We start from the raw sequence: 57,671 nt of genomic DNA, 5'->3' as shown, positions 1-57,671 counted from the left end.
CACATTACCCGATTTCTTTTACTGAATATATGTTTAATCCTAAATATAAAAAAGAACTAAATAATATTCATATTAGTTCGGTTGCTTTATTTATTTTAGAATATGCAACTACACAGTTATATAAAACTTTGGGAGTAACTCCACATATAGTGCTTGGACATAGTTTAGGAGAATATACTGCGGCATGTATTGCTGGTAATTTCGAAGTAAAAGATGCCTTAAATTTACTAGTTTTTAGAGGGAAATTAATGGAAGGTAACCCTCTAAAAGGGGCATTACTTGCATTCAATGGAAACAAAGAACAAATAAATAAATTAGCAGAGAAATTCCCTGGTTACTTTGAAGTAGCAACTATTAATAGCCCTAATCAATATGTCTTATGCGGTCTAGAAAATAAAATATATGAGTTGAAAGGTTATTTGGAAAGCAAGAACATCTTGCATAGGGTGTTACCTTTAACAAGTGGATCGCATTCATCATTGATGAACAACATAGAGTATGAATTTTTCGATTTTTTAAATGAAAACATTAATTTTAATAAGTTAGATATCCCTCTAATTTCAAATTTAAGTGGAAAAGTAGTAAGTAAAGGGGATACCTTAGATTCGACTTACTGGTGCAATCATTTAAAAAGTACTGTCAACTTCTATGAAAGCACTCTTGAACTTATCAAAGAAAATGTAGATATTGCAATCGAAATTGGACCAACTAATACGTTAACTACATTAATAGAAAGTTATATTGATAAAACACAACTTAATATTTTACCCTCTATAATAAAAAATGAATCTAACGTAAAAGTTTTTTATAAAGCGATTAGTTCCCTATGGGAAATTGGCATAGATATAGACTGGAAAGCGTTAAACAACAATAACTTAAAAAGAAGAATTCACATTCCAACCTATGCATTTGATTTATCTTATTTTTGGATCAATGACCAAGTTAAGAAGAGAAAGAGCAGCATGAAAAAAAGTGAACTAAATAATAATAGGAATATATCACTGAAAAGATCAATACCTCCAACAAGGGAGCTGGTGAGTAAATTATGGTCGGAAGTTCTAGGTGTAAATACCATCAAGGATAGTGATAACTTCTTTGAGTTAGGAGGAGAGTCTTTACATCTTATACAAGTACAGTCATCCTTGAGAAGAAACTTAAATTTTACTGTAGACCTACAAGAATTATACAGACATCCGACATTTAAAGATTTAGTACATTACTTAACATCAAGGAATAAACCAGGAAATGAAAAATCAAATTTTAATAAAGACTATGAATCAGCTAACCAGATATCTCATATACAAAAAATGATTTTTAATTTACCGAACTTCTCTTCTAAAGAGTTTTTTTTAGGAGTCTCCTTAGAATGTAATAGGAAAGTTTCTATTGAAACATTAAAGAAAACTTATAAATTATTATTGGAAAAGCATAAGATGATTAGAGCCACATACAATTATGCTAATAATGGCAAGGTTTTTCGGTCATTTATACCAATGGAATATATCGACCTAGATATTATGGAGTATGATTTATCTCTGTCGGACGATATAGGCTATGATATAAATCAAGTTGAAAAAGCACTAGTAGAAAAAATAGTTTCAGAAAATCATCTTCTAAGTGGAATAGCACTAGTTAAATTAAACGATTATAACTATAGGGTGATTTGGGTAATTTCACATTTAAATTCTGATAGTTATAGTAGATTAATAATAGAAAGAGACTTTATAGAAACATATACCAATTTAAATGATAATGAATTTATTGAGAATAATAATTCTATAAATACAAATTCATATGACCATTGGATAGAAAAATGTAAAATTTATGCCAATAGTGATTTTGGTGAAAACGACCTCAATTATTGGAAAGAAATAAAAAGTAATATTAAAGATTGTAAAAGCTTAGTAGAAGATTTAGATGAACCGTATTCATTTAACAACCAGAGGATAGTAAAACTAAGATTAACTAAAGAACAAACCTATATATTAAAAACTGAACCAACTCGTTTTTATAAAGTAGGATTTAAAGAAGTTTTATATACACTAGTATCTAGGGCTTTATGTAGGTGGGGAAATAGTTCAAATATCGTATTTAGTGTTAATGGACATGGGAGAGAAACATCTATTTTCAATACTCCATTAGATTTAAGCGATACAGTAGGGTTTTTTGTGAATAATTATCCTTTTTTGCTTAAAAACATTAATTTGAATAAATTTGAAAAGACTTTGGAAGGGATCATTAAAGCGCAAAGTAATATTCCGTTATATGGTAATTCGTTTAATATCCTAAAATATATGAGGGAAAAACCAGATGCTTACGACACTTTCAAAGACTTCAATTTACCAGATGTTTTAGTAAATTACCAAGGTGATTCACAAAGCACAGATTCTGTAGACATTGAGTGGAAAAGGATTACAAACAATGTTTTAGAACAGCCATTAGATAGTACACCTCCTTATAAATTATCTATTTTAGGTAATATTGTAAACAATCAGTTAAATATTGAGTTTGTATATGTAAATAATTTTATTAAGGAGAAAACAATAAATAGACTTAAAGATATTCTAGAACAAGAAATCAACCAACTTATAACTCATAAAATAACTATAAATAACCATTAATAGGTGGGGTAGATTGGAAAACAATGTGTTTAAAGTCATTAAAAGCCCAACTAATAATCAAGAATTAATTTTCTTTCCTTTTGCCGGTGGATTTGCATATTCTTATAACCCTTTGTTTAAAGAAATTAAATCAGATTGGGGTATTGTTGCTGTTGAGCCACCAGGACATGGATCTAGCACATTACCAATAGAGGCTGATATAAATAATCTCATAAACTTTTACTATAAAGAGTTATCTGATTATATGCAAAAAAGCAATAATTCAATCTCTCTTTTCGGTCATAGTATGGGAGGAGCAGTGGTCATTGAACTAGCACGTAAATTGGTAGAAGCGGAATTTAATTTAGAAAATATAATAGTTTCTGGCTTACTGCCACCCCATGTAAAAAGAAGAAATTGTGAATTCCTAAAGTATACTGACGAAGAGTTTATAGAATATATGCTACTAACAGAAGGTTTATCGAAGGAATTAATGATGGAGGAAAAATTAATAGAATATATACTACCGATTTTTAAAAACGATATGTTATCAATGCAAAATTTTAAATTAAAAAACCATTATAACTTCAAATCACCTATTTATTTTTTAGGTGGATTAACAGATAAGATTGCTCCCTTTAATCACATGCATTATTGGAAAGGATATTTTGATAATGTGAATTTCTTCGAATTTCCAGGTGGGCATATGTTCCCCTTAAAAGAGAAGGCGCTTTTAAAAGATTTACTTAATATTCTAATGAACTAAAAGGAGGACTTATGAAAAAAGTAACCGGTCGTATTGACTCTCTACCTGATTCAGTTTTGATTGATGAAGTACTTTTACCACAATTCAATTTCGAATCTAATGAATTCCTTCCTTATTATATTAGAATCGAGGAAGCAATGCTAGAAGAATCACTAAAATTAAGCTTAATAAATAAGGATAGCTATTTAAAGATTAAGGAAGTACTTCAAACAATTACACCATCATTATTGTATGAAGAACTTACTCCAAGTATGTATGATATGTTATTCTCGATCGAAAGTTATGTTTACTCTCGAATTCCTTCAAAACAAATAGCGAAGTGGCATGTTGATAGAAGTAGAAACGACATTCAAGCAACAGCTCAAGTAATGTATGCTAAAGACCAACTTATTTCAGTTATTGAAAATTTATTGTTGTTAATAAAAAAAATACTTTTTTTAGCAAGAAATAATTTCTCCTTACCTATGCCAGGATATACCCAGTATCAAACAGCTCAGATTATTACTCCAGGATATTATCTATCGGGTATATTAGAAAGTTTACTAAGGGGTTCCAAGAAATTATTTCATGTATTTGACGAAATAAATAAGTGCCCAATGGGGGCCGGGGCTCTTTCAGGACTGGAAGTTGCTTGGGATAGAATAGAAATAGCTAAAAATTTAAGGTTTAGTAGACCCTACAGTATAGGTATAACAGGTATTGCTTCAAAAGAATGGCTCCTGAATATAACTAGTGAGTTTACTACTATTTCATTAGTTATAAGTAGGTTTATGACAGATTTATTGCATTGGGGAAGCAGTCAATACAATTTTATAACCCTCCCTGATAATATTTCTGGAATCTCTTCGGCAATGCCGCATAAGAAAAACTACCCTATTATAGAACGTGTCAGAGGGAAAACCGGTCATATTCTGTCTTACTTTAATGATTTTGCAATGTTACAAAGAAACAATCCCTTTACAAACCTCGTTGAAACAGGAAAAGAGGGGACTAAAAATATGCATCAAATGTTTATTGAAATGAAATCCATATTTAAGCTAAGCAATATAATTGTTGAAAACTTAAGTTTTAATAGTTCAGTAATGAAGAATATTTGTGAGAAGGATTTTTTAGGCGGATTCTCTTTGGCAAATTATTTGACTTTGAATAAAGAAATACCAACTAGAATGGCTCATGTAATTACAGGAAAGTATATTTTAACAATGATAAAACAAAAAAGAACACCATCTGATTTGTGTGAGAGAACACTGCAGAACATTTGTGAAGATAATGGTTTTTCAGTCTCCTTTGAAAAAGATATTCTAATGAAATTATTTTCTGTGGAATATAATTTAAATAAAAAAACTGATGGCTCGACTAATCCAGATGAAGTACGATCCAACTTGGATAAGCAATTAATTATATTAGATTCTCTCAAGGAAGAGCTATATTTGAGGAAGAAACATTCATTTCAAGATTAGAGGGAAGTGATCAGATGCAAGTAAAAACTGGAAATATTGTTGAGAATTTAGTTGGAGTTGGTAAATCTAGCGGAACTTTTGGAGAATTGTTACAAGGGGTGACCACCAATAATAAGAACTTTTTGGTTACACTCCCAATTACTCTAAACTCTGAAACAACTTTTACATCTATTAGAGATTATTCGGATATAATCACTTTTCCTAGTTCCAAAATAAAAGCAAAGACACTTGCTTCTAGGATACTGAAAAAACACAATTTACCCATCGGAGGCGTTTTGGATATAAAAAGTAATATTCCTATTGGTAAAGGGTTAGCAAGTTCCTCAGCTGACTTAGTTGCCACTGCAAGAGCAATTAGTAACACTTTTAATCTAAATCTATCAAATATAGAATTACAAAGTTTATTGAAGGATATAGAGCCAAGTGATGGTGTAATGTATGATGGGATAGTTTCTTTTCAGCAAAGGGAATGTCAACTACTTGATCAAATTGGGTCAATAACTAGATTAACTATAGTAGCTATCGACGAAGGCGGCCAAATAGATACGGTTAGATATAATAAATACAAATCACCTTTCTATAGTAGAGCAGAAAAATTAGAATATGAGTTTTTACTAGAGAGTTTATCTAAAGGTATACGGAAAAGGGATTTACAATTAATTGGGAAGATAGCTACTAAAAGTGCAATTTTGAATCAAAAGCATAATCATAAAGCTTATCTTGAAGAAGTTATTTTTATTTGTAATCAAGTTGGAGGATTAGGTGTTGTAAATACGCATAGTGGTACTTATTTAGGGATTTTATTATCTCAGGAATGTGAATATTATAACGAAAAATTAGAAATCGTTTACAACCATTTAAGAAAAATAAAAGAAGATGTATATATTTTCCATACAATGTAAGTAATTATTTTTACCAATATAAAGGGGGGAATTTTATTGGTAAGTATTTTAGATACAATAGGAAACACACCTCTGGTGAAATTAAAAATAAGCGAACATTCTAATTCTAATGTATTTGGAAAACTAGAACTTCAAAATCCTTTTGGCATGAAAGACCGCGTTGCTAAACATTCTTTATTAAAAGCAAAAAGGGAAGGTATCTTAAAGTGTGGGGTTCCTATAATAGAAAGTTCCTCAGGAACAATGGCTTGCGGTTTATCCCTAGTTGGAACTTATCTAGGACATGATGTCCATGTAGTGACAGATCCAAGAATTGATTCAATTACTCTATCTAAATTATACTCATTAGGTAGTATAATACATATAGTAGAGAATATGGGAGATAAAGGATGGCAAGGTTCAAGGCTTGAACATCTAAGTAAACTTCTTAATGATATGCCTAATGCTTATTGGCCTAAACAATATGATAATTCAGATAATCCAAATTCCTATAAAGAATTAGCTCAAGAGTTAATACAAGAAGTAGGAAAGGTAGATATACTAGTTGCTCCTGTTGGTAGTGGAGGTTGTATTTCGGGAACAGCTAGAGAACTTAAAAAATATAATCAAAATCTAAAAGTGGTTGCTGTCGATTCAACAGGTAGCGTAATTTTTGGCCAACCGGATAACCCTAAGCGGATACAGGGGGGATTAGGAAATTCTATAGTTGCTAAGAATGTAGATTATCAAATCATTGATCAGGTACATTGGTTAAATGATTTTGAGGCATTTTCTGCTACACAGAAACTAGCAAACGTAGAAAAAATCTATGCTGGAAATTCATCGGGATCGTCTTATAAGGTCGCTGAGTGGCTAAGCAAAACAAGTAAAAGAGGTACTAATATTGTTGTAATCTTCCCTGATAGAGGGGACAGATATCATAACACAGTATATAATAATGATCTTTTAAACAAAATAGGAAAACAGGAAAAGCAAAATGCTCCTAAATTTGTAAACCCCAATACGGTGGTAGATAGTTGGTCATATTCAGATAACAATAAAAGGGGTGTTTTATATGAATGATAAAATTTTTTTTATAGAATCAAATACTACTGGATCTGGGATGCAAGCTATAGAGATAGCTAAACAATTAAATTTGGATCCTGTTCTATTCACTAATAATCCACAAAGATATTCAGGACTTGAAAACACAAATTGTCATCGGTGTGATACTAATAATTTAGAGGAAATTAAATCTTTAATTCATAAAGACGTTAATTCACATAATATTAAAGGTATAACTACTACTAGCGAATTTTATATAGGAGTTGTATCAGAATTATGTAAGCATTTCGGTTTCATTGGTAATAATCCCATAGCAGTAGACATAGCACGAAATAAGATAAAAACCAGAAAGATATTGGTTGAAAATGGTTTATTACAGCCGGAGTTTTACTATTCCGATAATTTGTGCGATATAGAATCCTTATTAGTAAAATTAGGTGTCCCATGTATAGTTAAGCCGATAGATGACAGTGGTTCCAATGATGTTTTATATTGTGATAATATCGAAGGAGCATTACGCCATTGTGAGAAAATAATGAAGAAAACTTATAATAGTAGAGGGCAGAAGTATTCAAATTTTGTCTTGATTGAAGAATTTATTAATGCTCCTGAATTTAGTGTAGAAATGTTTGTAATAAATAAAGAAATAATTACGGTTGGGATTACACAAAAATATTTAACCGGGTTTCCGTATTTTGTAGAAGAGAAACATATTTTTCCTGCTGACTTAAATAAGATAGAAGAAGCAAAAATTATTAGTACAGTTAAAAAAGCTATAGAAGTAATTGGACTGGATAATGGACCGGTTCATACTGAAGTAAAACTTACTCCCGAAGGCTGTTTAATTATTGAGATAAACGCACGTCTAGCGGGAGGTATGATACCCGAATTGATTTTACATTCCACGGGAGTAAATCTAATAGAACAACAAATTCTTAACTGCATTAATCAGGATATTACTAAATATTATCCAAAGACATTAACATCTGGTATTCATTTTTTTACGTATGATATTGAAAATAATCCTTATTCAGTAGATTATTACAATTCCTTGAGTGGCAATCCATTAGTAAAAAGTATTGAGATGTATAATTATAAAACAAGTAACAAGCCTAAAAATGCTTATGATCGATTGGGTTACGTAATAACTGCAGACCAAGACAGAAATGCAATTATTAGTTTTTTGGATAATATGAAAAAGAATAAAATAACTATTAATGAGGAGGCAGGACATTGATAGAACTAAGAAGTGATACTTTTACACTACCTTCAAGAGAAATGCTCGAATCTATATTAGAAACAAAGTTGGGTGATAATGTTTACAATGAAGATCCAGCAGTGTTAGAACTTGAAGAGTTAGCTGCTAATTTGTTAAATAAAGAAGCATCGTTACTTTTTCCTAGTGGAACAATGGCTAACCTTGCATCTATAATGGGACATTCTAATAGAGGTACCTCGGTTATAGTTGGGGAAGAAAGTGATATTTTCATATATGAAGCTGGCGGGGCGTCTGTAAGTGGTGGTGTTATTTATGAACCAATTACAACAAATGAAAAAGGTGAAATGGATTTAGCAAAAATAGAAGCAAAATTAAACCTTGATTTTTCCGATCCACAATATGCTAAACCATCTTTAATATGTGTAGAAACCCCTCACAATAGAATGGGAGGAATTACACTTTCTTTAGAATATCTAAAGGAATTGTATAGTATCTCAAGGAGATTTGGTGTACCTATACATATGGATGGGGCTAGAATTTTTAATGCAGCAATTTCTTTAGATGTTGAAGCTTCAGAAATAAGTCAGTATGCTGATTCAATACAATTTTGTTTGTCAAAAGGGCTTGGTGCACCTATAGGGTCCCTTGTAGTGGGAAAAAAGAAGTTCATTAATAAAATATATTATCATAGAAAAATGTTGGGAGGGGGAATGAGGCAATCTGGTATTATTGCTGCTCCAGGAATCTATGCATTAAATAATAGAATTGATAGACTGAAAGAAGATCATGAGAATGCATTTTATTTTGCAAAAAAAATAAGTAATATAAAAGGCATAAGATGTGATATTAAAAAAGTAAAGACAAATACTGTTATATTTAATCTGAAAAATGAATATATTAATGTTAACGATTTTATCAAAAAAGCATGGGAAAAGGGCTTAAATATCAGTGAGATTGGAAATCATAATCTAAGAGTTGTAACCTATTATAGTATTACTAAAAAGATACTTGATGATGCGGTTGAAAAAATTAAAGAAGTACTTAAAGAATATGAATAAAATCTTTGGTTGAATTTACAAAAGTCACCTACAAATAATGGTAGCTACACATATTTGTAGGTTTTATTTTTTAAATTTTTATTATCTTATAAATATGGTAGTATTATTATACAATTATCTTAGGAACGGAGGGAATTTATGGGTAATTCAAGCATTCTTACGCCACTAAAGGACAAAAGATTTAGACGATTTTATTCAATGCAATTGCTTTCAGACTTGGGAAATTGGTTGGATTTTACTCTTTTGATTCTTCTAATCAGCTATCAATGGGGACTAGGTGAAATTGCGGTTGCATCATATATTATTGTATATGGTCTTCCTTGGATTATTATTGGTCCATTTGCAAGTGTTTTTGTTGATAGATGGTCAAAAAAGAAGGTCTTTATAGTAACATTATCTTTGAGAATATTAGTTGTATTATCATATATAATTGCCCCCAATATTTACATTTTATTAACATTAGTTTTTATTAAGGGTATTTTAGCCTCACTCTTTGATCCAGCTAGACAAGTGACCATAAAAATCCTTATTGAAGCTACACATCTTTCTAAAGCTGTAGCATTAACTCAGCTTTCACTAAATTCAATGAAAGTTATTGGGCCATCTTTAAGTGGGCTTCTTGTTGCCATTATTGGCTTTAAAACTACACTAATAATAGAAGCATTACTATTTTTATTTGCTTTACTTTTTGCCTTGGCAATAAAAATCCCTAGCCAGAATAATGAAAATGAATCTTCACCTATGCAAAAGGCAAAAAAATCTAAATTTATAGATGAACTAAAAGAAGGATTTAGTTACATAATCAAAAATAAAAAGTTATTATTAACTATAATTACAACTGCTTTATCGTTTTTTATTATTTTTCTTTATGATGGACTAATTGTTTTCCTCTCTCAAGATATAGGATTAAGTGAAGCCCATTTTGGTTTTTTAATTTCTTTTGTAGGATTTGGGGCTATAACTGGTTCTTTGTTATTAGGACAGTTTTCTTTCTGGAAACCTAAACCCCTTACAACAGTTTTATTAAGTTTTCTAGGTTCTGGGATTGTAATCTTCCTAATGGGCACGGGGGCATATTTCCCAAAATATTTTCCCGTCTTTGTTTTCTTTATTTTTGCTATAATAATTGGTGCATTAAATGGAACCCAAAATGTTGGATATGGTTTTATTTTACAAAAGGAAACGCCTAGTTATATGCTTGGCAGAGTAAGTTCTGTCGCACAAGGCTTGCAAAACTTTACGATGCTAAGTGCTCCTTTAATAGGAGCTTTTATTTCTAGATTGTTAAATGTGAATGCAGTCTTTATTTTAGCAGGTACATTAGCAATTGTTATATCCACAATAGTATTATTTATTACAAAAATTAGAGATTATGATTCCAATAGTAAAGAAGAACTTTATCAACATCAAAGCAATATATAGTACCAGGGTTTATAACATTTTAACAATTTTAATAATATATAGAATTGAGATATAATAAAATCTCTAAATAAGTAATCAATAATAAATAAAATTAAATACAAAATGCGAGGACTTGCAATACACAAATTTTGCTTAAAAGTGAATATAAGTGTAACAAAAGGTAACAAGAATAAATAATAAAATAAACCACGAGAAATCAATGTTCTTAAAAAGTGAGCTTAACTATTGAAATAAATACAATTAACAAATGAAAAAAGTAGAATAATTAGGCTAACAACACGGGTGGCATGATGTAATTGTATAAAAACAATTCCTGATTGGGTATAATTTTTTTATTATGAAACGGTTTTAAAACAAGCACTTTTAAGCCCAAAAATGGGGCTCAAATACCCAAATCATTTAAATCCTAAATGCCATGTACTATACCAAAAATCCTTTTTTGAAGGTCTTTTTATAATTAATACAAATTTTTACACTAATTTTACACATGATCTTTTATTGATATTGATATATCAACCTTTATAAACAGTATTCGACCCCGACCACCGGTAAGTGTTGTTTAAATTATCGAAAGTTGGAAAAATTCTATTGTTTTAAAGAGAATCAACATATTCTACAACTCGGAAGCTGGACTTCAGATGTTTATTTTTTAGATATAGAGGGGATAGATTCTTCAAATAATATGTTGGAATTATTCAACAAAAATTGCAATGAAAGAGGTATTCATACTAGCTGTTATAAACAAGATATGTCGAATTTCACTATTAATCAAAAGTATGGGCTATTATTGTACCAACGGGTTCATTTTTACTTTTGCATCAATTAGAAGAGACAATTAGCGCTTTGAAATGTTTTTATGAACACTTAGAGAAAAATGGAAGATTAATTTTAGATATTTTTCTACCGGAAAACACCAAAGAAGGTTTTGTATCAAAACGAGGATTTACCAATCCACAAGGAGATACAATTATGTTAGAGAAAACATTGGTTAAAATTGACCAAATCAATCAATTTGCTGTCTATCATAATCGCTATGAAAAATGGAGACAAGGAAAGTTAATGGATTCTGAACTTGAAATATTTCCATTAAAGTGGTATGGAGTGGAAGAATTTCGTTTGATTTTAGAAAAAACAGGATTTACATCGATGGTTATCTCTTCAGACTATAAATATAATCAATATCCAACGAAAACCTCTCAAATTATTACGTTTGAAGCTACAAAATACTAAAAAGTGGCTCTTCGCTATCTAGTGTGAAACCACAACAATTAGCGAAGTATGACCCTTGCTGATTGAAGGTTCTCTTTATTGAAAAAGGGAAGGTTTTTACCATATTGGGTTAAGTGGATGACATTAATAAGAGGATGAAAAAGGTATAGAAAGGTGATAATTAACCAATTGACAGAATAGCAAACAAAGGCACGATGAATAGTCTTACATCCTTTTTCATCTCAAAGCACAAGGGAGTACTTGTTGATTTATATCATCGTAAACAGTAGAAGTGCGGTAGGAAAAATATACCACACTTCTAATCGCTCCCCCCCTAAATGAGAAATTAGAAGAGATCAAGAGCATGTGGAAGATATTTTGGATGATTGAGGGAGGATGAATAAAGATGAGTATTATCGATAAAATTAATGAATTATACGATAAACGTCACCAAGTGGAGCTTGGTGGTGGTCAAGAACGAATAGACAAACAACATATTAAAGGAAAGATGACAGCTCGTGAGAGAATTGATTATTTACTAGATAAAGAGACATTTGTAGAATTGAATCCTTTCATGAAAAGCAGATCTTTTTCTTACGATGAGGATATGTACAATGGTGAAGGGGTAGTGACTGGATTTGGAAAAATAAATGGGAAAAAAGTATATTTATTCGCCCAGGATTTCACTGTTTATGGTGGAACGTTGGGGGAAGTGCATGGTCTGAAAATTGCTAAAGTAATGGATTTAGCAGCTAAGAATAAAGTTCCTTTTATTGGTTTAAATGATTCTGGTGGTGCGCGTATCCAAGAAGGTGTTTCTTCATTGGATGGATACGGACAAGTATTTTACCGAAACGTTATATATTCTGGTGTCATTCCACAAATTTCTGTCATTATGGGTCCTAGTGCTGGTGGAGCTGTCTATTCACCAGCACTCACCGATTTTGTCGTCATGGTGGAGAAAAGCTCTCAAATGTTTATTACCGGTCCAAAGGTGATAGAAGCTGTAACTGGAGAGAATATATCAGTAGAAGAATTAGGAGGAGCACATGTCCACAACTCGAAAAGTGGTAGTGCTCATATGCAGGCTAAGACAGAAGAAGAAGCATTAGATATGGTCAAAGAATTATTAAATTATTTACCCTCAAATTATACTGAATTTCCAACGACATATCCTTATGAAATGATGATCAATGAAGAGAGATCTGCTTTAGCGGATATTGTGCCATTTGATTCTATAAGACCCTATGATGTCAAAAAAGTGATTAAAGAGGTAGTCGATGAAAGCAGTTTTTTTGAAATTCATGCTGGATTTGCTAAAAATATAGTAGTAGGGTTTGCTCGTATAGGAGGTAGAAGTATTGGTCTTGTATGTAATCAGCCCAAATATATGGCAGGTGGATTAGATATTGATTCTTCAGACAAAGCAAGTCGCTTTATTCGCTTTTGTGATTGTTTTAATATTCCGGTTATAACTTTAGAAGATGTTACAGGTTTCCTTCCTGGAATCAAACAAGAATATGGCGGTATCATTAGACATGGGGCTAAAATTATATACGCGTATTCAGAAGCTACGGTTCCAAAAATTACTGTCATTATGAGAAAAGCATATGGAGGTGCATATGTAGCTTTAAACAGCAAATCAATTGGTGCAGATTTAGTATATGCATGGCCTAATGCTGAAATTGCTGTCATGGGACCTGAAGGAGCAGCGAATATCATTTATCAAAAGGAAATTAGCATGAGCGAGCACCCGTCTCAAACGAGAAGAGAGAAAATTGACATGTTTCGTAAAAAGTTTACAAATCCTTATATTGCTGCTGGTCTTGGAATGGTTGATACAGTTATCGACCCGAGAGAAACACGTATAAAGTTATTACAGTCTTTAGAGATGCTAGAAAATAAGCAGGAAGAAAGACCTAAAAAGAAACATGGGAATATTTCTTTATGAATAATCAATTGAAAATAAAGAACTGAGATCAATAAGTAAATGGAAATTTTATATCATAAGTTTAGTTCCTTTTTAATGATCATCCCCCCTGAAGATAAAATTCTTCAAGGGGATGTTTTTGATACGAAAAGTGTAGAGGATATGCAGTCAAAAGGGATTGGTTTTGCTGTATTTTTTACTTTCCCCTCTAAAGTTGGTTGAATGCAGTTAATGCATGATTTTGCGTCCATCTTCTAGAATGTGAAACTCTTTTCCTTCTTTGAGGACGTAAAATATCCAGTACTTTACAGAGATGATACACTTTCTTTTTATTAATGATTATATTGTGGGTATTGCGGAGGGATTGAGCCAGCTGTGCGGTCTTTTGAGCCACCATTTGCGGATGATTGAGCCAGTAAATGCGGAGGCAAGAGCCAGTGAAGTATAAAAAACAGCTATTGGGAACGTCTAATTCTCCAATAGCTGCTATTTAAGTCAATAAAAACATATTTCTACTTCTTAAAAACTCACCGAGATAATGCCAATCCGTGACGCTCTCTCATTGAAACTTCCCCATCAACTAGTATATTGTAAGAGTCGTGCACAATGCGGTCTAAAATCGCATCGGCTATCTGTGCTTGTCCTAACTTAGAATGCCATCCTTCAGGTGAAAATTGAGAACAGAATATCGTGGAGGTTCGCTTTAGTCTTGCTTCAATAATTTCAAATACATGAAGCACATTCTCTTCTGATAGTTCGGTTAATAACCATTCATCAAGAATTAATAAGTCGATCTTCTTATATTTTTGGATCAGCTTCCGGAAGCTTCCATCGGCTTCATATTTCGCAACAACTAATTCGTCAAGTAACTCTGGAAGTCTAATATACTTAACTTTATAAAACTGCCGACACGCTTGAATCCCAAAGGCATTTGATATCCATGTTTTCCCGTTCCCTGAAGCTCCCATTAAAATGATATTATGGTGATTCTGAATGTAATTTCCCGTTGCTAATTCTAAGATTAATTTTTTATCTAACCTACGATCAGGATGATATTCTATATCCTCAATTGCTGCAGTCGGATCGTTGAATGTAGCCTGTTTTATTAAACGCTCTAGTTTATTCGTTTTGCGGCGGTCATACTCATAATCTACCAATAGATTAAAACGCTCATCGAAATCCATATTATTATATTCTCTATTTTGACTTTGCTGTTGATATAGCTCTGCCATTGCTCCCATTCTCATTTCAGTTAATTTACGTAACGTTTCTTCGTTCATCATTTACTATCCCTCCCAAAGTATTTAGCTCCACGTACAAACCCATAATCCTCTTTATGAGTTTGAAGATTATCTCTATCTTTCTTTTTATTATTCTGTTGATGCTTTTTACGCTCGAGTATGCTTTTTAACACAGAAACCGTTGGATTCGTTGATATATCGAGTAAAGTTTGTGTTGCTTGTTCTAAATCATCCTTCGCATGTTTGGTTGACAAATTCCTTAATGTACTCAAGATATTTAGTGCTTTCTTTTCTATGTTATTTCTTAAGATATAAGAAACAAACCGAGTCATAGAAGGGCCTACCGACTCTGCCCACTTTTTATTGTTTTCCGGATTATGTTCTAAATATAATCGATGATTATCAGGCATATGATCAGTGTTCGTAGAATACTGACCGATTTCTCCCTTCAATCTTTTATGGGATGCAATTCTTGTTTCTTTGAAGTACACTTCAATTAGATCCGTAGTCAGTCGGACATCGACAGATTCACGGACATAGTCATATGGAACGGAATAATACATTCGTTCAACTTGGATGTGGTAGTTCAGTTGAACTTTTGCTATTTTCCATTCTGTAAGCTTGTATCTTGTTTGGGGAAGAGCTTGAAGATAGGATTTTTCTTCTTCCTCAAACACCTTTTTTCTTGATCCCGGACGCTTTTGGAAATCGAGCGTATTAAGATCCTCTAATTTTCTAAAAATCTGTTGATTTAATTCCTCAAGATGAAAACACTGATAGTCTCTTAGAGAGGCAATAATCTGTCTTGAGACATGCCCAACCGAACCCTCGACACTTGGTTTATCCTTTGGTTTACGAACACGACTAGGGACGACAACGGTACGATAGTAATCAGCCAGTTCACGATAGGCTTCATTTAAAATAGATTCACTTCTAAGAGCTTTTACCACCCCGGTCTTTAGATTATCTGGAACTAAGGCTTCAGGAATACCCCCAAAATATTCAAATGCATGAATATGAGCAGTTAGCCAGTTTGCGGACTTCATATCTAAGAATGCCTCGACATAACTCAATTGGCTGTAAGGCAAGGTTGCTACAAATACATAGGCAGGTAAAACCTCCCCAGTAGAACGATCTTTGATTTCCAGAGTGGAACCAGCCCAATCCACTTCCATAATTTCACCTGGTTTTCTCCGAATAGGCATCGTAAGCTTATACTTTTTGGCATACTTTCCGTAGTTCTCGGTAAACGTACGATAGGCATAAGGTATCTTGCCGCCTTCACGAGCCTCATCTGCATATTCTTTATGCAATAAAGCTAAAGTGATATTCTTTTTCTGAAGTTCCTTATGAACTTTCTCCCAATCAACGGGATAGTATCCTTTCTCGATCGCTTGTTTCTCTGGGAAGAGAAACGATTCCAGCCACGGATTAGTCATGGTGCCGTCCAAACCTTCTAAGCCAAGTTTCTTGGCTTTTCGAACGACGTTGGAGACTGTATTTCTTGAATGTCCAGTACTTGAACTGATTGTTCTCTGACTGACATCCTCAAAATACAGTTCCAGAATCTTACGATAATTAATCACACAAAAACCTCCTGTATAATAGAGTCATGCTCGTTGGCATGCAGTCTCAATTATACAGGAGGTTTTTCCATTGCTATAACTGGCTCAAAACTCCGCACTCGTGGCTCAATTCATCTGCAATAATCAATATTGTACTGATTTTAGCTAAAAAACGATAATTTTAATGTCTTTAATAAATAATCTTGCAAGAATAAACATATTAACCATCCAAACATGCCCAACCCAATTGATATAAACAGCGGAGTTGAGTTTTTAAGTAAAAAGTATACAATTAATAGTAATACGGCTGTTGCAGGGAATCCCCACAACACGCCTAATGCAAATTTACTTAATATGTGATTTTGTTCTCCTTGAAAATATAGCCAGATTATACTTAACAAACTTACTAGTGGTAACGCAGCTACTACACCACCGTATGTTGGAAACCTTCTAGCTATCTCAGTTACTATTCCTATCACTATTGCAGAAATTATAACCTTCATGATTAGGTACACTTTTTAACACCCTCACTTAATGTTTTAAACCCCAACTCTATTATTTCTCTTTCTTTTGAACTAAGACAATTCAACACTTTTTCTAATTTCAATTCATCCAGACTAGTGTTGCGATAAAGTACTTCCTCCCCAGTTTCTGTTATGCAAAGTGTTACTTTCCTTTCATCTAATGAATCCCTTTGCTTTTTAAGATAACCTTTTTGAATTATTCTTTTAACATTTTCCGAGGCTGTGTTATGAGAAACATTTAGAAAGGTAGCTATATCCCCAATTCCAATCCCTTTATTTTTTTCAATATGCTGTAGTATCCTTATAGCTTGGTGAGTTATTTTATCTTTATGAGAAAAATGTAAATGATAATAAATGTCTGTCCAATACTTGTTTAACTTTAATACTTTATTCATCATATCCCTCCATTACATCTTTAATTACGATTATATCTATAAATACGATATAAATTGTACAATATTCATATATATTTTTCAAATTGTATTCTTAAATAATAAGATATTATGTTCTGAAATTAGTTTAAAAGTACGATATAATCAAGATTTTCTTATAGAAATCTTTTAACAAAGTGCATATGCTTAATAATGGTTGTGCGTTTATAGGTAACACCCAGATAGGAGGTACCTCTCAAAGTATCTCCCTAATGAGTATTTATTTCTTAAAAATAAGTGCTTTAGCCTTCTTTTTTGCATGCAATCTCTGAGTGAATTTCTTTTAACTGCTTTATAAATGCACTTTTCTCTTTAGGTGAAATTTGTACTGTTTTATATTGATCGTAACTAATTTCAATTCTACGGATAGAAAGTGACGGAGCTACAAAAGGGTTCGTAGTTTTTCTAATGGATCTAATATCTTTTATATTTATTGTTTGCTTCATCCATTCACATATCGTATAATTAATAGTTTGTGTTTTATGATATATCGCGTGTGAAACCAAATTGCTCCAACAAAACAAACAAAGATAATTGCTAAAATCATCCCAATTATACTTCCTTCGACGGTTGCTGTGTATAACATTCGAAAAAACAAAACAATGAACATCCAAATCGGAATTGCCATCCATCCATCCATTTTCGATTTGAAAACCACTAGATCTCCCCCTTTTTTTTGCCTAAATCAAATTATTTGTAGCTGAGCTAATTTCATAATTGCTCTTTTTAAAATATATGCCTACATTTATTTGCTTTAGTAGCTAACGTTTTATGTATTTCTGAAGGTAGCAGAAGTATTCAACTTGTCTTTCGATAAACCCCAGGAGATACGCCGTACACTTTTTTAAAAACGCGGTGGAAATATGGATATGCTCCAAATCCACAGTTTTCAGCGATATGTTCCAATGTCATGTTCGTGTACTTCATTTGATCAATAGCAGCAGCTAGACGTATTTCTTGTGCATATTCGATCATCGTTTTATTAGTGTATTGCTTAAATAAATGCACAGAGCGAGAGACGCTTAATTCGGCATGGTTAGCGACATCATCAACAGTAAAACCAGTTGTAGCATTTTCTTCAATATAGCGCATCATTTTTGTTACGAAAAAGGGTCTTGAATGGGCTGCCTGATCCTTTATTGCTCGTTCAATAAAAAGACAAAGGCTGCGTAATAAATAATCCATTAGTTCATCATTTTTATCAGAAATAGGTCTTCGTTTTTCTGCAACTAAATACCTCCACAAAGAAACAATCTTATCCGTTAATTCAATTTTTATGTTAGATGGTTTGTTAAAGCGATTCCACCACGCATCTACCCATTCTCCAGAAAAAAGAATGTGATAATCGCCACTTGCTTGCCCGCCTTCAATCGATAATTGATAGTATTCGCCAGGAGCAACGAGGATAAGGTCTCCTTTCTCTAAATGGATTTTTTTGTTTTCTACCACTGCTTGGCTAACACCTTCTGTCTGAAGTCGAAATAAATACGACTCGTGTCCGTTTTCATGTGTCGAAAAGTAGCCATTTGTATGGTAAGCGTAACCACAATATCTAATTTCCATCATATATCACTCATTTCGCAGCAAAATAGTCCATGTTTCTATTATATCGTTTATACCCAATTTAGGACAGGTAAGATAAGATTAATATAGATATAATATTTATCCATATCTACTACATTATTAATTAAAAAGCAAATTAGTTATTTTATTGGTCTATGAAGGAGAGGTTCAATTGAGACAATTACGTGTAGGCATCATTGGGTGCGGAAATATTTTTCCCATGCATGCACAATCCGTTTTGGATAGAGACGATGCAGAAATAGTTGCTGTTTGTGATAGTAAAGAAGACAGAGCAAATGCGAAGGCTGAGAAACACCATTGTACGGCATATACAGATTACCAAGAAATGTTTCAAGCAGAAGACTTGGATGTCGTTCATATTTGCTTACCGCATCATTTGCATGCACCTGTGGCAATCGAGGCTGCCAAGCGGAAGATTCATATTCTTACCGAAAAGCCGATGTCGATTAGCTATGCAGATGCTGTTGCTATGGTTGAAGCCGCTAAAGAAAATGATGTAACCCTCGGTGTTATTTTTCAAAATCGTTATAATCCAGGCTCGCGCTTAATCAAAGAAATGCTAACGAACAGCGAATTAGGAGCAATTAAATCTGGAAAGCTGTCTGTAACTTGGGATCGTTCGGATGCTTACTATCAAAATAGTGATTGGAAAGGAACTTGGGAAATGGAAGGCGGAGGTGTCATCATTGACCAAGCTATCCATACGATGGACCTCATGCATTGGTTTATAGATAGTGAGATTAAATACGTGGATGCAACGATTAGTAACCGAGCACATGAGATGATTGAAGTAGAAGATGCGGCCGAAGGAGTGATTGCCTATCGAAATGGAGTTGTGACTGCTTTCCAAGCTATAAACTATTATTCATACGATGCTCCGGTTGAAATTGAGCTTCACTGTGAACATGGAATTGCGAAAATGATCGCCGATAAAGCGCATATTAAGCTTTATGATGGTAGAGAATTTATTGCGGATAACAATCCCCAAGAGACATTTCACTATGATTCTGGGGCAAAGGGTTATTGGGGTGTTAGCCATGTAAAGCAAATAAATAATTTCTATAATTCTGTTCGTGATCATACAGCCCCTGATATCACTGGTGAAGAAGCATTAAAAACGCAAAAAATGATTGCAGCGGTTTATGAATCCGGAAGAAAAAAAGCACGCGTGACCTTTTAAAGCAATTTTATAAACCAAGGAGGAAATGATATGCAAGTTGTTGTTTGGAATGAAAATCGTCATGAAAAAACAAACCCAGTCGTAGCGGATATTTATCCTGAAGGTATCCACGGAGCGATCGCTAATTTCTTAAAAGAAGATGAAATCGAAGTAACAACAGCGACCTTAGATGAAGCAGAGCATGGACTGACAGAAGAAGTTTTAAAGCAAACAGATGTCCTTGTCTGGTGGGGGCACCAGGCGCATGATGAAGTGGAAGATAGGATTGTTGAAAGAGTCCATCAACGAGTTCTAGAAGGTATGGGATTAGTTGTTTTGCATTCGGCTCATTTTTCTAAGATTTTTAAGAAGTTAATGGGAACAACTTGTGATTTGAAATGGCGTGAAGCAGATGACAAAGAGCGCTTATGGGTAGTAGATCCAAGTCATCCAATTACAGAAGGATTAGGGGAATACATTGAATTAGAGAAGGAAGAAATGTACGGGGAGCATTTTGATATTCCTGCACCCGATCAATTAATTTTTCTAAGCTGGTTTGAAGGTGGCGAAGTTTTTCGAAGTGGTGCAACGTATCAACGTGGTAAAGGTAAAATCTTTTATTTCCGACCTGGTCACGAAACATATCCTACTTACTATAACAAAGAGATTCAGACGGTAATTAAAAATGGTGTGAAATGGGTCAGCCCTGCTAGTACACCAACACCTACGTATGGAAATGTGAAAGCGCTAGAACAAATCACAGAAAAATAATCGTTGGATTAACAAAATAAGTTAAGATGTGGAAAGAAGGAGTGGAACTGATGGAAAAGTTACGTGTAGCCGTTATTGGATGTGGTAGCATTGCTAAGCACAGACATTTAGTAGAATATAAACAGCACAACCAAGCTGATATTGTCGCAGTTTGTGACATTGTCGAAGCAAGAGCAAAAGAAATGACAGCAAAATATGGTGCTACAGCATACACCAATTACCATACTTTATTAAATAGTGAGCAAGTGGATGCTGTTAGTGTTTGCCTGCCAAACTATTTGCATGCGCCAGTTAGTATTGACGCACTAAATGCTGGTTGCCATGTTCTTTGTGAGAAACCAATGGCAACGTCACAACAAGAAGCAGAAGATATGATTCGTGCCGCTAAAGCGAATCATAAAAAATTAATGATCGCCCATAATCAACGTTTTGTTGCTTCGCATATAAAAGCAAAAGAACTTATTGCAAAAGGAGAACTAGGTAAAATTTATAGTTTTCGTACGACGTTTGGGCATGGCGGGCCTGAAGCATGGAGCGCTGATGGCGCAGAAAGCTGGTTCTTTAAAAAAGAGCAAGCTTTTATCGGGGCAATGGGAGATTTAGGTGTTCATAAAGCGGACTTACTTCGCTATCTATTAGGCGAAGAGTTTACAGAAGTGTCAGCGATTGTTGAGACAAATGCGAAAGCAAACGCAACTGTAGATGATAATGCTGTCTGTATTTTGAAATCAGCAAGTGGTGTCATTGGTACATTAACTGCAAGCTGGGCGTATAACACAACAGAAGATAATTCCACCATCATCTATGGGGAAAAAGCCGTATTACGTATAGAAGACGACCCAAATTATGGTTTGATTGTCCAATATTCTAACGGGGATACGATTAACTATCAGCTTGGCAAGATTCAATCAAATGAAGCTGGTGGACAGACAACGACACATGTTATTGATCATTTCATCGCTTCGATCGTAGAGGATAAAGAGCCACTCATTAATGGAGAAGAAGGTATGAAATCACTAAATATTATTCTCGCTGCCCTTGAATCAAGCAAAACAAAGCAATTAATTCAGATTGCAACGAAGTAGTTTTATCTCGCATATAAGGTGCTGTAAGACTCCCACTTTAGGAGTTGGATATCTGTACTGCAACAAGCCTAAGTGAGAGACAACATACCTAAATGACCTATTTCGTAAGCGCCCTTTAGGTCATACCATTATGGTTGGTACTAGTAAGCCGTGGGGAAGAATGAAAAGCCCCACGGAGATGAAAGATTTCACTTGATTGTACTGTGAGATATTATAATTAGAACGGAGGAGAATTTCATGAAACTAGGTGTATTTACTGTACTATTATCGGATAAATCTTTTGAAGAGATGTTACGTTACGTGCAAAAAGCTGGGTTAAAAGCTGTTGAAATCGGGACAGGTGGTTATCCTGGCAATGCGCATTGTGATTTAGATAAGCTATTGGAAAGTGAAACAAAGCGCAAGGAATATTTGGAAAAAGTACATGAGCACGGTCTTACGATTAGTGCTTTTAGTTGTCATGGTAATCCGCTATCTCCAGATAAGACCTTTGCCCAAGAGTCCCATGACACTTTTGTTAAAACGGTTAAATTAGCGAGTTTAATGGGTGTACCGGTTGTCAATACATTTTCCGGCACACCAGGTGATTCAGATGGAGCAAAATACCCAAATTGGCCAGTTACACCTTGGCCAAATGAATATAGTGATGTCCTTAAATGGCAATGGGAGGAAAAGTTGATCCCTTATTGGAAAGCACAAGGTGAGTTTGCTAAACAACATGATGTGAAAATTGGTTTAGAGCTTCATGCAGGTTTTTTAGTGCATACACCATATACGATGTTAAAGTTGCGCGAAGCAACGAATGATGCTATTGGTGCTAATTTAGATCCAAGTCATTTGTGGTGGCAAGGTATGGACCCAGTAGCTGCAATAAAAATTCTTGGTAAAGCGAATGCGATTCACCATTTCCATGCCAAAGATACGTACATTGATCAAGAAAATGTGAATATGTATGGTTTAACGGATATGCAGCCGTATTCAAATGTGAAAACAAGAGCATGGACGTTCCGTTCCGTTGGATATGGACACAGCGTTCAGGAATGGTCCAATATTATCAGTGCGCTTAGAACATACGACTACGATTATGTTGTTAGTATTGAGCATGAGGATCCTATTATGTCCATGGAAGAAGGTTTGCAAAAAGCGATTCGAAATTTAAATAGCGTGATGATTGAAGAAGCACCAGTGGATATATGGTGGATATAAATAGTTTACGTGAGCGAAACTGTGTAAGGGAGAGCATTTGGGTGCTCTTGTTACGCAGTTTCTTTTTTATGGAGTAGAATAGTGGCAATCCATCTAATTTACTGCAAAAGATTAGCTATATTGGCTATTGAGGTCTGAAGTAGTTTACAATTTATCCCGTATATAAGGTTTGTAAGATTCCCACTTCAAGAGTTAGATAATCTATACAGCAACAAGTCTAAGGTAGATAACAGCACCTAAATGACCTATTTCGTAAGCGGTCTTTAGGTCATACCATTACGGTACTAACAATCAGTGGGGGATGAAGGAAAACCCCACTGTTGAAGATTCACTTTATCTCTTAGTTATTTTTATTGGATACTAGTACTTCATCATTTATAATGAAAAAGAAGAGGTGTATGTAATGAATAAAGAAGATATAAATATAGAACATGTATTTGAGGAATTTGAAAGAATAGAAATAGAAAGATTAAAAAAGCAATCTAAAAAACAATGGCAGGAAATTCTTTTTCCATTGACATTGCATGATGCGCTGAACAGATATACAAAGGCTGAATTAGATACTATTAGAAAAAAGCTAGATATAAAAAATGCAAGCAGTTTGAAGAAAGCTGAGCTCATTCAAGTTTTAGAACAAAATATTCCAGAACATCTAAAGAGGTTAATATTTTTATGGGATATGGACCGTTTCAAAGTACTGTTGAATATCGCGGAAAATGGTGGGAAAATAATTGCACCAGATTTAGATCATGATCAAATGGAATATCTGCGTCGTACAGGTTTGGTATACACGGGAACTTTGGAAGGAAATAGAGTTTTAACTGTGCCCGAAGAAATGCTTGCTCCTATTACAGCTTTGAAACATGATATCAACGTAAGAGCGACCATAAAGCGAAATACAAAATGGATTAAGCTTACACGTGGTTTATTATATTATTATGGTGTATTAAACGTACATCAGATGATTCATATGGTAGAAAAATATATGAAGGAAGACATTGATTTTAAATCCTTTGTAGATGTTATTGCAGACTCTATGCATTTTTGTCCTGAAATTGTTATTGATATGGAAGGTTTCTCACATATTGACGTCTTGGAACCGAAAAAAGTAAAGCAAGAACAGAAAATGAGAGAAAGTGTACCTTTCTATCCGTTTACAGAACAACAACTTCTTGAAGCTGGTGAACCAGGATTTGTGGATAGAAATGCTAGTTATCAGCAGCTCGTTCATTTTCTGACACGAAATTATGAAATGGATAAAGCAGATGCGGATGCTATTGTGGAAGAGTGCGCACATGCAATTAAATCGGGCGAGGGTTCAGGCGAAGTTTTAAAATACTTATCTCATGTTTTAGAGTTTGATAGTGAACAAGCGGTGAAAGCGTTAATGGATAAAATTATTCATCTGATGAATAACACGAGGGAATGGTTCCTTAAAGGACATGCCCCCTATGAATTATTGGAAATAGAAAAAAGTTCATTGCTAACTTCTAAGCCCAATTCAAGTGCTGGCCAAAAGTCTAATTCCAGTTCTAGTCAAAAGGTTGTGAAGATCGGTAGAAACCAGCCGTGCCCTTGTGGAAGCGGGAAAAAGTATAAAAAATGCTGCGGCAGATAAAGTGTAAGAGTATAATTTCGAATATAAGCTACCATAAACATCTGCTAAATAAAACTTTACGTAATAGTTAGCTGGACTATTCATAATAAAAAACAAAAACTCTCACAAATGTTGTGCTAATACATGTTTGTGAGAGCTTTTTACTTGTAAAGAAGGAACGAGTTAGACCGAAATTTTTCCGTATATGCAGACATACGAAATAGCATCTATGATAAGATGGAAAGTGCATATCTTAATATATATGCTGATTACCAACATAGGAGTGGAACGAGATTGAATAAGAAAGACATCGCAAATATTCGCAAGCAGTTCAAATTGAATAATGATCTATTAAAGATCAATGAAATTTTTAATGTATATATCATGAAAGAATCGAGTGAGGTTTATCATCATCAAAGTACGCCATTTGAATTACTAGAAGATGAACAGAAAGAACTCTTCATGGCCAATTTTAAAAAAGTATTAACTGGGCAACTTGACCAAAAATTATTTGAATTAAAGTTTCACCGAGAGGCAGAGGATAATAGTCAGCTCATTTTGCACCAAGGTCTATTAAGCAGTGATATGGAAGAATGGAAGGAACATATGCTTCGACTGGTAGAAAAAATGCTAAACGATAAGCAATATGAAATGGACATTGTTGTAACGTTTATTCGCGGCGAATATATGAAACCGATGAAACGACAGAGTGAAGAAGCAGAAGAAAGTGAACGAGATACGGTATACTCGAACTCATTTATTTTATGCAGTATGAACAAAACGCAAGATCCGAAGAAAGAATTGCTATTTGACTATGTGGAAAAAGAGTTTAAATATAATATCGTCGTCGACCCGATTATTAACTTGAAAGCGCCGATATCGGGATTTTTATTCCCTTGCTTTACGGATAATGCTGCTGATGTGAATCATGTTCTTTATTCAGCAGGAAAAGCGAATGAATTAAATTATCACTTCATTGAAGAAGTACTCAATGCTGAGGAGATAATGACTGCAGAAGAAGATAAAATTGTTTTTGAGGAAATCGTGAAAAAAGTCGCAGGCGAACGCATTAATACATCAACGCTTTCCAATGTATACGATGAGATCTATCATGTTATCGAAGAAAGTGAAGAGGAGGAAGAAGTACCGAAGCTAGACTATAAAGATGTAGAAAGAGTTCTAAAGAGCAGTGGTGTAAAAGATGTCGATACAGAAAAGGTAGAAGAGGCATTTAAGACGGTGATTGATGATGAAAAATATGAGTTAAAAGCAAATAACATCGTGCCAAAACCTACTTCCAAATCGATTAAAATAAAGACAAAAATAGCGGATATTTCAATCAGCCCACAGGATCTAAGATTTGTTCGGCAGATCCACTTCGGGGGGAAACTGAGCCTTATGATTGAAGTTGAAGAAAATACGATGATTGAAGGATTTGAATTGATTCCAGAAGTGTTATTTGAAAAAGTGGAGAATGAAGAGGATTAATTAGAAAAACGGCAGGAAGTGTAATTTGTTATAGTAACCGTTTCATAGCCTGAGGAAGTCTTCCATTACCATGATGATATTTTGCACCAATGCGGAACACGTTGCAACTTACATGCTAGATTACTAGTATTCTCTTGCTAAATAGATATAGGGCGATAGAGTTGAGGGCAATTTTTATACTATAAGAAAGTGCGTTAGTATAAGAAAAACGGTAGCCTTCGCATAATGGCTTGGCGACAAGTAAAGTTTTTCTATAGTAGTACAAAACTATTAGAAGGGATTTTGATGTCAGGACGTTTTCAGAATAAAACAGTCGTCGTAACTGGCGGAGCAAGCGGTATTGGTGAAGCTTCGGTAAAGGAGTTTGCTGAGGAAGGCGCTAAGGTTGTTATTTCAGACATGACCGAGAAAGGGAAAGCCTTATCAGATTCACTTTATGCTGATAGCATATTCTATTGTTTGTATTATAATATTAACTAAGCGATTCTAGACAGATGGAGGAAGCAAAATGGGCGATGTTTAATAAACCAATAGGCAAGGGGAGGATTTTTTGAATTACAACCAGCAAGCAAAAATAATGACGACAAATCGGCTAACATTAAGATTGTTTCAAAAAGCAGATGCGCCAGAGGTCACCAAGCTTTGTAATAACTACAATATCTATAAGCATACATTGAATTTACCTTATCCGTACTCTATAGAGGATGCTGTAACTTGGATAGAACATCAATATGAAAGATTTCAAAATAATAAATTATATGAATTTGCAATAACGGATAAAACTACCGGTAGATTGTACGGTTCCATAGCATTATAGAACAATCAAAGATTTCTTTCATGGAGAATTAGCCTATTGGATTGGTGAAGAGTATTGGGGGAATGGGTTTGCTTCAGAAGCAGTAAAAGCCTTATTGAAATTAGCTTTTACTGAAAAGCAATATCATAAATTGTTTGCTCGCTGCTTTCAGACAAATCCAGCTTCGGAAAAAGTTTTGCAAAAAATTGGCATGGAAAAAGAAGGAGTATTAAAGGAACATGTGAAGAAAGAAGATCGCTTTGAAGATCTCGTATATTATGGAGTGATTAATAGAAACGGATAATTGGTCTAATAGGATTGTTACCTTTTCTAGGAATGTTAAGTGGGGGATTGGAACCCTATTGAAGATTCAGTTATGTACGAACCGAACCAATTATAAGGCTTTAGTAACTATTGGATTGGGACGATTTCATTTCCATTTGATGATGTATAAAGAACATGTGGAAGGAATTAGAATTTCTATTTACACAAAATATTTTACACTCTCCAATTATAGTTGGTTTAGCATGGAGCTTTGGAAAGATTAGCAAAGAACTAGCAAAATGCGGATTTTACTATAAACATTATTTTGTAAAAAATCTTATTGCATCCATTATGATAAAATGATAAATTTTTTAAAATGGAATAAGCAACTTGCGATGATGAGAAGAGTAAACGAAATGAAAGTATAGCAGAGAGCTCCGTTGCTGAAAAGGAGTATGCATTATTTTGTTGAATTAAGTCTCGGAGTATCACATTGGATTAAACATGATGGCGTGACAGGAGCTCCTGTTATTGAGCTAAAGTATAAGCAAAACCATTTTGCCGTACTTGAAGAGGTTTATATGGCGACATATAAATAAACTGGGGTGGCACCACGAATAGAGAATTTCTTAATCCCGTCCTCAAGGCTATAGTCTTGAGGGGGGATTTTTTTGCTACTGATAGTATTGCAAGAGAAAAAAGCTTTAAGGAGGTCCATTTATGCAAAGGAGGAGTCAGTTCTTTTAATCAATTTTTTGTAACATATACGTATTTTTTGAAACATCAGTGAAATATTAGTAATAAACTTGTAATGAAAAATATGGTTATGTATAATAAAAAATGTTCAACTACTTTTTTATTGATAGAAAGGAATAATTAAAGTGATTAAGCGAATTAAACTACCTGGATGGATTTTGCTGTTTTTATTAATTCTGTTAATTTGTACAGGAATTAATAGATTAATACCATTTCCTAATAAACTAGTAAATAAGAAAGATAATATAAAAGCTGAGAGAGTTGAAGAGAACGAAAGCAATAGTAAGTACCCAGATATTCAGCTAAAAACTCTTTCACAAGAAACAGATGCATATACTTATTCAATTAGTAAGCCAGAGACCAAAAGTAAAAAAATTAATTCTTCTATTAACAAATGGATAAAAAGTCAAAAAGAGTCATTCTTAAAAACCGTTAGCATAAATAAAAAAACAAAAGGAGTGGCTCATTTAAACATTCAACTAGAAACCAATCGTATTACGAAGGATTTTTATAGTTTAGTTTTTCGAACATACGCCATTCACGGAGATGCAAATGAACAGGAAATGGTAAAAGTTTTTAATTTTGATGTAAAAAAAGAACAATTTCTAACCATTAATGACATATTGCATCTTGATGAGAAAAACCTTGACAAAATAAAAGAAATTATCTGGGAAGAATTACAGGAGAATAAGGAATTGCAGCCATATATAAATAAAAGGCAAACATATGAATCGCTGCAAGAACTGGATGCTTGGCAATGGTCTATTGATCGAAGGGGTTTAACATTATACTGGGATGAGTATGCAATAACAGAAGGATTTGCTGAAACGGTTGAAGTCAACATTCCAATTAAAAAATTATATGTTTTTTTACAAGATCATATGGATTCTTATTTACAAATGTCGAAAGAGCAACAAGTAGAAAAGAAAAAAATCATTCAAGAAGAACATAGAAAAGAACTTACGAATGGAAAATATGTTGCATTGACATTCGATGATGGGCCAAGTCCACAAGGGACTCCAAAAATCTTGAAAACTTTGGAAGAATACGATGCAAAGGCAACCTTTTTCATGTTAGGAAGTCAAATAGATTATTACCCCGATCTTGCAAGAAAGGTGGTAGAAGAAGGACATGAAATTGGAAATCATACCAAAAGTCATCCTAATTTATCCAAAATGAGCGATGTTAACATAAAAAATGAGCTAGATTATACGAATGAAAAGATAAAAGAGGCGACTGGTGTTAGCCCGAGTCTTATTCGCCCACCTTATGGAATTTATAATGATAATGTGATAAAGTATGCAAAAGAAAACAATCAATCTATTATACTTTGGTCTGTTGATTCACTCGATTGGAAGAATAGGAATGGATCAGCTATCCAAAAAATTGTACAAAATGAAATAACTTCTGGAGCAATTGTACTTTTGCATGATATCCATTCCACAACAGCAGATGCATTACCAAAGCTGTTAAAAACATTAAAACAAGCAGGTTATCAATTTATCACCGTTTCACAGTTGCTTGATTGGAAAGGAAAAAATGGTGTATCTCTGTATTATGGAAGCACGAAATAAAAGCAAAACAGATGTTAATTGCAGTATAGGTTAGATGAAAGAAGCTGTGATTTTAACATGTTTTTAGTGCTTAAAGAATATGATTGAGTGAGAGAATTCTAACCAATCCGTTTTAATAAATCCAAGTAGCAGGTGGCAAGCGTAGCCCGTGAAGGAGGATGAAACATTCATGCCAAACCAACAAATGAAAGAAAATCAACTATCTAATAGACACAATATAACAAAGAAAAAGCTGCTGATTCCTTTTGCTATCCTTTTCATCCTTTCTCTATGTATTAAAGCATATATGGACACAAATACGTTTAAAGTGAATAAGCTTCCATTTTATAGTGATAAAATCCCTGATGATAAAGCAGTTAACATTTTACAGATCACTGATGTGCATAATAAAGTGTTTGGGAAAAGTAATGAAGAATTAATTCAAACGATCAAAGATTTAAATGCGGATATAATTGTTATTACAGGAGACTTAATAGATAGAAAGACTACCGAGTTTAACGATATGTTTGCGTTCGTTGAAAAGCTCACGTCTGTGCAGAAGCATGTTTACTTTGTTACGGGAAACCATGAATGGGATAATCCAAAAAAAGAGGAATTCTTAAACGGGCTTGAGGAACGACAGGTAACGATTTTAAACAATAAAAATAGACAATTAACGATGAATCAGGTTAGCTTAAATCTTGTTGGGATTGACGATAGCTCTACGAATCACGAGAACGTTACACAGGCTTTTGCTGGCGTGAATGACGAGTATTATACTGTATTACTTTCTCATTCACCTAACATCATAGAAAAAGAGAGCAGCCTACCTGCTGACTTGATTTTAAGTGGCCATACACATGGCGGACAAGTAAGACTTCCTTTTATTGGAGCCTTAGTAGCTCCCGATGAAGGTTTTTTCCCTACTTACGATAAAGGAACATATAATATAAACCAAAATCAATTTCTTTATATAGATAGTGGTCTAGGAACCAGCGTTGCACCTATACGTTTTTTAAATCAGAGCCAAATTAGTATGATTAGGGTTTCTAAAAGATATTAATACAAAGGCAGTTATTATACCCATTCGATGTTGGGAAAAGCATTATTGATCCATTTCTACATATAAGGCGCTTAAGTGTAAACAAGTTAAAAAGGAAAACAACATTAAAATTAAGCTCGCTACTATACCCTACTGTTCATACTGATCGTCATGAGGGATAAAAGCTAAAGCAGGTTCAAACGATGATATCAATATTATCTATTTTGCATCCTATTGTATTTTCCATTTCACCATTATGGCTGGAATATGTTTCATAAGATCTTTTAAACGTATTTGAAAGTATGTTTCTATATCTGCTTTAAGACGCTCTTCTAAGTTCATCCACTGTTTAGCTATATAGTTAACTCGAAATGATTTTCTAAGTCCTGCTATTTCCCCAAATAGAATTTAGCCTAGCTTTATTTTCAAGTGAGATTAAAGATAGAATTGCGCCGTCATCATATTCATCAAATTCAATGGAATTCCTGAATAATATGATACTTTTTAGTAGCTTGTACCCAATTGGATAAATGCTTATAACATTCTAGAATAGGAAACCCTTCTTCATTACAATATATTTATTATGGATGTAGATGGTAACCGTTGCAGAAACATCTAAAATAGCCGAAACACCTTTCCGCTGTTTAAAAGAAATACAATCTTTGTTACTAGTAAATGTATAGGTAAATATAATTTCCATCGGTCTCCTTTTTTATTTGTGTTGATATTGATGCCGTATATAAGGCGCTGTAAGACTCTCACTTCAGGAGTAGGATAATTTGTACTGCAACAAGTCTAAGTGGGAGATAACAGCACCTAAATTCCCTATTTCCTAAGTGGCATTTAGGTCATACCATGACGGTACTAACCATAAGTGGAGAGGGTTATTCCTCCCCGCTGATTGAAGATTCACTTTATCGATATAAATCATGCTGTGGTTGAAATAAGTCTTCTTCTGCATTTCTAACCATTGAAAAATGTTCTACATTGTAATGACCATGCAACGTTTCATTGTGATGGTTTATAATTTGTTTGGCACTTAAAACCTCACTATCAGTTGTAGAATGTCCATTGCCAACTAAAGTAACATCTAGTCCATTAATCGTAGCTGTTCGGACAGCACTATCTATACAGTGCTGCGTTTTACAACCCATGATAACTACATGGTGGATGTTTTGAGCTTTTAAGTATGGAAGCAGTCCTGTTCCATGGAAGGAATTTGTAGCCCCTTTATCAAAAAAAAGGCTATTTTTAGGCACATGAATTTGGTCATGTACTTCAAATCCTTGTCCACTGCCTTTAGCAACATCCAAGTCCCTGACAAAAACAGTTGAGACACTTAATTTGTTTGCTTTTTAAATGACTAAATTAATATTTTTAATCAACTCATGTTTATTATAGACAGCGCTTACTTCTTGGCTCCCATCGATTAGTTCCTTTTGAGCATCAATAATTAATAATATTTGCTGCAAATGAATTGCTACTTTTCTATGTGGGGCACATGACTATTCAGAAGTATTTACCCTCAAAGTTTCTTTGCCATATAATTAGTTTTTTCATACCATCTTCTCTAAATAAAGATTGTTCGTAAAAGGGGATTTGTATGAATTTTCCCACAAGAACATCTTATCATATTTTTCACTGTAATCTAATATAATTTCGGGCAAGGTTGACATTAATAAATAAATACAGTCATGGATTAGCAGCAAAGGAAAACATGGAGACTTTTCGAAAATGAACAACATATTTGCTTCGTGCGATGTTTTACTTTCGCAGCTTCCCCTATCCTGTGGGGATACGTAGCGTGAAAATCCAACACTTTTTTCAAGGAGTCTGAGCACGTGCCCCACGGAAGGCGTATGTTTTTTCAGTATCGGTAAAATTCATTTTCGTCTAGTTTTACTTTCATAGATTTTGGAGAAGGTCATTATTTCTTGAACAGAAACCAAACTTGATAAGTAGTAGGCGCAGCGTTCTTAAAATTGCCCCCTCATCTCCTAAAAAAAGCCGTGGAAAGGATAGACCCACGGCGTACCTGTTTCAATTATTCTTTTAATTATCGCTTTAAAGGACTCACGCACAGTAATCTTTGTTTGCCTATAAAAAACGATGAAATGTAGGTTAAGAAGAACAATAGCTATCAAGAACTTAAAGTTGAACCATTTTTCGAATCGATGGAGGTACGTCCAAATAATATAAATCTTGGTATCGCTGTGAAGTAGTTAACAATTCTTGGTGTGAGCCTTGCATCTCAATATACCCATCCTCTAAGAAAATAATTTCATCCATATGCTTAATGCCAGATAAATGGTGAGTGATCCAAATAACTGTTTTATCTTTCAATGTCGAGAAAATGGTTTTTAACAAATCTGCCTCTGTTTTAGGATCTAGGCCTACGGTTGGTTCATCAAGTATAACGACGGGGGTTCCTTTTAATAGAATTCTAGCTAAAGCCACCCGTTGTTGCTGACCGCCACTAAAGATTTGTCCCGATTCTTCCATCATTGTATTATACCCTTTGGGTAGGCTCTTGATATAATCATGAAGCTGAACTTTTTTAGCCGCTTCGACAATGTTCTGGTCGGTTGCCTGTTGATTGCCAAGGCGAAGATTATTAGCAATTGTCGTGTTAAATAAATGTGGTTGCTGATTTAAAATCGATACCATTTCAAATAGAGCATCACCATAAGCTGTTGCATCTGTTCCATTGAGAGTTACTGTTCCTTTTGTTGGGGCATAGGATCCACAAATAAGCTGGACAATACTTGATTTTCCTACTCCGCTTTTTCCTAATAAAGCGAGTCTTTTCCCTTGTGGTATTGCAATGGATACATCTTTTAAAACTTGTTTATCAAATCCAGGATATTGAAAAGCAACATGATCAAGCAGAATATCTACAGAACGAGGGACTGCTGATAAAGAAACGTTTTGCTGAGAAGTAGCTTTTCCAGCATCTGTTTCTTCCAGTGCTTCCAATCTGGAAATGGATTCGGTATACTCTGGAACTTGTTCTAATGCTTCAGAAACTGGTAAAAAAGCTTCAGCAATGGCTAGTGTAACGAGAACAAAGGCGGCAATTAATGTAACATGCATATTTCCTTCAGCAACCATCGTACTTGACCAGTAAACCATAGAAATAACCATAGCGCCAATAATGAGTTGATTGGCGAAGTCTCGAAATCGTTGCTGGCTTTTAATGCGCCTTTCTACAATAGCTACAGATTGGTCTTTCATTGTATCTTGTTTCATAAAATCATTTGGTTTTCCAGCGATCATCCAATCTTTAATCCCAAGTAATCCATCTGTCAGTATATGATATTGATCATAACGACCGTTCTTTATTAAAGCGGTTCGTTTTCGGCTGGACCATAGTGAAAGAATAGGAATAAACACAACGATAAAAAATAGATACACTGCCATAAGTAAAGCAAAAACAATATCAAACCATCCTAGATAAGCAATAACAATACCATACATACCTAAAGCAGTAGCACTTGGTAAAATGGTTCGAATAAATAAATCTTGTAAATGGTCGATATCATCCGATAATACTCCTAGAATTCTGCCAGTTTGAAAGCGTGACTGAATAAAAGCTGCTTGCGGTTCTAGGGTTTGATAAAGGCGGCTACGCATATTCGCTAATATTCGAAGGATCGTGTTATGACTCGTTAAACGAGAAAGATAGTGAAATACTGCCCGGAAAATACCAAAAGCTCGGACGGACACAACGGGAATATAAACCATTAAAATATTCTCAGGTCTTAATGCGGATTTGGAAATTAAGTATCCAGATGTAAACATAAGCGCTGCGCCACAGGCTAGAGCCAATAAACCTATAAGAATGCTGGCTAATAACCCTTTATAATGCATTTTTACATATGGGATGATCCAAGTTCTCATTGTACTCCCTCCAATTGTGACAGAACGAGTTGATAATACTCTCCTCTGCGGAGCATTAATTCATGTGGTGTTCCTATTTCTACGACGACGCCATCTTTTAATACGATAATCCGGTCCATTTGTTCCATCCAATGGAGACGATGGGTTGCAAAAAAGACTAATTTATCTTTAAACAATGTAGTCATTGTCTGTTTCAATTCGTACTCTGTTTCAATATCTAAATGTGCAGTTGGCTCATCCAATAATAGGATTGGACGATTGCCAAGAAAGGCTCGTGCCAAGGCTACTCGTTGTTCTTGACCGCCACTAAGTGAGCGGGCGCCAGTACCAATTTCTTGCTCTATTCCATTAGGAAAGGAGTGGATCAAGTCGTCCAATTCCGCAGCTTTTGCCGCTTGCCATACCTCTTCATCAGAAGCATTTGGTTCGTAAAAACGAATATTCTCAGCGATTGACTGACTAAAAATATACGGATGCTGTGGGATATACGTAATTTGGCGTTGCCATGCTTCACTGTTTAAGGTGTTTAAAATTTGCTGATTAACTCGGAAGCTCCCTTGAGTTGGTGTTAAAAATCCGCCTAATATATCAATGAGAGTAGATTTTCCTGCACCGCTAGCACCAACAATACCAATTTTTTCAAAGCCATTTACTTGCAAGGAAACATCGATTAAAGCCTGCAGCCCGTTATCGTCATGGGAATGACTGACATAGGAGAGCTTTAGCTTACTATTGTTTGACCAGACAAGCGTATTTGCAATAATGGGATTACATTCCGGAGTGGGCTCTGCTAAAATCGTATCAATCGCTTTCGCCGCTTCCTGACCATTTAACGTCGCATGATAATCAGCTCCAACCTCTTTCAGCGGCAAGAAAAACTCAGGGGCTAAAATTAAGACGACTAACGCAACGTCTAATAATAGGTTTCCCTCAATAAGTCGTAGCCCTAAACCTACGGCAACAGAGGCTACCGATAACATAGTAAAAAAGTCAAGCGCAAAAGAAGAGAGAAATGCGATCCGTAATGTTCCAATGGTCGATTTTCGGTATTCATTACTCACTTTCTCAATCGTGTTTCCATGTGATTTGCTTTTACCTAGATATTTTAAGGTTTCCAAACCACGTAAAGAATCAATAAAATGATTGGATAATAGGTGATATGAATGCCATTGTCGTTCCATTTTCTTTTTCGCAGCTAACCCAAGGAGAATCATAAATACGATAATAATAGGTACCGTGAAAAATAAAATGACACTTGATAATTTATCCTGAAAAAAAACATAGATAAGCACCATTGGTGGAACGATGCAGGCTGCCACCATTTTAGGAATAATCAATTCTAAATACGTACGTAGCTGCGTTGCACCTTCCATCGCCAAATTTACTAATTTGGCAGTTCCTTGTTTATTAGTGTAGCTTGGGCCAAGCTCGAATAGCTTGGCCATTAGTTGTTTTCTTGTTTCAACACGGGTTTTTTCTGCAAACTGAAAGGTTACTTTTTTCTTAAGAGTACTCATCAGATATCTCATAGCAAATGCTAACAGAAAAAGAGCGCCTAATGTCCATGTTTTCTGAAATAATTCCCCACTAAATAAGCGAAATAACCATTCTGCTAACCATGTTGCTTGTAAAATAATCGCGATTGCTTCAACGATCGTAATGGCTACGACAATTCCCAGCGTTAGCTTTACACCTTTGTACGTCCATAAATGATTTTGCATCATCTTTTTCATTAGTATTCTAAATGCTCCTCTTCTTTAACACGTTTACGGAACACATAATAACTCCATATTTGATAACCAAGCACAAAAGGTATTAATGTTACAGCTACGATGGTCATGACTTTTAAAGAATATGGCCCTGAAGCAGCATTATGAATCGTTAAGTCGAACGCATGGTTAATACTGCTTACCATTACTCGTGGGAATAAACCGACGAATACGGATGTTACTGTTAGCGCAATCGTTAATCCAGTCATCGTAAATGCCCAGCCATCACGGCTTTTGAGTGCAAAACTTCTAGCAAAAATAACAGCTACCACGATCAGTGCGAAAATCGGGATTAATACAGCACCTCTTACTTCGAAAATATCTGTGTAGAAATAGGATGCCACTACAAACGCGACTAAAGCAATACCAACAGCATAGACCACTTTTTTTGCAGTTTCACGAGCTCTATTTTGCAAGTCCCCGGTTGTCTTCAAGGTGATAAAGAAGAGACCGTGCAAGAAACAAAGCAATGTAATCGCAATGGCGCCAATTAATGTATATGGCGTAATATAGTCAAATAAAGAAGCATAAATATTCATCTCACTATCAATTGGTAAGCCTGCCATCAATGCAGCAAACACCACTCCCCATAGAAATGGATTTAACAAACTGCTAACAAAGATCGTCCAATCCCAAGTGTCGCGCCATTTGGGATTATCTAGTTTACTTCTAAATTCAAATGCTACACCTCGTCCAATGAGCAGTAGCAGCATGATAACGAGCGGCATGTACAAACCACTGAATAAAGTGGCGTACCAATTTGGGAATGCAGCAAACATCGCTCCACCTGCTGTGATGAGCCAAACTTCATTTCCATCCCAAACTGGTCCAATAGTATTGATTAATACACGGCGCTCACCAGGTGTTTTGGCAACAAATCGCATCGCCATGCCAACACCAAAATCAAAGCCTTCTAAGAATAAAAATCCGACGAATAGGACAGCGATTAAAATAAACCACACCTCATTTAGCATAAGAACCATACCCTTCCTCTCCAAAAGGATCTGTTGTTAGCTTGACATCTTTTTCTTCTTCAACAGGGCCTTTTTTGATTACTCGAACGAATAAGTAAGCCATCACAATAGCAAGGATTAAATAGATCGCACTAAATGAGATTAGTGAGAAAAGAACTTGCCCAGCAGTTACGTTTGGGGACACAGCATCTTGTGTTTGCATATGGCCAAATACGACCCAAGGCTGTCTGCCGATTTCTGTCATAATCCAACCGGCGGTACTACCGATGAATGGTAGCGAAATAGCCCAAATCATGATTTTTAAATATTTGCTGCTTTGCTCCAGTTTTTTCCGTTTGGATAGATATGCTCCATAAAGTCCTAATAAAATCATAAGTCCACCAGTGAAAACCATAATTCGGAAACTCCAAAACGTTGTTTTTACCGGAGGAATATAATCTCCTTCTCCATACAGTTCTTCATATTTAGCTTGAATTGATTTCATCCCTTCTACACTTCCGCTAAATTCACTGTAGGAGAGGTAACTAAGAATGTATGGAATATTGACTTCAAATGAATTTTCCTGATTATCGGAATCAATATTTGCAAACAAAGTCCATGCCGCAGGATCACCGCTATCTTCCCATAATCCCTCTGCAGCAGCCATTTTCATGGGCTGTGTTTCAACTAGGAATTGGGACTGTGCGTGTCCAGTGAAGGCAATTCCAAAACCAGAAATAATAGCAACAATTAATGCGATGTTAAATGATTTTTTAAAGAAGGCAGTGTCTTGTTTTTTTAATAACTTCCATGCACTTACACCCGTGATTAAAAATGCTCCTGTGGCTAATGAGCCAAATACGGTATGTGGGAATTCGACCCATACTTGACCGCTCGTAATTAATGCAAGAAAATCATTCATTTCTGCCCGACCATTATTAATTTCAAAACCTACTGGGTACTGCATAAACGAGTTAGCGACTAATATCCAAAAAGCAGAAATAATCGTTCCAATAGATACGAGCCAAATACACATTAAATGTACTTTCTTCGATAGACGCTTCCAACCAAAAATCCACAATCCAATAAAGGTGGATTCCATAAAGAAAGCGAGCAGTGCTTCCACAGCAAGTGGAGCTCCAAAGACGTCCCCAACAAAGCGAGAGTAGTTCGACCAATTCATCCCGAATTGGAATTCCTGTAAAATACCAGTAACGACTCCAACGGCAAAGTTAATGAGAAATAAATGTCCCCAAAACTTCGCCATTTTTTTGTACTGTTCTTTACCTTTTACAACATATAATGTCTCCATGAGTGCAATTAAAAAGACGAGACCAATTGATAAAGGCACAAAAATAAAGTGAAAAATGGTGGTTGATGCGAATTGAATTCGCGATAACGTAATAACGTCCATAAGTTTCTCCTTCCTCCCATTCTATGTGGGGTATAACTTTTTCAACAAGTTTCATAAAAGATAGGTGAGTAAAACATGTTTGTTGTTGGCATGTTCAAATGACTGAAGGTAGTAAGTTTAGGTGCTTTTACTGTCTACAAAAAAGCTTGTTCGGTACTGAACAAAATTAATTCTAAGTAATTTCATAGGTTTTGCCTATGTATAATCTTTTGTCTACTAAAGATTGAAATTTTGTGCGATGAGGTGTAGCAGTCAAATATATTTATTTACGCTACAATGCTACAAAACTCCAGCCGGTAAAATTAGAACCATCTTTTATAAAGGAATAAAAGTAGAAGTATCAGCTATTTATTTATTGAGACTAGCTTAAATGGATAGATGAATGATGATTTCGTACTCCCCATGCTCTCACATTGATGCTTTTAGTAAGAAAAAAGAACAACTCTCTGACAGATTTAGCTCCTTTCTACTATGACATTTGAACCTCCTGCTTATACTATACAATTAAATACAAGTCTGTAGCGGTTTAAATCTTGAAATTTTTGTAACGTACTTTCGACAAATTTGTTAATAATTGTATTGTGTATTGTGATTGTTATGTTTTGTAGAGTTATTATGTATAGGGGAAGCGTTTTAAAAGTGAATTTTATCACAAATAGCCTGTGGATAGGGTCAAGAAAGGGAGGGGAAGTACAAGCAATGGTAATTTGGCAAAGTTATGCACATTAACAATCGTTCTTAAATGCTGTACGTGATCATGAAACAGATTTAGTTTATCGCGTATATAAGATGCTGTAAGACTCTCACTTCAGGAGGTGGATAAATCTATACGGCAATAAATCTAAGTAGGAGCTAACAGCACCTAGATGTCCTATTTCGTAAGATGCTTTTAGGTCATACCATTACGGTACTAACAAGCAGTGGGATTCATTGAAAACCCCTTCTGACTAAAAGTTCGCTTTATTAGTGAAAATATCTATATTATGATGAGGAAGTGTGTACTTTGCCTCTGAATTTCACTTTTAGAGATATAATGAGTTATAACTTGAAAAATGAATCCTTTCAGTGAGCATTCTTTTGACGATCCAATGGTCGGCAAAACCGACGATTGTTAACAGAATTGCAGACTTTTAATCAATCATGGTACATTTTCACACCGTCCTTAGATAGAGCTTTCTTAATCGTTTAAAACAGGAAAGAATTGGTTGCTGGTGAATTCGGAACATGGTATGATCAATTCAAAAGTAGTTTGAAGTGGGAAAAGTTGAGCAAGTTAAATTATTTCACTTTTTTGTATACTTGTGTTGATATTACAAATTAGCGGGGAGAATATTTTTAGAAAAAGGGGGATGACATGAGCAAGAGAAGAAAAGAAAACAAATGGAAGGATAAGCTGCCATTTCGATTGAATTTGCTCTTTTTTGTTATGTTTATCATGTTTGCAGCTTTAATTCTCCAGCTCGGTGCAGTCCAAATTCTTAGAGGGGAGTCTTTTCAGGAAGAAATTGATCGAACGGTTAATGAGACAACGAAAGTACCAGTTCCACGTGGTAAAATATATGATAGCAATCAGCAACTTGTTGTCGGTAACGAGCCACTATATGCGATTACCTATACCCCTGCTAAAGGAACGCAAGCTGCAGATAGATTAGAAGTAGCTGAGAAATTAGCCAAGCTGATTACGATTGAGGTTAAAGGAATTAGTGAAAGGGATAAAAAAGAGTACTATTACTTAAACAATAAAGACAAAGTAGTAGAAAGGCTGTCTCAAGAAGAAAAAAAGAAGCTTGATGATGTCGAAGAATATGATCTTGCTTTAGAACGAATTACCGAAACAGAGATGAATGATATATCGGAACACGATAAATTGATCATCGTAATTAAAAAAGAACTGGATAAAGCTTATGCGCTAACGCCACAAATTATTAAAAATGAAGGTGTAACAGCAGAAGAGTATGCGCAAGTATCGGAAAATTTAGGTGAATTACCAGGAATCAATGCGATTGCAGACTGGGAGCGCAATTATCCATTTGGAGATACATTAAAGAGCTTAGTTGGCAATATTACGACTCAAGAGCGAGGTCTTCCGAAAGAAAAATTGGAACACTTTTTAACGAGAGGATACAGCCGTAATGATCGTGTCGGAATTAGTGGTTTAGAAAAATATTATGAGGATGCTTTACGGGGGAGAAAAGAGCAAATAGAATATATCACAACAAAAGATGGAACTACGGTAGATTCTCGAGTAGCAGTGGAAGGGCAAGCAGGTAAAGATCTTGTTTTAACCATTGATATGGAATTCCAAAAAAAGGTCGATAAAGTGTTACAAGAAGAATTACAGAAGACGATTCAAAAACATCCTTATCAACATCAATATATGTCAGATGCAGCCGCTGTAGTCATGAACCCAAAAACGGGAGCATTGCTTGCGGTAAGCGGTGTAACATACGATAGAAAAACAAATGACTATAAGAAGGCTCCATATAAAGCATTCCATGATGCTCATTTACCAGGGTCCGCTATTAAAGGAGCTACTGTTTTAGCAGGGTACGAATCAGGAGTTATTTCTCCAGGGCAAGTATTTAATGACAGAAAAATACAAATTGCTAGTGGCGCGCCGAAAGGTTCCTATTCGGAACTAGGCCCGGTGGATGACTATGCTGCGTTACGCCGTTCATCTAACGTATATATGTTTTATATTGCATTGAAAATGGGAGGAGAGCATCGCTATCCGTTTCCAAATGGAGAGAGTGCGGCATTTGATGTAGCTGCATGGGATCAGATGCGCAGCTATTTTCAACAATTTGGCTTAGGAAATCGAACAGGTATTGATTACCCTTATGAATCAACCGGTGTTATTGGTGACAAACAATTTCAACCAGGGCTGCTTATGGACTATGCAATTGGTCAATATGATAACTACACTGCTCTACAGTTAGTGCAATATGTATCAACGATAGCGAATGACGGTAACCGTGTACGCCCACAATTAGTAAAAGAGATACGCAATCCATCACAAGTAGAAGAGCGATTAGGCTCTGTATATCAAAGCAAGGGAACAGAAGTACTAAATCGAATTGATATGGATAAATCGAATATTGAACGAATTCAGGAAGGGTTTAGGCAAGTATTTAATGAACCAAGAGGAACTGCTGTACGTTATTTTGGAACATCGAAATATCGTAATTATAAAGCAGCTGGTAAAACGGGGACCGCTCAAAACGCCTATTATAAAGATGGAGAAAAGAAAGCAGATACAGAAAATCTTTCACTTGTTGGCTATGCACCTTATGATGATCCTGAAATGGCGTTTGCTATTATTGTACCTCATACGGGGATTGTTAATAGTAAACATCCGATAAATCAAACCATCGGTCAAGGTATTTTAGATGCTTATTTTTCCAGTAAAGAAGATTAGAATGTTGTACTTGATAGTGGGGGAATTAGCCGATATGATAGTTTCTGAAAGCTCGTGCTTATGAAGTGGTGAGTACGTATATGGTATGTGGGGTGAGGCTCCTAATAAATAGGAGTCTCATTATCATTTACATAGAAGAAAGATCTGCGGTGATATGTCAAATAGAATCAATGTACTATTTGTTAAAAAAAGCATTAGGAAAACTAGACCAGTAATTAAGTGTGAAATAATGGAAGTTGATGACGCAAGGCGGCGACTCCTGCGGGAAAAGCATGAGCCTTAAGATCCCGCAACGAGCGCTTTTTGCGAGGGAGGAGGCTCATGCAGACCCTCGGAAAGCGTCCAACTGTAGTGTAAAGCGACGGATTCAGGTGCACTTATAAATTCTCAAGCAGTATAACAAATAAAATGTAAGAAAAAATGGAGCGAAAAAAATAACGCCTAAATATAATATAAGAGGAGGTATATTCTTGCGGAAAGTAATCGTTACTCCATACCAAAGTAAATGGCAGAATCTTTTTATGCAAGAAGCAAAAAATATAGCAGCCATTTTTAAAACAGAACTAGTTGTGATGCATCATATTGGAAGTACGGCTGTTCCAGGCTTAGCAGCTAAACCGATTATAGACATCATGCCGGTGGTTTCTTCGATTGAAAAAGTAGATCAATACATAGAAGAAATGGAAAATCTGGGCTATGTCGCCTTAGGAGAGAATGGTATAGAAGGAAGAAGGTATTTCAACAAAGGTGGAAATGAACGGACACATCATGTGCACGTATTTGAAGAAGGGGACGACCATATCAAACGGCATCTCGCGTTTAAGGATTATTTAATTGCCCACCCATCGATAGCTAAAAAATACGGAGATTTAAAAACGGCTTTAGCGATCAAGTATCCGAAACAGATAGAAGCATATATTAGCGAGAAAAATGATTTTGTGAAAGAAGTGGAACAAGAAGCCTTAACTTGGTATAGATTAAAAGAAGCATGATAATTTATGGGCAAGCCTATTATAAAATGACTTTCACAGGGAGTTTTACTTTTTATGTATTATTAGTGATTATAGTGCGTGTTCAAAAAAGGTGGTAATAAGGACCGAGGTCGGATATGGTCTCAGGCGTCTTTGAAAAAGAAAAACACTTTTTCTGCGTGCAATGTGTTGCTGTCGTAGCCTTTCTTGTCTCGTTGCAACGCCGACACTAGCTCGTTCTGGCGCCTGAGTTTGAGCGGCGAAGTTTAGTAGTGGGCTTGTGTGTGTTACTGACTTCTACGTTGCCTACAGAACGTGGGCTATTTTAGCAAAACTCCATATGCCTACAGAAACATGAACATTAGTATAGGCTTGCTTGAAACTCGTTCTCACGAGGAAAGGGGGAACTCTTTTTCAAAGGAAGGAAAAACAAGCTAACGAAGAAATTTGCTTTAGCATTTTTTAGTGCACTTTTTAAACAACCTCTTATAGAGAAAGAAGGCGTTGCGATAATGTTAGCAGTCCGCTGGGGAGTATTTTTAATCGGCATCACTGTATTTAGTCTCGGTGTAAGTATATCTATTAATATGCAGCATCTTGGTATTCACCCATGGGACGTACTGAATGTTGCTTTATTTGAAAAGTTGGGGTTATCAATTGGTTCGTGGGCAATAATTATTTCTATTTTATTAATTGGTGTATCTTGGGTTTTAGATAAGAGCTATATTAAAATGGGGACATTTTTTAATGCAGTATTGGTTGGTTTGCTGGTAGATATTTTTCTATGGCTTGATTTTTTACCAGTTGCATCGAGGTCGTGGTCAGATTATATGCTCATTATCGTTGGAATTGTAATTATGGGTTTGGGTGGTGGTATTTATAATGCAGCAAATGTAGGCTCAGGGCCGCGAGATGGATTTATGCTGTCTATTTCTGATAAGCTTCAAGCATCTGTGGGCAAAGTTCGGATTATTACCGAAACCTTCGTACTGCTCGTTGGTTTGTTGTTAGGTGGTCCGGTCTTTTTATTTACATTTGTTTTTACCTTTATTCAAAGTCCAATATTTCAATTTACATATGGAAAAATCCGCTCGAAATTACAATATTTAGAGACAAGACACCAGCATAGTGCTTAATGAACTATTTGTGCTCCGGCGTTCCGTTTTTTATACGGTAAGGTCGGCGAGGTCGGTGTCAAATAAATACGATAACATTTATCCCGCATATAAGGTGCTGTAAGTCTCCCACTTCAAGAATTGGAGAATCCATACTGCAACAAGTCTAAGTGGGAGATAGCAGCACCTAGATGCTTGATTCGTCCAGAGACCTTTAGGTCATACCATTACGGTACTAACAATCAGTGGGGATGAAAGAAAATCCCCACTGATTGATGTGACCCCTGTCAAGTAGACAGTATTAAAAGAGCAAATTATGCAGCTTGTGCTCTGAATTTTAGGGACTCAGGTGTTTAATTTCTTGGAAACATTAAAGGTTCGCTTTATCTATATAGCACCTAAATGTGGGAATAATAAATTGAACCTTCACTTAATATGCTCTCTATTTACATAGTCAGAAGCTTGTATTTGATGAGAAGATAAAGCGCGTTCTAAGTCATAATCAGTTATTACTTTCTGTAACCAAATCCAGCATAATATAAGTACAAGGAAAGTGAAAACAATCACCGCGAAAACAGCGAATTTTCCTTTCATAACTATTACCCCCTTCGTGTTACAAAATGATTCATTTTAAAAAAGTGTAAAAATTCAATTGGTTCCGTTTTATTCATTGAAGAGCTGTAATCATGACATAGTAAAGTAGTTTATATGTATTCTACTTGATTTACTTTTCTAATTAGATATAGCTTTTAAATATAACGTTAGCGTACCAAACCCTTCTCTTTCTGTAAATATAAACAATTCCCTTTAGGATTAATAGCGCCTTTTAAAATTGCTTTAGAAGTGTCTCCTGTCTTAAGGAAATTATTCTAAGCAAACAGGATAGTAAATCAAAACAGAAACAAGTAAAATAAAGATAAAAGAAATCCTAAATCATAGTTTTTTCGCGAGGTGATCGGTTTGTTTCAAAATATTTTATTGGCAGCGGATGGCTCTTCTCATTCTATTCGTTCTGCCGAGTATACAGTAGGGTTGGCTAAAAAATTTTCGTCTAAGGTGGAAGTGGTGTATGTTGTTGATGGTGAAACGGCAAAGTCGGACGTGCTATATGGTGCCGACCATGCGCAAGTAGAAAAAAACAGACAAGAAAGAATGCAACCGATCACAGATGTATTACAAGCAGCCAATATAGATTACACAGTTACCGTTTTACATGGGGATCCGGGGCCTAAAATTGTTGCATATGCAAATAAGCATGATATTGATTGTGTCATTGTAGGAAGCCGCGGTAGAAATAACTTCCAAACGTTTCTGTTAGGTAGTGTCAGTCACAAGGTTGCTAAGCAAGTGGAATGCCCAGTATTAATCGTAAAATAAAATTTAAGCATTGGTGTGAGTTCCAATAGAAAAGGAAAGCCACATGAATTCAAAAGCTTTAAATTTGAATTCATGTGGTTTATTCATTTTAAGTGGTTTGATCTAGCGTTAGTTTTTTAGGTAGTTACTCACGGAAACTTGTACGCTATAGTTTAGCATTTGTGATTGCAGTACGTACGTCGTAAGGATGCAAATCAATATCTGTCGGTTCGCTCATGGCTAATTTTGCTAACTGCGAACCAATAAATGGTCCCATCGTTAATCCTGTTGATCCAAGCCCGTTTGCTAATAACAACCCTTGAAAGCCTGGGAGCGGACCAATGACTGGGAGAAATTCTGGAGTCACAGGACGAAAACCAACACGAGCTTCTACAACTGTTGCCTCTGCTAATCGTGGCGCAAATTCCAGCGCTTTCGTTATAATTTCCTGCATCCCACCAACTGTAACACGACAATCATAACCTACTTTATTTTCATATGTCGCACCAAGCACGATTCGATTGTTCGGAAAGGTGAGCATATATTGATTATTCGGCGGCTTCACAACTGGTAAAGTGGATAAGTCTTCATCCATATTTTCTAGTTTCACATGTAAAATTTGTGCCCGTTGTGCCTCGACTTGAAAGGCAACTCCTAACGGTTTTAGTAACTCGCTCATCCAAGCACCTGTTGCTGCAATAACTGTATTTGCTTTTACTTCACGACCATCATGTAAAGTGACGCCAGTAATCGTTTGTCCTGCGTTTTGTAATACAGCGGTCCCTTTTATTCGTTTCGCACCGTGTTTTTGTGCTGCTTGAAGAAGTGCATCCCGAAGCTTTCTACCGTTTACACGCGCTGCACCACTAACATAAACAGAGCCATACGTGTCGTCTAATAATGGAAATCTACTTTGTGTTTGCTTGGGAGATAATAATTCCACCTCGCCAATTTCTGGAGCATCTATCTTTCGTTTTTCCGCTCGTTCCTTCATTGCGATTAATTTTTTCTCATCTTGATGCAAATGTAATGCACCAACTTGCTGATAGCCGGTGTCCGGTAAGCCGTCTGTTGCGAGTGATTTTACTAAATAAGGATACATGCGAGCTCCAGCTTTTACAAGTTCATACCACGCTTTATTTCGTCGTTGTGACAACCACGGACAGACGATCCCAGCAGCAGCATCTGTTGCTTGTCCTTTATCTTCACGATCTATAATCGTCACGTCACAGTTATTCTTCGCAAGATAATAGGCGGTTGAAGCTCCCACAATGCCGCTACCAACAATAATTGCTTTTCTTTTCATCGGAATATCCTTTCGTTCAGCAGAATAATCGTTACTATCATAAAAAATTTCCTCTATATGCTTCACTATACTATGATAAAAATAAACGGATAAAAAGTAAATGCGTACTAGAGCTTATTTTTTAAAGAATAAGAAAGTATAAACTTAGGTGCTTATGGATAACGAAATAACCGACTAGCCACGTCCAGCGCATGAGCCCAGCAACGATGCGACTTTAGAAATGCGCCCTACGATAAGGCATCATCGGTTCGTGGCAAAGAGGAAGGCCGACTAAAAACGGGCTTGCCGCTCAGGCGTCGGCATACCCCTGTTTTTAGTGGCATGATTCCTATATCTTTAGTTGATTCGTTCCATTCACTACGTTGCTAAACGGGCGCTTGCGCCTTTGTTCATGTGATTTAGCGAATTTTTTTAAATCGCTATTCAAGCGGAATGAATTTTGATAAGCTAATAGTTGTAAAAGCTTTAATAGAAGGAGAAATGATCAATGGCAAAGACGATAATTTTTGGACATAAAAATCCAGATACAGACGCAATTTGTTCCGCAATCGGATATGCGGATTTAAAGCAGAAATTGGGAATGGATGCAGAACCCGTTCGACTAGGTGCAGTTAGCAAAGAAACGCAATATGCACTTGATTATTTCGAAGTAAAAGCACCTGCATTAATGGAGGAAGTAGAGCCAGGTACAGATGTGATTCTCGTTGACCATAATGAATTTCAACAAAGTGTAGCAAATATTAAAGACGCTCGTATTACGGAGGTAGTTGACCACCATCGCATTTCTAACTTTGAAACAAGTGAACCGCTATATTTCCGTGCTGAGCCTGTTGGTTGTACAGCTACCATCTTAAACAAAATGTATAAGGAAAATGGAATTGCTGTTCCAAAGCAAATTGCTGGTCTATTATTATCAGCGATTATTTCCGATTCTTTATTGCTAAAATCGCCAACGTGCACACAGGAAGATGTAGATGCGGCTCATGAATTAGCTGAGATTGCAGGGGTTGATTTGCATACGTACGGGCTGGAAATGTTAAAAGCAGGAGCAGATTTAGGCGATAAATCGATTTCTGAATTATTAACGATGGACGCAAAGGAATTTTCTATGGGCGGTGCGAAAGTTGAAATTGCCCAGGTAAATGCAGTCGATACAGAACAAATTTACGCACTGCAAACGGAAATTGAAGCAGAAATTGCCAATCTGATTAAAGAAAAAGAACTTGACCTATTTTTATTCGTTGTCACGGATATTTTAAACAATGATTCGGAAGTGCTTGCAGTCGGAAATGGAAAGTCAAAAGTGGAAGCTGCATTTAACGTTGACCTTGATCACCGCAGTCGTGCGCTATTAAAAGGTGTTGTTTCGCGTAAAAAGCAAATTGTAACAGCACTAACAGAGGCATATGAAAAATAAACACTAATATTGTAAAGGCACATGCGTATATTCAAATAGACTAAATGAATAAAAGGATGTTATGTTCTATATATGGGCATAAATCCTTTTTTTCTTATGCAAGTTTGTTATCGTTAAATATTGAAATATAGTTTTCATATGTATGCATTAAAAATATAATAAAGAAAAACGTTGTACGATTTAAATTTTTCTCCCACCTATACCCAAAAATACTTTTACTTGAGATAATTTTATGGAGGAGTTACATGAACATAACAACAGAAAGGCTAATTATACGTCATTTCGAATTAAGAGATTGGGAAGAAGTATATCCATATACATCCCGAAAGTCAGTTATGAAATATATGCCTGAAGGTGTATTAACAAAACAGGAAACACAGAAAATGATTAAAAAGAACCTAGGTGAATCAGCTAAGAAATTTCCAGTAATATTAGCCAACCAAAATATTCTAATTGGACATATGGAGTTTTTTAACTATTTTGGTGACCACACATATGAAATAGGTTGGGTATTTCATCCTGAGTATTATAATCAAGGTTATGCGTCGGAAGCTGCACTTGCAATATTAAAATATGGATTTGAAGAACTAGAACTACATAGAATTGTAGCAACTTGCCAGCCAGAAAATGTTCCTTCCTTTCGTGTCATGGAAAAGATCGGCATGAGAAGAGAAGGGCATTTTAAAAAATGTATTCCTCATGGAGATGAATGGTGGGATGAATACTCTTATGCAGTACTAAAGGAAGAATGGAATAACCGTTCTTAGTTGTTACCACGGAGCACCTAAATAACTTCTCATTCTATAAAAGATTGAATTCATAATTATCCCGCATATAAGGTGCTGTAAGACTCCCGCTTCAGGGGTTGGATATCTGTACAGCCACAAGTCTAAGTAGAAGATAACAGCACCTAAATGCCCGTTTTGTTCAAAGTCCTTTAGATCATACCATTAAGGTACTAACAAGCCGTGTGGGATGAAGGAAAGCCACCAATGATGGTTTATTTGCTTTATTTGATCTTTTTCAAGTTTTCCACCTACGGGGGCAATTGATTAACAAGAGATAGTTGACTATTTGTAATGACGGACTGTTTTATTAAAGAAATAGTGTATAATGTAAATGAAGAACGTACGTTTCCTTTAGGCAAGAATAATGGAAAGCACTTTTCATTATCATGTTTATAATGGAATTCAAGACCGTCATGTTGTATATAAAGAGGATAAGGGAGGAGGGAAACTTTTTGCTATTGGAAGCGATTTCCTTATAAGCAAAAGCAATAGAGGATAAAAAGTATGGGGCTGTATTTATCATAGAAGTCAAAAATAGATATTTGGACATGTATTATCTTATGATGAAAAACTTGAATTGATCATTTTTGCAGAATACCTCTGAGAAGTGCCCTGTTAATACATTTTGTATAGGAGTGTATATTTTATTGATAAAATTTCTGGAGTATAACTGGCAGGTAAGAGAAGACTGGTTTGAATGGTGTAATCAACTAACAATAAAAGAGCTGTTAAAAGACCGTACAGGTGGAGTGGGTAGCATTTTATATACCCTATTTCACATTATCGATGTAGAATATAGTTGGTTTAGGGGGATTCAAGGTAAAGAAGACGTAATAGTGCAGTTTGCGGATTACAACACAATGGAGAAGGTTAAAACGCTTTCAAGTACATTCCGAACAGAAATAGTTGCATTTTTGAAAGCCAATTTAGATGAAATTAAAGGGAAATTAATAAGTGTTCCTTGGGATGAAGATCAATATACTGTAGATGAAATATTGCATCATATAATCGTTCACGAAATTCACCATGTTGGTCAACTTTCTATTTGGGCAAGAGAATTAGATCTAAATCCTGTAACTGCTAACTTTATTGGAAGAGAACTTAAACCTTTCCATTCTAATTAAAAGTAAAGCGCCTTTTCGTTTCCAGTCCTGTATCAATGATTGCTTTGTAACTGCAGTACAAGCCTTTGATTTAGGGGAATAATCGTAATGTAACATTATTTTCGCATCTGGTAGCTAACAGTTTTGGATTCAAGGTGAATGACGCGTGAATCTGTGTAAATACTTAGGATTGCTGTATAAACGGAATAATTGCTACAAAAGCTAATGGTACATTAACTAGGAGGGATTTCCATGGAAGGTAAACCAAAAGGACCAAAACAAAAGCAGCATCCCAATTTACCCGAAAGTCCAAAACAACCATATGGAGAACCATTAGATGGCTCTAAAAAGGTAAAACAGGCAAATCATTCAAGGCAAAAACACAATCCCCATCACGGGTTATAGAACAAGGTATCCAGTCTGGGTACCTGTTTATTTTTGAAGAAGTGTTTGTTTCCAAAACAGCGCTTTTTATAATAGCAACATATTTACCGATATCTAGTTACTTTGTTAGACAAGTACTGATTAGATTCTATTTTCAACTCACTTCCCGTCACAGTTTTCTGCCGTGCTAGCATCTTATTAGACTATCAACGCTAGTCAAGGATGGTTACAGTGTTTTATGCTGTTTATAAATTATTTTTTAATTACACCAGATTTTGCTATGATTAAACGTATAAAAAGGGAAGGGAAAGATGATCGACTATGTGGAAAGATTTCAAGGAATTTGCATTTAAGGGGAATGTCGTTGATTTAGCTGTAGCCGTCGTAATTGGTGCAGCATTCAGCGCAATTGTAACATCATTAGTAGAAAATATTATCACACCACTCATTGGAATTATTATGAATGGCATCGATTTTAGCAACTTATCCATTACTTATAAAAGTGCAACCATAAATTATGGGTTATTTATTCAATCGATAGTAGATTTCTTTATTGTGGCAGGTTCTATTTTCTTATTCATCCGTTTGTTAATGAAGTTTAAACGTCAAAAACAAGAAGAGCCTTTAGAAGAAACACCAGAAGTTAACGCCCAAGAAGAATTGTTAAAGGAAATTAGAGATTTATTGAAAGCGCAAGCGAACGACAATAAATAACTACAGGAGGGTATCGTTTGAAAATTAGACCATATCATTCTAACTATGAAAAGGGATGGTTACAATGCCGAGTGTTAGCTTTTTTAGAAACAGCTTATTATGACAATGTTTTACGGGAAAAGGAAACATATGACCACAAGGCAATTGAATTAGTAGCTATCCAGCAAGATAAGATAGTCGGGCTGATTGATGTGGAATATGAATCAGAAAAGAATACGGTGTGCACTGGTGAGAATGGACTTGGAGGAATGATTTGGCATCTTGCTGTGCACCCTGATTATCAACGGCTTGGCATTGGACATCAATTATTAAACAGTGCTGAGAGAATGCATCGGAAAAGGGCATAAATTATTTAGAAGCATGGACAAGAGATGACGAATGGGTATTGAACTGGTATCAGAAAAACGGTTTTCACCCTGTCCATTCTTATTTACATGTTTTTCTTGAAGGGAAAAGTGAAACGAGTTATTTGAAAAGTGAAGTCGGTAATTTTTACCCAGTTCAAGCATGGGCACATTATACCGGTAAAGATGAACAGGTTATTCGACAAGCATTCAGGCGCATACATACGTGTACAGGTTTGGAAAAGAGGTTGAATCATGCTGGAAACTTATAGATGTCTTCAAGCTGGGGATGAAAAGCAAATGCAAGCATACGAAGCAATCATGGGTTTAAATGTACTATATGACTTGCAAGTGTATAAGCCGGTTTTATGTGGAACGTTCCCCTTAGGAATTCATGTTGCGGGATCAGATTTGGACATTATTTTGCAAACTAGTGATTTAGAACGTTTGGAACAGGATTTGAGACGATTATATTCTCACCAGAAATCGTTTTGCACTCAAACGAAAAATCATCCGAGGTCGAGAAGTGGTTAAAGTAAATTTTTATTATCAATCATTTGCTTTTGAACTTTTCGCCCAAGATCAGCCTGTTTATGAGCAATATGCTTATTTGCACATGGTTATTGAAGATGGTGTATTAGGAAAGTTTCCCGAATGGAAAGGGGAAGTAATTCGGTTAAAGCAACTAGGAATGAACACAGAGGCAGCCTTTTGCAAACTATTGGGTCTTTCTGGTGATCCCTTTGAGCAGTTAATTCTATATGGAAAACGAAATAACATCATCTCATGAGCGAGGGAGCTTCTCTCGCTTTTTTGTTGTATAGGAACCTATAAAATGAGGTGCTCGTGGATAACGAAATAACCGACTAGCCACTTCCGGCGCATGAGCCCAGCAACGATGCGACTTTAGAAATGCGCCCTACGATAAGGCCTCATCGGTTCGTCGCTAAGAGGAATGCCGACTAAAAACGGGCTTGCCGCTCAGACGTCGGCATACCCCTGTTGCACAAGTTATAATTCGTTTACCTCGTTGATTCGTTCCATTCGCTACGTTGCTAAACGGGCGCCCCGCGCCTTTGTTCTTAAGCTGTTTTTATAGGCTGGCATTTGGAAGTGATCTTTATTAGAGTTAAACACAAATAGACGTTTTCAACAGCCTATTTTAGCTTTTTAGGTGATTGCCTTATACAAATGGGAGATATTTGCCATAGGTTATTAGTGAACCTATTACAGGAAAGGAGAATTTTTCATGAGACATCATCATGGGAATTGCTGTCCCCCAAAGCAGGTTGTTCATCCAACCAAATATAATTGTGTAAAACAATGCAGTGAAGATGTTGTAGAGCATATTCATCCTTCACATACGACTGTACAAAATCATCATACAACGATTAATAAACATGTATTTCCACATTCTACTTCTGTACAAAATACAAATAGCAGTGTAGACGTATACGGCGGATCTTTTAATGTACCATCTCAAGTAGGAGGAGCGATGGCTCCAGGATACGGAAATGGTCAGGTAGGAGGAGCAATGGCGCCAGGCTATGGAAACGGTCAAGTAGGAGGAGCAATGGCACCGGGAATGGGGCATGGATGTCATAAGCCGAAACATTGGCAACATCCACATAAATGGTGTTAACTTAAAAGAAAAGCTGGCATAGTTTATGCCAGCTTTTCAAGTTAGTATGCCAGGCATCGCACATTATCTAGGGTTGAAGTCCCGAGCCACGAAGGGAGTAGTAGTGTTTAGCTTAAGACAAGGGCGTCTGGGCTGATCCAGAATCTGAAGGAAGTCGGCGGCAAATCTCCACCTTTTAGGAACACGAACTTCATATGAGGCTAGGTCGGGGGAGTCACCTCCTCCTACTCGATTAAACGTAAATAGATGCAAAATATTTTCTCTGATCATTTATACCGTATATAAGGTGCTGTAAGAGACCCACTTCAGGAGTAGGATCATCTGTACAGCAACAGGTCTAAGTGGGAGATAACAGTACCTAAATGTCCTATTTCGTAAGCAGCCTTTAGGTCATACCATTACGGTACTAACAATCAGTTGGGGTTTCATTCATCCATCACTGATTGAAGATTCACTTTATCTCAAATCTAATCGGTAGTAAGACCTGCCCATCCATCCAACGAGATGAAATCCAGTATAATAAGGCAAGAATCCAGCCGTTAACATCTGCGAAACTAAAAAGCAGGAGAGGGATGAAGAATGCTTGCACTGATTAAAGTTCTCTTTGTTTAGTGCGCGTATTTATAATGATAACCGATGAAAACAATCTGATTAAAATTGGATTGCGAGATGTTCTGACAGCGTCGAGAAAATGATATGTTACAATTTTGTTTATAATAGCAATACTACTGAAATGCGTATTTCGAATCTACACGAGCAATTTTAGAGGTGATTATGTAGATACGCTATTAAGGTTTCCATCTAAAAATAAGGATAGATCTATGCGGAGGGAACAGATAAAATGAAAATTATAACAGTAACAGGGTATAAACCAATGGAAATCAATATCTTTAAGGAGGAGGATGATCGAATTACATACATTAAAGCAGCGATTAGGAAGCGGCTCGTGCCTATGATCGAGGAAGGTCTAGAATGGGTACTAATATCTGGACAAATGGGAGTGGAACTGTGGACAGCAGAAGTTGTGTATGATTTACAAGAGGATTACGATATTCGGCTAGGTGTCTTTCCGCCATTTGAAAATCAAGATAGTCGCTGGCCTGAGCCATTGCAGGAAAAATATCAGGCTATTATTGCGTCTGCAGACTTTTATAAACCTTTATATCAAGGCGATTATCGTGGGGCCTATCAGTTTAAAGCAAAAAACATGTGGTTAGTTGATAAAAGTGACGCTTGTTTATTATTAGTTGATCAAGAATATCCAGGAAGCACTCGCTATTTTTATGAAGTCGCTAAACAGGCGATGCCAGATCATACGATTTATACAATTACACCGTCGGACCTCGATGATGTGGTCGAAGAAATAAGAATGGCTGATCCTGATTACTGGATTTAAGTGTAAATTCGCCGAAGTTCACAAGAAGGTTGCTCGAAGTTCACAATTTAAGCAAGCATAAGAAGGATAAACTAACTTCAGCTTGCAGGTTTTTAGCAATATGTAGCGAATATAATGAATAACTACTTCAAATCAAATGAAAGGAAGTACTGCCTTGATTATCAAACCTTTACAAGCATCTCATTACTTATTACAAATGGAGGCATTAGCACGAAGGCTCCCGACGCCCCACACTTTAAAAGACACTATAACAAGTAAAGCAAAACGGTTACGAGCAGGTTATATAGGTGAAGCATCTTTGGAATATCCCCTTCAATTTTTACCCCAGCAAACTTTCCTCATTTTTTACAATGTCCGTTTAAAGAACGAATACGACTATTTTCAAATAGATATACTTATTGTATCGGCGAACTTTATCTTAATAGTAGAAGTGAAAAATATTAAAGATCATGTCATCTTTGACGAGATGGGACAAGCTATCCGCATTTCCGATCATAAAAAAGAAGCATTTACACATCCGATGTATCAGATAAACCTACAGCATACAAGGTTTCTTCGTTGGCTGCGGCAACATAACTTGCCACCAGTCCCCCTTGAAAAATTGGTTGTCTACACGAATCCCAAAACCATCTTAAAAAATCTTACGAACGATGAAAAAATTTCAGATCTTATTATTCATAAAGAGAAATTCCTCGAAAAACTGAATCTATTTCAAGAGAAATATACAAAATATTGCCTGTCTGAAGACGAGATAGTTCAGTTATCTTTTCGCTTAACATCCTCCCATATCACGAAAAGAATAAATGTTTTGGAGAAGTACGCATTGAAAGAACAAGAATTAATTCGGGGTGTACTTTGTCTAAAATGTTATGCAGCAAAAATGTATTTTCATTATGGAACATGGCGTTGTAACAGCTGTTATGATCAATCCAAAATTGCTCATCGATATGCGTTTTCGTACTATGCTTTATTAATAGAACCTTATATTAATAATCGCCAAGCACGAGAATTTCTTGAAATTTCATCCCCGTACATGATGAAACGACTGTTTAAGAAAGAAAATTTCAGTCAATCGGAAGTACAAGTGGCAGGAAGTATAAATTAGAAGTTATAAGAACTTAAGTGCGTGGTGAAATATGTAAATTCGCCGAAGTTCACAATTAAAGCTGGTATAAGAACGATAAACTAACATTCGGTAGCAGATTTATTGAAATATATGGAAAATGCGAAGTTCACAATTTAAGTTGGGAAGGAAAAATAGTAGCTGCTTGCAATTCTTTCCTTGGCCTGACTTACATCATTATCACATGGAAAGCATATTCTTAAATAGACAGAAACTGCTAGTTAAGCTGGCTTTATAAAAAATGGAAAGGAGAGGCTACTTCATATGTATACGTATCCGAATTACTATCAAACTCCTGTAAGGGCAGAAGTATTCTCGAATAGAATAATCAAAGTCTATGGGACGGGGAAAGTAGCTGTGGAACCGAACATCGTTTCCATTCAATTAGGAGTAATAACAGAAAATCAGTCCCTGCTTCTGGCACAGCAAGAAAATGCTCGTTTAATGAATCAAGTGATTCAAGCTCTGCTAGAATTAGGTTTTTCCCAAAAAGATATTCAAACATCTTCATACAATATCAGACCGATTTCTGATTTTAAGGATGGAGAGCCTGTTAACCAAAGATACCAGGTTGTCAATACTGTTCAAGTTACAATTACAGATTTTGATCAAATTGGTACAATTATTGATCGAGCTGTTCAAGAAGGAGTGAACCGTGTTTTTGCGATTCAATTTTCAACTAATCAGCAAGAAACAATCTATAATCAAGCTTTGCAAAACGCTTTGGAAGACGGTGCTCGAAAAGCCCGCACTATTGCTCAAAAATTCCATCTACCTTTAGATCCAACTCCATTTGAGATTATCGAACAAACAGTTCAGCCACTGGTAGCCCATAAAGCTTTTTCAACCTCTGTAGAAAATTTCACGACAACGCCTATTCAATCAGGTCAAATTGAAATAGAAGCAACCGTTGAGTTGGTATATAAGTATTGAACTACTGCAAATGATTACGATATATAAACCAATGAATAACATCATGTAAAGAATATCGCCTTTGAAACAACTGATTATATTAATAGCTTGTTGGTTGTAAAACATTTTTGCGTTAAACACGAAACCGAATTATCCGCATCTTTTCTTCCAAAAGGGCGAAATCATAAAAAGAAATTCCTATAATTGCAGGTTATTTTACGAATTTGTCGAATAGTATATAGAAATCAATGACGGAAAAGGGGGAAGTAGGTTGAATAAGGATTCTAAAAAAGAATATGAGGTTGATGAGCGTATTCAATACAATGACCCGATTAGCGAGGTGGTAAAAAGAGCAGAAAAGGAAGGGCATTTCGATCATTTACCTGGAAAAGGAAAACCACTTAAGTTAGCTAACAATTATTTTAATCCAGAAGAGAAACAGTTGTATAAGACAATGAAGGATAATCATGTGCTACCGAGGTGGATTGAATTAGCGAATGAAATTGACGTATTGAAAGAAGAACTAGCTGTTTTAGATGGGAAACAAAGGAAAGAAAAGGTGAAGTTTACCAACAAGAAAATAAAACAGTACAATCGCCTATGCCCGCCTTCTTTACAGCGCAATAAAATATACGACTAAGGGAAGGAAAATGACATGAACTTTAACATACGAAAAATGGAAGAAGCGGATATAGAAGCTGTGCAAGAAGTAGCAACAACGAGCTGGCATACGACGTATGAAGGAATAATTCCAATAGAAATTCAAGATACATTTTTGGCTGGTGCATATAGTAAAGAAATGTTAATTAGGCGTTTAAAAGGGTCACACTTTTTTATTGCTGTAGTAGATGGTAAGGTAATTGGTTTTGCTAACTATGCTCCTGTCACCGATAAAGGAACAATGGAATTGGCAGCTATTTATGTACTTCCGGATTATCAGGGGGTAGAGATAGGGTCAGCTTTGTTAGAAGCTG

The 57,671-nt window shown here is 35.5% G+C and carries 53 protein-coding genes, 3 pseudogenes and 1 other annotated feature (2 of these 57 running past the window's edge); of the genes and pseudogenes, 41 read left to right on the top strand and 15 right to left on the bottom strand.

Going from position 1 to position 57,671, the window contains the following annotated elements; all coding sequences use genetic code 11:
* From BKP57_RS05000 to BKP57_RS21925, 11 genes are all read left to right on the top strand, one after another.
* Nucleotides 1–2,621 carry the 3' portion of an acyltransferase domain-containing protein gene (locus BKP57_RS05000; protein ID WP_072741098.1) on the top strand. It extends 412 nt beyond the left edge of the window, so only the last 2,621 of its 3,033 coding nucleotides appear in the window; the start codon falls outside the window, past its left edge; the stop codon is at nt 2,619–2,621.
* Nucleotides 2,622–2,634: 13 nt separating this feature from the next.
* Nucleotides 2,635–3,366 (top strand): thioesterase II family protein, encoded by a 732-nt coding sequence (locus BKP57_RS04995; RefSeq protein WP_072741097.1) that lies wholly within the window; start codon nt 2,635–2,637, stop codon nt 3,364–3,366.
* Nucleotides 3,367–3,377: 11 nt separating this feature from the next.
* On the top strand, nt 3,378–4,826 hold the full coding sequence (locus BKP57_RS04990) for a lyase family protein (RefSeq protein WP_072741096.1): 1,449 nt from the start codon (nt 3,378–3,380) through the stop codon (nt 4,824–4,826).
* Between the two features lie 14 nt (nt 4,827–4,840).
* Nucleotides 4,841–5,728, top strand: a complete 888-nt coding sequence (locus BKP57_RS04985; protein WP_072741095.1) for a GHMP family kinase ATP-binding protein — start codon at nt 4,841–4,843, stop codon at nt 5,726–5,728.
* A gap of 30 nt (nt 5,729–5,758) precedes the next feature.
* Complete coding sequence (locus BKP57_RS04980; RefSeq protein WP_072741094.1) at nt 5,759–6,790, top strand: cysteine synthase family protein; 1,032 nt, start codon at nt 5,759–5,761, stop codon at nt 6,788–6,790.
* Entirely contained in the window at nt 6,783–8,009 is a 1,227-nt protein-coding gene (locus BKP57_RS04975) for an ATP-grasp domain-containing protein (RefSeq protein ID WP_072741093.1), read from the top strand. Before BKP57_RS04980 ends, BKP57_RS04975 begins: the two co-directional genes overlap by 8 nt.
* Nucleotides 8,006–9,049: a GntG family PLP-dependent aldolase gene (locus BKP57_RS04970; RefSeq protein WP_072741092.1), complete on the top strand. Its 1,044-nt coding sequence runs from the start codon at nt 8,006–8,008 to the stop codon at nt 9,047–9,049. Before BKP57_RS04975 ends, BKP57_RS04970 begins: the two co-directional genes overlap by 4 nt.
* Nucleotides 9,050–9,187: 138 nt before the next feature.
* Nucleotides 9,188–10,471 carry an MFS transporter gene (locus BKP57_RS04965; protein ID WP_072741091.1) on the top strand — a complete coding sequence of 428 codons (1,284 nt, stop codon included), beginning with the start codon at nt 9,188–9,190 and terminating at the stop codon, nt 10,469–10,471.
* Nucleotides 10,472–11,314: 843 nt separating this feature from the next.
* Complete coding sequence (locus BKP57_RS04960) at nt 11,315–11,701, top strand: hypothetical protein (RefSeq protein WP_072741090.1); 387 nt, start codon at nt 11,315–11,317, stop codon at nt 11,699–11,701.
* Between the two features lie 385 nt (nt 11,702–12,086).
* Nucleotides 12,087–13,631, top strand: a complete 1,545-nt coding sequence (locus BKP57_RS04955) for an acyl-CoA carboxylase subunit beta (protein ID WP_072741089.1) — start codon at nt 12,087–12,089, stop codon at nt 13,629–13,631.
* Nucleotides 13,632–13,670: 39 nt separating this feature from the next.
* Nucleotides 13,671–13,832, top strand: coding sequence for a hypothetical protein (locus BKP57_RS21925; RefSeq protein WP_156875277.1), 162 nt, complete (start codon nt 13,671–13,673; stop codon nt 13,830–13,832).
* A gap of 305 nt (nt 13,833–14,137) precedes the next feature.
* Here the strand turns inward: BKP57_RS21925 and istB are convergent, their stop codons facing one another.
* The 7 genes from istB to BKP57_RS04925 all read right to left on the bottom strand — a co-directional run bounded on the left by istB (nt 14,138) and on the right by BKP57_RS04925 (nt 18,937).
* Nucleotides 14,138–14,893, bottom strand: a complete 756-nt coding sequence (istB, locus tag BKP57_RS04950) for an IS21-like element helper ATPase IstB (RefSeq protein ID WP_072741088.1) — start codon at nt 14,891–14,893, stop codon at nt 14,138–14,140.
* A complete protein-coding gene (gene istA, locus BKP57_RS04945) occupies nt 14,890–16,437 on the bottom strand; it encodes an IS21 family transposase (RefSeq protein WP_072741087.1) in 1,548 nt (515 codons plus the stop codon). The genes istB and istA overlap by 4 nt, the downstream gene beginning before the upstream one ends.
* Before the next feature lie 140 nt (nt 16,438–16,577).
* Nucleotides 16,578–16,931, bottom strand: coding sequence for a DUF3147 family protein (locus tag BKP57_RS04940; RefSeq protein WP_072741086.1), 354 nt, complete (start codon nt 16,929–16,931; stop codon nt 16,578–16,580).
* The gene (locus BKP57_RS04935; protein WP_072741085.1) at nt 16,922–17,338 is read right to left on the bottom strand and encodes a MarR family winged helix-turn-helix transcriptional regulator; all 417 of its coding nucleotides are present in this window, start codon (nt 17,336–17,338) and stop codon (nt 16,922–16,924) included. The genes BKP57_RS04940 and BKP57_RS04935 overlap by 10 nt, the downstream gene beginning before the upstream one ends.
* A 275-nt stretch (nt 17,339–17,613) precedes the next feature.
* Nucleotides 17,614–17,817, bottom strand: a complete 204-nt coding sequence (locus BKP57_RS22435) for a PH domain-containing protein (RefSeq protein ID WP_050350075.1) — start codon at nt 17,815–17,817, stop codon at nt 17,614–17,616.
* Complete coding sequence (locus BKP57_RS22430) at nt 17,814–18,029, bottom strand: hypothetical protein (RefSeq protein ID WP_170875185.1); 216 nt, start codon at nt 18,027–18,029, stop codon at nt 17,814–17,816. The genes BKP57_RS22435 and BKP57_RS22430 overlap by 4 nt, the downstream gene beginning before the upstream one ends.
* A 140-nt stretch (nt 18,030–18,169) precedes the next feature.
* Nucleotides 18,170–18,937: a helix-turn-helix domain-containing protein gene (locus BKP57_RS04925; RefSeq protein ID WP_311998318.1), complete on the bottom strand. Its 768-nt coding sequence runs from the start codon at nt 18,935–18,937 to the stop codon at nt 18,170–18,172.
* Nucleotides 18,938–19,106: 169 nt separating this feature from the next.
* Here BKP57_RS04925 and BKP57_RS04920 point away from each other — a divergent pair, with 169 nt between their 5' ends.
* The 12 genes and pseudogenes from BKP57_RS04920 (at nt 19,107) to BKP57_RS04875 (ending at nt 30,693) form a co-directional block, all read left to right on the top strand.
* The gene (locus tag BKP57_RS04920) at nt 19,107–20,135 is read left to right on the top strand and encodes a Gfo/Idh/MocA family protein (protein WP_072741083.1); all 1,029 of its coding nucleotides are present in this window, start codon (nt 19,107–19,109) and stop codon (nt 20,133–20,135) included.
* A gap of 30 nt (nt 20,136–20,165) precedes the next feature.
* Nucleotides 20,166–20,885, top strand: a complete 720-nt coding sequence (locus BKP57_RS04915; protein ID WP_050350079.1) for a ThuA domain-containing protein — start codon at nt 20,166–20,168, stop codon at nt 20,883–20,885.
* Nucleotides 20,886–20,935: 50 nt separating this feature from the next.
* The gene (locus BKP57_RS04910) at nt 20,936–21,970 is read left to right on the top strand and encodes a Gfo/Idh/MocA family protein (protein WP_050350080.1); all 1,035 of its coding nucleotides are present in this window, start codon (nt 20,936–20,938) and stop codon (nt 21,968–21,970) included.
* A gap of 237 nt (nt 21,971–22,207) precedes the next feature.
* Nucleotides 22,208–23,176 carry a sugar phosphate isomerase/epimerase family protein gene (locus BKP57_RS04905; protein WP_072741082.1) on the top strand — a complete coding sequence of 323 codons (969 nt, stop codon included), beginning with the start codon at nt 22,208–22,210 and terminating at the stop codon, nt 23,174–23,176.
* A gap of 403 nt (nt 23,177–23,579) precedes the next feature.
* Nucleotides 23,580–24,794, top strand: a complete 1,215-nt coding sequence (locus BKP57_RS04900; RefSeq protein WP_050350082.1) for a Rho termination factor N-terminal domain-containing protein — start codon at nt 23,580–23,582, stop codon at nt 24,792–24,794.
* Nucleotides 24,795–25,067: 273 nt separating this feature from the next.
* Complete coding sequence (locus tag BKP57_RS04895; protein WP_050350083.1) at nt 25,068–26,261, top strand: DUF4317 domain-containing protein; 1,194 nt, start codon at nt 25,068–25,070, stop codon at nt 26,259–26,261.
* Between the two features lie 285 nt (nt 26,262–26,546).
* A pseudogene (locus BKP57_RS04890) lies at nt 26,547–26,702 on the top strand (SDR family NAD(P)-dependent oxidoreductase); the annotation flags it as partial.
* A gap of 109 nt (nt 26,703–26,811) precedes the next feature.
* Nucleotides 26,812–27,078 carry a GNAT family N-acetyltransferase gene (locus tag BKP57_RS23265; RefSeq protein WP_306423695.1) on the top strand — a complete coding sequence of 89 codons (267 nt, stop codon included), beginning with the start codon at nt 26,812–26,814 and terminating at the stop codon, nt 27,076–27,078.
* Between the two features lie 4 nt (nt 27,079–27,082).
* On the top strand, nt 27,083–27,361 hold the full coding sequence (locus BKP57_RS23260; protein WP_309246455.1) for a GNAT family N-acetyltransferase: 279 nt from the start codon (nt 27,083–27,085) through the stop codon (nt 27,359–27,361).
* A gap of 155 nt (nt 27,362–27,516) precedes the next feature.
* Nucleotides 27,517–27,684: a hypothetical protein gene (locus BKP57_RS21920; protein WP_156875276.1), complete on the top strand. Its 168-nt coding sequence runs from the start codon at nt 27,517–27,519 to the stop codon at nt 27,682–27,684.
* Nucleotides 27,685–27,707: 23 nt separating this feature from the next.
* Nucleotides 27,708–27,967: a binding site (T-box leader), on the top strand.
* A 235-nt stretch (nt 27,968–28,202) separates the two neighbouring features.
* On the top strand, nt 28,203–29,651 hold the full coding sequence (locus BKP57_RS04880; protein ID WP_072741081.1) for a polysaccharide deacetylase family protein: 1,449 nt from the start codon (nt 28,203–28,205) through the stop codon (nt 29,649–29,651).
* 169 nt (nt 29,652–29,820) lie between these two features.
* Nucleotides 29,821–30,693, top strand: a complete 873-nt coding sequence (locus BKP57_RS04875) for a metallophosphoesterase (RefSeq protein WP_232231327.1) — start codon at nt 29,821–29,823, stop codon at nt 30,691–30,693.
* 523 nt (nt 30,694–31,216) lie between these two features.
* Here BKP57_RS04875 and BKP57_RS21915 read toward each other — a convergent pair.
* The 6 genes and pseudogenes from BKP57_RS21915 to BKP57_RS04850 all read right to left on the bottom strand — a co-directional run bounded on the left by BKP57_RS21915 (nt 31,217) and on the right by BKP57_RS04850 (nt 38,708).
* A complete protein-coding gene (locus BKP57_RS21915; RefSeq protein ID WP_156875275.1) occupies nt 31,217–31,372 on the bottom strand; it encodes a hypothetical protein in 156 nt (51 codons plus the stop codon).
* A 214-nt stretch (nt 31,373–31,586) separates the two neighbouring features.
* Nucleotides 31,587–32,144, bottom strand: a pseudogene (locus BKP57_RS04870) (isochorismatase family protein).
* 676 nt (nt 32,145–32,820) lie between these two features.
* Entirely contained in the window at nt 32,821–34,572 is a 1,752-nt protein-coding gene (cydC, locus tag BKP57_RS04865) for a thiol reductant ABC exporter subunit CydC (RefSeq protein ID WP_072741080.1), read from the bottom strand.
* A complete protein-coding gene (gene cydD / locus BKP57_RS04860; RefSeq protein WP_072742372.1) occupies nt 34,569–36,293 on the bottom strand; it encodes a thiol reductant ABC exporter subunit CydD in 1,725 nt (574 codons plus the stop codon). Before cydD ends, cydC begins: the two co-directional genes overlap by 4 nt.
* An 11-nt stretch (nt 36,294–36,304) precedes the next feature.
* On the bottom strand, nt 36,305–37,324 hold the full coding sequence (gene cydB, locus BKP57_RS04855) for a cytochrome d ubiquinol oxidase subunit II (RefSeq protein ID WP_050350092.1): 1,020 nt from the start codon (nt 37,322–37,324) through the stop codon (nt 36,305–36,307).
* Nucleotides 37,305–38,708 carry a cytochrome ubiquinol oxidase subunit I gene (locus BKP57_RS04850; RefSeq protein WP_050350093.1) on the bottom strand — a complete coding sequence of 468 codons (1,404 nt, stop codon included), beginning with the start codon at nt 38,706–38,708 and terminating at the stop codon, nt 37,305–37,307. The genes cydB and BKP57_RS04850 overlap by 20 nt, the downstream gene beginning before the upstream one ends.
* Before the next feature lie 1,354 nt (nt 38,709–40,062).
* On the opposite strand from BKP57_RS04850, the gene BKP57_RS04845 reads away from it, so the two are divergent.
* The 3 genes from BKP57_RS04845 to BKP57_RS04835 all read left to right on the top strand — a co-directional run bounded on the left by BKP57_RS04845 (nt 40,063) and on the right by BKP57_RS04835 (nt 44,233).
* On the top strand, nt 40,063–42,126 hold the full coding sequence (locus BKP57_RS04845) for a peptidoglycan D,D-transpeptidase FtsI family protein (RefSeq protein WP_072741079.1): 2,064 nt from the start codon (nt 40,063–40,065) through the stop codon (nt 42,124–42,126).
* A gap of 470 nt (nt 42,127–42,596) precedes the next feature.
* Nucleotides 42,597–43,118 (top strand): GrpB family protein, encoded by a 522-nt coding sequence (locus tag BKP57_RS04840; protein ID WP_072741078.1) that lies wholly within the window; start codon nt 42,597–42,599, stop codon nt 43,116–43,118.
* Between the two features lie 491 nt (nt 43,119–43,609).
* The gene (locus tag BKP57_RS04835) at nt 43,610–44,233 is read left to right on the top strand and encodes a YczE/YyaS/YitT family protein (protein WP_072741077.1); all 624 of its coding nucleotides are present in this window, start codon (nt 43,610–43,612) and stop codon (nt 44,231–44,233) included.
* Nucleotides 44,234–44,638: 405 nt separating this feature from the next.
* On the opposite strand, the gene BKP57_RS21910 is transcribed toward BKP57_RS04835, so the two are convergent.
* The gene (locus tag BKP57_RS21910) at nt 44,639–44,806 is read right to left on the bottom strand and encodes a hypothetical protein (protein ID WP_156875274.1); all 168 of its coding nucleotides are present in this window, start codon (nt 44,804–44,806) and stop codon (nt 44,639–44,641) included.
* A 366-nt stretch (nt 44,807–45,172) separates the two neighbouring features.
* On the opposite strand from BKP57_RS21910, the gene BKP57_RS04830 reads away from it, so the two are divergent.
* Nucleotides 45,173–45,589 (top strand): universal stress protein, encoded by a 417-nt coding sequence (locus tag BKP57_RS04830; RefSeq protein ID WP_050350096.1) that lies wholly within the window; start codon nt 45,173–45,175, stop codon nt 45,587–45,589.
* A 145-nt stretch (nt 45,590–45,734) separates the two neighbouring features.
* On the opposite strand, the gene BKP57_RS04825 is transcribed toward BKP57_RS04830, so the two are convergent.
* Nucleotides 45,735–46,874, bottom strand: a complete 1,140-nt coding sequence (locus tag BKP57_RS04825) for an NAD(P)/FAD-dependent oxidoreductase (RefSeq protein WP_072741076.1) — start codon at nt 46,872–46,874, stop codon at nt 45,735–45,737.
* A 487-nt stretch (nt 46,875–47,361) separates the two neighbouring features.
* Between BKP57_RS04825 and BKP57_RS04820 the strand changes: the two genes are divergently transcribed.
* From BKP57_RS04820 to BKP57_RS04760, 14 genes and pseudogenes are all read left to right on the top strand, one after another.
* On the top strand, nt 47,362–48,291 hold the full coding sequence (locus tag BKP57_RS04820) for a manganese-dependent inorganic pyrophosphatase (RefSeq protein WP_050350098.1): 930 nt from the start codon (nt 47,362–47,364) through the stop codon (nt 48,289–48,291).
* A gap of 245 nt (nt 48,292–48,536) precedes the next feature.
* Nucleotides 48,537–49,058 carry a GNAT family N-acetyltransferase gene (locus BKP57_RS04815; RefSeq protein ID WP_050350099.1) on the top strand — a complete coding sequence of 174 codons (522 nt, stop codon included), beginning with the start codon at nt 48,537–48,539 and terminating at the stop codon, nt 49,056–49,058.
* Nucleotides 49,059–49,726: 668 nt separating this feature from the next.
* A complete protein-coding gene (locus BKP57_RS04810; protein WP_128743278.1) occupies nt 49,727–50,203 on the top strand; it encodes a DinB family protein in 477 nt (158 codons plus the stop codon).
* Between the two features lie 231 nt (nt 50,204–50,434).
* A complete protein-coding gene (locus BKP57_RS04805) occupies nt 50,435–50,587 on the top strand; it encodes a small acid-soluble spore protein P (RefSeq protein WP_050350100.1) in 153 nt (50 codons plus the stop codon).
* A gap of 300 nt (nt 50,588–50,887) precedes the next feature.
* Nucleotides 50,888–51,280 carry a large conductance mechanosensitive channel protein MscL gene (gene mscL / locus BKP57_RS04800; protein ID WP_050350101.1) on the top strand — a complete coding sequence of 131 codons (393 nt, stop codon included), beginning with the start codon at nt 50,888–50,890 and terminating at the stop codon, nt 51,278–51,280.
* A gap of 17 nt (nt 51,281–51,297) precedes the next feature.
* Nucleotides 51,298–51,896, top strand: a pseudogene (locus tag BKP57_RS04795) (GNAT family N-acetyltransferase).
* The gene (locus BKP57_RS22695) at nt 51,880–52,158 is read left to right on the top strand and encodes a DUF4269 domain-containing protein (protein WP_232231325.1); all 279 of its coding nucleotides are present in this window, start codon (nt 51,880–51,882) and stop codon (nt 52,156–52,158) included. Before BKP57_RS04795 ends, BKP57_RS22695 begins: the two are co-directional and overlap by 17 nt.
* Nucleotides 52,151–52,414: a DUF4269 domain-containing protein gene (locus BKP57_RS22690; protein ID WP_232231324.1), complete on the top strand. Its 264-nt coding sequence runs from the start codon at nt 52,151–52,153 to the stop codon at nt 52,412–52,414. The genes BKP57_RS22695 and BKP57_RS22690 overlap by 8 nt, the downstream gene beginning before the upstream one ends.
* Nucleotides 52,415–52,873: 459 nt before the next feature.
* Nucleotides 52,874–53,266: a spore coat protein gene (locus BKP57_RS04785; RefSeq protein WP_050350102.1), complete on the top strand. Its 393-nt coding sequence runs from the start codon at nt 52,874–52,876 to the stop codon at nt 53,264–53,266.
* A gap of 841 nt (nt 53,267–54,107) precedes the next feature.
* Nucleotides 54,108–54,662, top strand: a complete 555-nt coding sequence (locus BKP57_RS04780) for an SLOG family protein (RefSeq protein ID WP_050350103.1) — start codon at nt 54,108–54,110, stop codon at nt 54,660–54,662.
* A 136-nt stretch (nt 54,663–54,798) separates the two neighbouring features.
* A complete protein-coding gene (locus tag BKP57_RS04775; RefSeq protein WP_082240850.1) occupies nt 54,799–55,767 on the top strand; it encodes a nuclease-related domain-containing protein in 969 nt (322 codons plus the stop codon).
* Nucleotides 55,768–56,049: 282 nt separating this feature from the next.
* Nucleotides 56,050–56,718 (top strand): SIMPL domain-containing protein, encoded by a 669-nt coding sequence (locus BKP57_RS04770; protein ID WP_050350105.1) that lies wholly within the window; start codon nt 56,050–56,052, stop codon nt 56,716–56,718.
* A gap of 250 nt (nt 56,719–56,968) precedes the next feature.
* On the top strand, nt 56,969–57,337 hold the full coding sequence (locus BKP57_RS04765; RefSeq protein WP_050350106.1) for a DnaJ family domain-containing protein: 369 nt from the start codon (nt 56,969–56,971) through the stop codon (nt 57,335–57,337).
* A gap of 15 nt (nt 57,338–57,352) precedes the next feature.
* Nucleotides 57,353–57,671: the 5' portion of a GNAT family N-acetyltransferase gene (locus tag BKP57_RS04760; protein WP_072741075.1), read on the top strand. It continues 179 nt past the right edge of the window; 319 of the gene's 498 nt are visible here — the first part of the coding sequence; it begins with the start codon at nt 57,353–57,355; its stop codon lies beyond the right edge, outside the window.

The sequence above is a fragment of the Virgibacillus sp. 6R genome, from assembly GCF_001895305.1.
Classification (GTDB): domain Bacteria; phylum Bacillota; class Bacilli; order Bacillales; family Amphibacillaceae; genus Virgibacillus; species Virgibacillus pantothenticus.
The sequence above is the reverse complement of the archived record's forward strand: the minus strand, read 5'-3'. Positions and strand labels throughout refer to the sequence as shown.

Coding starts and splice junctions, on each gene's coding strand:
- BKP57_RS04850 (WP_050350093.1), bottom strand. CDS start 38,708: ATGGACGTTATTACGTTATCGCGAATTCAATTCGCATCAACCACCATT.
- BKP57_RS04990 (WP_072741096.1), top strand. CDS start 3,378: ATGAAAAAAGTAACCGGTCGTATTGACTCTCTACCTGATTCAGTTTTG.
- BKP57_RS04845 (WP_072741079.1), top strand. CDS start 40,063: ATGAGCAAGAGAAGAAAAGAAAACAAATGGAAGGATAAGCTGCCATTT.
- BKP57_RS04910 (WP_050350080.1), top strand. CDS start 20,936: ATGGAAAAGTTACGTGTAGCCGTTATTGGATGTGGTAGCATTGCTAAG.
- BKP57_RS04780 (WP_050350103.1), top strand. CDS start 54,108: ATGAAAATTATAACAGTAACAGGGTATAAACCAATGGAAATCAATATC.
- BKP57_RS04770 (WP_050350105.1), top strand. CDS start 56,050: ATGTATACGTATCCGAATTACTATCAAACTCCTGTAAGGGCAGAAGTA.
- BKP57_RS04825 (WP_072741076.1), bottom strand. CDS start 46,874: ATGAAAAGAAAAGCAATTATTGTTGGTAGCGGCATTGTGGGAGCTTCA.
- BKP57_RS21920 (WP_156875276.1), top strand. CDS start 27,517: ATGTGGAAGGAATTAGAATTTCTATTTACACAAAATATTTTACACTCT.
- BKP57_RS04915 (WP_050350079.1), top strand. CDS start 20,166: ATGCAAGTTGTTGTTTGGAATGAAAATCGTCATGAAAAAACAAACCCA.
- BKP57_RS22435 (WP_050350075.1), bottom strand. CDS start 17,817: ATGAAGCAAACAATAAATATAAAAGATATTAGATCCATTAGAAAAACT.
- BKP57_RS04785 (WP_050350102.1), top strand. CDS start 52,874: ATGAGACATCATCATGGGAATTGCTGTCCCCCAAAGCAGGTTGTTCAT.
- mscL (WP_050350101.1), top strand. CDS start 50,888: ATGTGGAAAGATTTCAAGGAATTTGCATTTAAGGGGAATGTCGTTGAT.
- BKP57_RS04925 (WP_311998318.1), bottom strand. CDS start 18,937: ATGATGGAAATTAGATATTGTGGTTACGCTTACCATACAAATGGCTAC.
- BKP57_RS21910 (WP_156875274.1), bottom strand. CDS start 44,806: ATGAAAGGAAAATTCGCTGTTTTCGCGGTGATTGTTTTCACTTTCCTT.
- BKP57_RS04820 (WP_050350098.1), top strand. CDS start 47,362: ATGGCAAAGACGATAATTTTTGGACATAAAAATCCAGATACAGACGCA.
- BKP57_RS21925 (WP_156875277.1), top strand. CDS start 13,671: ATGGAAATTTTATATCATAAGTTTAGTTCCTTTTTAATGATCATCCCC.
- cydD (WP_072742372.1), bottom strand. CDS start 36,293: ATGCAAAATCATTTATGGACGTACAAAGGTGTAAAGCTAACGCTGGGA.
- cydC (WP_072741080.1), bottom strand. CDS start 34,572: ATGAGAACTTGGATCATCCCATATGTAAAAATGCATTATAAAGGGTTA.
- BKP57_RS04875 (WP_232231327.1), top strand. CDS start 29,821: ATGCCAAACCAACAAATGAAAGAAAATCAACTATCTAATAGACACAAT.
- BKP57_RS04975 (WP_072741093.1), top strand. CDS start 6,783: ATGAATGATAAAATTTTTTTTATAGAATCAAATACTACTGGATCTGGG.
- BKP57_RS04965 (WP_072741091.1), top strand. CDS start 9,188: ATGGGTAATTCAAGCATTCTTACGCCACTAAAGGACAAAAGATTTAGA.
- BKP57_RS04805 (WP_050350100.1), top strand. CDS start 50,435: ATGGAAGGTAAACCAAAAGGACCAAAACAAAAGCAGCATCCCAATTTA.
- BKP57_RS04985 (WP_072741095.1), top strand. CDS start 4,841: ATGCAAGTAAAAACTGGAAATATTGTTGAGAATTTAGTTGGAGTTGGT.
- istB (WP_072741088.1), bottom strand. CDS start 14,893: ATGATGAACGAAGAAACGTTACGTAAATTAACTGAAATGAGAATGGGA.
- BKP57_RS04775 (WP_082240850.1), top strand. CDS start 54,799: ATGAAAGGAAGTACTGCCTTGATTATCAAACCTTTACAAGCATCTCAT.
- BKP57_RS04815 (WP_050350099.1), top strand. CDS start 48,537: ATGAACATAACAACAGAAAGGCTAATTATACGTCATTTCGAATTAAGA.
- cydB (WP_050350092.1), bottom strand. CDS start 37,324: ATGGTTCTTATGCTAAATGAGGTGTGGTTTATTTTAATCGCTGTCCTA.
- BKP57_RS04955 (WP_072741089.1), top strand. CDS start 12,087: ATGAGTATTATCGATAAAATTAATGAATTATACGATAAACGTCACCAA.
- BKP57_RS04935 (WP_072741085.1), bottom strand. CDS start 17,338: ATGATGAATAAAGTATTAAAGTTAAACAAGTATTGGACAGACATTTAT.
- BKP57_RS04900 (WP_050350082.1), top strand. CDS start 23,580: ATGAATAAAGAAGATATAAATATAGAACATGTATTTGAGGAATTTGAA.
- BKP57_RS21915 (WP_156875275.1), bottom strand. CDS start 31,372: ATGGAAATTATATTTACCTATACATTTACTAGTAACAAAGATTGTATT.
- BKP57_RS04835 (WP_072741077.1), top strand. CDS start 43,610: ATGTTAGCAGTCCGCTGGGGAGTATTTTTAATCGGCATCACTGTATTT.
- BKP57_RS22695 (WP_232231325.1), top strand. CDS start 51,880: ATGCTGGAAACTTATAGATGTCTTCAAGCTGGGGATGAAAAGCAAATG.
- BKP57_RS04905 (WP_072741082.1), top strand. CDS start 22,208: ATGAAACTAGGTGTATTTACTGTACTATTATCGGATAAATCTTTTGAA.